Genomic DNA, 57,671 nt, shown 5'->3' with positions numbered 1-57,671 from the left:
GCACCCGCTCGGTGTCCGCCGCGGCCTCCTTGCCGCCCTTGCCCGTCGACGCGAGCAGCGCCGCCGGGAAGGCGCCGAAGCCGGTCCGCTGCGCGAGCCGGGTGTACGAGCCGGGCTCGACGCCCACGAGCGCCGAGCTCATCGGCTGGGCGGTGGTGCTCCCGGGGGACGGCAGCGACACCCCGTACTCGATCTGCAGCGGCGCCACGTCCCGTACGCCCGCCGTCCCGCGCACCGCCTCGATGAGGTCGGCCGGCACCGGGGTCCACTCGACCGAGCCGTCGATCCGGGCGTCCGCTCCGGTCGCCAGGAGCGCCGCCCGGTCGCGGGCGTGGGCGACGCCGGCCAGGACGGAGCCGCCGAAGGCCGCCGTGGTCAGGGCGAGGACGAGCGCGAGCAGGGGCAGGGTGCCCGCTGAGGACGTGCGTCCGGCACGGGCCAGGGCCAGCGGGCCGACGGCCCCGCGCAGCCGGCGGGCCGGGCGGGCCGCCCACCGCAGGGGCAGCGGATAGATCCGTACGAGCACCATGGCGGCGATCAGGCCGACGAGCACCGGGGCGGCGCTCACCAGATGGTCCCCGGAGTCCGCGGTGCCACGGAGCCTCAGCGAGGCGACCGCGCCCACGGCCAGGACGAGCAGGGTGAGTTCGAGGACCGTACGGCGCCGGGAGGGGCGGGCGGTGAGGAGGTCGTCGCGACCGCCGTGCAGCCGCGGGCGCCGGTGCACGACGACGGCCCGCAGCGGCAGGACCAGCATCGCGACGAGGGCGACGGCGGAGGCCGCGAGGACCGAGGGCAGCAGCGGGATTCCGCCGAACGCGCCGTCGGACCCGCCGTCGGACCCCCGTACCGTCACCACCGCGAGTGCCAGGGCGAGCGCCGCGGCCGGTACGGTGACGGCCGAGGTCTCGCCGAGCAGGCGCAGCCCGATTCCGGTGAGCGAGGCGCCTCGGGAGCGGATCAGGGCCAGTTCGCTGTCCCGGCGGGCGACGAACAGCCCGCCGGTCATGGCGAGGACGACGGCCGCGACCGCGCCGATGCCGAAGACGGCGACGGCCACGACCGGACGGATCGCCTCGCGCATCGAACCGTACGCGTCGACGATCGAGTCGAGTTCGGTGATCAGCGCACCGGTGGGCCCCACGACCTCGCGCATCCTGACCAGATCGGGGCCGCCGGCCGCCGAGTCGAGCGCCGCGCCGAGACGGTCGGTGTCCCGCCCGGTGAGATGGTCGGTGGTGGGCATGTACCGGAAGAAGACCTCCGGCTCACCGGTGGTGGAGAGCATCGCGGGCGCCGAAGTGGGGGAGAGCAGCAGTGCTCCCTGCCAGTAGTACTTGACCTCGTCGCCGACGAGGGGGGCGAGCGCCGGGGTCCGGAGCAGCGGCTCCACCGCCCAGTACGGGCCCTCGGGGCGGCGCGGCTCCACGATCCCGGTGACCGTCACGGCGATCGGTGCCGCGCTGACCCGGCCCGGTACGTGCACGACGGAGCCGGGCTTCAGGCGCAGCGCCTCGGCGGTCTTCACGGTCACCGCCGCTTCCGGCGCACGGGCCGTGCCCGCGGGGAGCCGGCCCGCGCGCAGCGTCGTGTGTTCCGTCAGGTCCGACGGGGAGGAGAGCACGAACTCGGGGGAGATGCCGTCAGGCCGGGGCAGCCACGGGTCGAGCCCCTCGACCCGCTTCACCGTGCGCAGGCCGTGGACGGTCTGCTCCGGGTCGGTGCGCAGCGGCTCGGGCAGCAGGGCGCGCGCCTCGTCGCGCTGCTTCCGGAGCACGGCGGGGGCCAGGCCCGCCTCGCGTACGGGCAGGTCGAGTTCGAGGCCCGGCGGCTCGGCGGTCAGTTCGAGGACGCTGTTGCGTGGTGCGGCGGTCCGGATGTCGTGCCGTAGCCCCTCGGTCTCGTACGCGTCCACGGCGCGCGGCAGGGCCGCCGCGAGGTAGGCGGTGACGAGGACGAGGGCGGCGAGGGAGGCGGCGGCCCAGGGCGCGGTCCGCAGCCGGGTCCGCACCCAGGGCGCCATGGCCCGGGCGGGCTTCTCGGACCGGGGCGACCGGGACCGGGACATGTCGGGTGCCTTCCTGCGTACGGCGGGTGTGTCGGGGGTCTTCTTCCGGCGCGGGCCCTCGTCCGGGTGCTCCCCGGCCGTGCCGGGCATCAGTTCTCCCCCTGGTGGCGCAGCGTCACGGCCGGGTCGGTGCGCCGCAGGGCGATCGCGGCGACCATGGCGAGCGGCAGCGCGGCGACGCCGGCGAGCAGCAGGGCCACCTGGCCGAGGGGCAGTTCGACCAGGACCGGGGGTACGGGCCGGGCGGCCTGGCCGGTCAGGACGACGAGCGGGACGACGGCCCGGGCCAGGACGGTGCCGAGTCCGATGCCGATGAGCAGCCCGATGCCGATGAGGAGGCCCTGTTCGGCGGCAATCAGCCGGGCGAGGCGGCGGCGTGGTGCGCCGAGCGCCCGCAGGACCCCGAACTCGGCGGATCGTTCCCGCATGGCGCCGGCCGAGCCGACCGCGAAGCCGACGGCGGCGAGCGCGGCGGCAGCGGCGGCGACCGCCATGAGCGCGGCGTTGGGGCCGGCGCCGAGCGGGTCGCCGAGCAGTTCGGCGGCGGCCTCGTCGCGTACGAGGACCTGGGAGGGGTCGGCGTTGGGGCGGGCGCGCAGGGCGGCGGCGACGTCGTCGGCCCGGCCGGGTTCGACGGTCAGCCACCACTCGGTCGCCGCCACGGTCGAGGCCTCACCGGTGGACAGGTACTGGTTGACGGAGGCCAGGTCGAGGAGGATCGTGCCGCCGTCCTCGGGGGTGGCGACCGGGCTGCTCGCGGACGCGGCCTGGGCGCCGGGGCCGGTGGTGGGGAGTTCCTCGACGACGCGGGAGACGGTGACGTTGATCCGGCGGCCGCCGAGGGCGATCTCGATCCTGTCGCCGGGCTCGGCGCCGGCCGCTGTCATGAAGGTTCCGGTGGCCACGGCCGAGAGGCGGCCGGGCGCCTTGGGCCCGGGGGCCTTCATGCGGACGACGAACTCCTCCGCCGACCAGAACATCTCGCTCAGGGGCGTACCGGAGACGGCGAAGGTGAGGACGTACGGGGCGGGCCGGCCGTCCTGGCCGGCGGCGCCGGGCACGCCGGAGGTGGGGACGGGGTTCTGGGGGTCGCCCTGCTTGGTCTGCTCGAAGGAGTGCGTCCAGGAGCCGAGGACCGTCCCGGGGGCGTGGACCTTCTCGCCGCCGTCCGCGCCGACGACACCGAACCGCTCCACGTGGAGGGTCTGGGTGCCCTTCGCGTCGGAGGTGATCTCTCCGTCGAACTCCAGACCGGTGAGGGTGAGCAGCCCGGCGGAGCCCCGGTCGCCCCCGGTGCTGCCGGGGCCCGCGGTCATGGCGCCGACGTCGAGGGTCAGCCGGTGCGTCCGGCCGTCGTCGGTCAGCGTCCCCAGGGCCCTTCGGTACGGGACGCCGGTCGGGTCCTCCAGGACCGCCGTGACCCGGGCGTCGCCCTTCGGCGCGCCGAGCCGCAGGTCGGCGGTGAGCGACCGGGTGCCGGCGGGCAGCGGGAGGCCGGGGCGGGTGGTGGCCCTGGGGGCCAGCGGGGACAGCAGAGAGCGGACGGGGACGTCGGCGAGGTCGGGGCGGAGCAGCATGCCGTCGGCGGCGTGACGGGTGTCCACGGCCAGGATGGTCGCGTTCTTGCCGGTCAGGTCCATCGTGGTGCGGTGCACCGGGGCCACGGCGCGGACGCCGGGTACCTTGCCCAGCTGTTCGGTCTCGGTGGGCTCGCCGGGGCCCGCGCTGAGGACGCGGACGGCCGCGCCGACGCGGAAGTCGGCCTGGTCGCGCTGCGAGCGCTCCCAGGAGCCGCTCTGCCCGATGGCCAGCATGCCCATCGCGACGGCGAGGACGAGCAGCAGGACCGGTCCCGCACCGCGCAGCGGCCGGCGGCTGAACTGCCAGCCGGCGAGGGCGGCGGAGAGACCGCGCCCCCCCGCCGCGCGCCGCTCGGCCAGCTTGGCGGCGGGGGGCAGCAGACGCAGCGTCAGGACGGTGCCGGCGAGCAGGGCGAGGGCGGGCGCGGCGACGAGCACCGGGTCGATGGAGCCGCCGCCGTCCCCGTCGGTGCCGAGGGTGCCGCCCGAGGCGGCGGGCCGCTGCAACTGCCAGTAGGCGACAGCGGCGATGGCGAGCAGACCGAGGTCAGCCCCGGCCCGTACGGGACCGGGCAGTGCGGCCGAGCGGGCCTTGCGCAGCGAGACGACGGAGCCGTCCCCGGCGGCGAGGGCGGGTGCGACGACGGCCGCGGCGCAGCACAGGGCGACGGCGGCGGCCACCAGCCACACCTGGAGCGACGGGGACGTGTCGAGCCGTACGCCGAGGGAGGAGAGCGCGGACCGCTCGGCGAAGAGCCTGGTCAGCGGTCCGGAAAGGAGCGGGGCGGCGAGCGCGGCGGGCAGGGCGAGCAGCAGTGCCTCGGTGGCGGCGAGTCCGGCGATCCGGCGGCGCGAACCACCGCGGGCCCGCAGCAGCGCGGTCTCTCCGGACCGCTCGGTGCTGAGCAGCCGGGCGACGAGCAGCAGCGCGTACGCGGCGAGGAGGACCAGCTGGACGGCGACGATCAGCAGGGTGGAGCGGGAGACGAGCAGGGACCGCTGGGTCTGTTCCAGGACGGTCGGCAGCGCGGTGGACGCGGCGATCGTCGTACCGAACCGGTCGGTGGCACCGGCCAGCGCCTTCGGGCCCTCGGTCGCGGCGGCGCGCAGGGCGTCGATGCGGTCGGTGGTGAAGCCGGTGAAGTCGGCGGAGCCCAGCCAGGACGTCTCGCCGACGGTCAGCGCCCCGGAGGCCATCACGGCCGGGTCGACGAGCAGCGGCCCGTACGTCGTGAACGCGACCGTCCGCACACCGCGGCCCCCGGCCGGATCCAGCTGCCAGTACAGGTCGCCGGTGTCGGCGGGCCGGTAGACGCCGGTGACCCGGGCCTTCACCCTGCGGGCGTCGAGCCGGTCGGTGAGGTCGAGCACCGTCCCGGGAGCGACCTTCAGCCGCCGCGCGGCCTCCTCGGGCAGCGCCGTCTCGACGACCCCGGCGGTGCGGGCGGCCGAGGGCCAGGCGCCCTTGACGAGGGAGAGCCGCGAGCGGTCGAGTGCGGCGAAGTGCGTCAGGTCAGGGTCGCCCTTACGGGCGGCGGGCGGCTGAAGACTCCGGGGCAGCGCGTACGGCCCCGAGCGCTCGAGCCGCCGCACGGTCACGGGCAGCCCGTCGAAGGTCTGCCGCATCCCCTTCTGGACGGCCTCCTCGGCGTCCGCCCGCTTGGCGGCGGACACCTGCCCGCTCACGAGCAGTGAGGCCGCGGCCGCGGAACGTCCCCGCAGCCCCGCCTGGAGTGCGGCGTCCCCGATCGCCCCGGAGAACGAGGCGAGGGTGGCGAGCACGGAGGTCGTCAGGAGCACGGCGAGCAGTGCCGCGGAGAGCAGCAGCCGGTGCGCCCTGACGCGCAGAAATACGAACCCCGTCACCCATCCCCCTGGCCACCCTGATCACGGTGCGCACGTCGAACATGTGCCGAACGCTCCCGAAACTTCTCTCGGATGCTTTCAGAGTGCATGTGCCGCTGGAAACCGCTTGCGGGCCGACCTTGATCCGATCGTGACCGTTATTCGGGGTTACGACTCCGGAATGTGTCCGTCCGTGGGGAGGGGCGGTGGCGGGGGAGGTGAGGGGGCGTCAGCCGGCCGTGTTCACCATCGACGCCGCCGCGTACGTCAGATAGCGCCACAGTTCGGCCTCGTGCTCCGGGGCCAGGGCGAGGTCGTCCAGGGCCGCGCGCATATGACGGAGCCAGGCGTCGTGGGCCGCCCGGTCCACGGTGAACGGAGCGTGGCGCATGCGCAGGCGCGGGTGGCCGCGGTGATCGCTGTAGGTGCGGGGGCCGCCCCAGTACTGCATCAGGAAGAGCGCGAGACGCTCCTCCGCCGGGCCCAGGTCCTCCTCGGGGTACATCGGGCGGAGCAGCGGGTCCCCCGCGACACCCTCGTAGAAACGGCGGACCAGACGGCGGAAGGTCTCCTCGCCGCCGACCTGCTCGTAGAAGGTCTGCTCCTGCACTGTTTCCCCGGGAATCTCGTTCACCGTTCCATCGTCTCAGATGGCCCGCCCTAGGACTTGAGGCCCAGGACCGCTCGCCGGGGCTCCGGGGCGGCGGGACAGTGGAGGCATGGGTGAGCGGCGGGACGAGTTCGCCGAGGCCGGCGCGCGGGCGCGACGGGCGCTCGTGCGGGAGATCGAGACCGAGGGCGCGCTGGCCGACGCCCGCTGGCGGCGGGCCTTCGCCGAGGTCCCGCGCCACCTCTTCGTGCCCTACTACTACGTCCCCGGCCCCGGCGGCTACGAGCGGCTCTGGTCCGGTGACCCCGAGTCCGAGCGGCGGGAGCGCTGGCTGAGCGGGGCCTACGCGGACACCGCGCTCGCCACCCGGGTACGGGACGGCGAGCTGGTCTCCTCCGCCAGCCAGCCCTCCCTGATGGCCCTGATGCTGCACGCCCTCGACGTCCGCGAGGGGAACGACGTCCTGGAGATCGGCGCCGGGACCGGCTACCACGCCGCCCTGCTCTGCCACCGCCTCGGCGCGGAGCACGTCACCACCGTCGACCTGGACGAGGAGATCGCCGAGTCCGCCCGGACCCATCTGGCCGCCGCCGGGTACCGGCCGGCCGTGGTCGCCTCCGACGGAGCCCGCGGCTGCCCGGAGCGCGCCCCGTTCGACCGGATCGTCGCGACCTGCGCGATGCCCTCGGTTCCCCACCCCTGGCTCGCCCAGTGCAGGCCCGGCGCCCTGGTGCTCGCCCCGCTCTCCACCGGGCTCCTGCTGCTGCGGGTGCACGACGCCACCCACGCGGAGGGACGGTTCCTGGCGACCTCGGCGTACTTCGTGGCGCTGCGGGGCGTCGCCGGACGGGTCCCGCGCCACGGCCCGGCCGGGGACGAGCGCTTCCGCTTCTTCTGGGGTCTTGTCGACCAGGCCCTGGACAGGAACGAAGCGCTCTCGCTCTGGCTGCGCGAGGGGCGGCCGGAGCGGGAGCGCTTCGGTGTGACGGTCAGCGGCGAGCGGCAGTGGGCCTGGCTCGACGAGCCCGGAGGACCGTACGCCTGGCCACTGCTCGGCGAGGGACTCAGCCCACGCGGATCGTGATCGTCGTCCAGGCGCCGACGTGCACCCGGTCGCCGTCCTGGAGCTGGACGGGGACGTAGGGCTGGATCGGCTCCTCGCCGCCGTTGATCGTGGTGCCGTTGGTGGAGTTCTGGTCCACCACCGCCCACGAGCCGTCCGGCTGCTGCACGAGCACGGCGTGCTGGTGCGAGACGCCCGGATCCTCCGGCGGCACCGCCAGGTCGATGTCCGGGGACTCGCCGGTGGAGTGGCGGCGACGGCCGATGGAGATCTGGTTGCCCTGGAGCGGCAGGTGCTTGTCCGGCGAGTACGCGGGCAGGTTCAGCCCACCGGCCTCCGGGCCGCTGCGCTGCATCATCGCCATGAAGTACTCGCGGTCCGGACCGATGACCGCGGTCCAGGTCAGCGGCTGCCGCGGCGGCTGGAACTGCTGCTGCGGGGGCGACTGGAACTGCTGCTGCTGCTGATGCTGCTGAGGCGGCGGGGGCGCCATGTGCTGCGGGGGCGCCTGGTGCTGCGGGGGCTGCGGCGGTGCCTGGTGCTGCGACGGCGGCGAGAGCACCCAGTCGTCGTCCGCGCGCGGCTGCGGCGGCGCGGGCGGCGCCGGGGCCTGGGCCGGAGCGCCCGGGGGCGCGGCCTGCGGAGCGGACGGGGCCTGGAGGTACGCCGGAGGCGCGGGCGGCTGCTGACCGGGCCGACCGTAGGGGTCGCCCTGACCGGCCGGACCGGGCGGCTGCTGCGCCGGCGGGCGCTGCGGCGGGGCCTGGTGGTGGGTGGGGTCGCCGCCCAGCGGCTCGGCGGGGCGGTTCACCTGCGAGGGCCGCGAGCCCTGGTAGCCGAACGGGTCCTGCCCCGGCGGCGGTCCCTGCTGCCCGTGCGGACCCTGCGGACCGGGCTGGCCCGGGTGGCCCTGCTGCGGTCCCGGCGGGGGCGGCGGCGTGGACTGGAAGCCCGGCGGCAGGTTCAGACCGGGCGGCGGGCCCGCCGGGCGCTGCGCGGGCGGCGCGTTCTGCGGGGCCACCGGCGTGTACGAGGTCGCCGTGTTCGTGAGGAAGTTCCAGCGGCACTCCTCGCAGAACGGCGCCATGTGCTCGCGCGGCGTCCGGCACTGCGGGCAGAGCTCGGCCTGGGCCGTGGCGTTCGGGTCGCCACCGTGGCCGAAGCCACCGGGAGCACCGGGTGCGTCGTAGCCGCCGGGGCCACCGGGGCCGGGGTATCCGTACGCGGGGGGCGGCGGCGGGGGAGGCGGTGGTACGGCACCCGTCGGCGCACCCGCCCCGGCCATGCGATGGCCGCAGACCTCGCACCAGTCGTCGGAGACCGACTGGTGTCCGTTCGGGCAGGTCGGCATGTCGGTGCTTCCCCCTCTCGTCGTCCGGCCCGTGGCCGGGCTACCTCTTGACGCGAACGGTCTTGGTGGAGCGGGTCTCGAGTGTCATCTCGTCCGCTTCCGCGACCTTCGCCTTCAAACGCACAGTACCGGTCGCCGCATCGACGACGTCGACCACCTTCGAAAGGAGTTTCGCCGTATCCGCGTTGCCGGAGGCCGCCGCGAGCTGCACGGCGCGGCCCAGTTTCGCCGTCGCGCCGTCGTGATCGCCCGATTTGCGGGCATCCAACCCCTGCTGGATGACGTCCGCGAGCTCGGCCTGGCCCGTGTAGTGGGCGACCTGCGGGTTGATCGACGTCGACATCGCCAGGTCGTCGGTCCACACGGCCCGTACCAGTCCTTGGGACAGCGGCGTGGGATCGCCGCCCAGCGGGTCCGGCGCGATCAGGGAGACCCGGGCCGCCAGCATCTCCTGGCCGATCGCGGCCTGCGGGACCCGCACGCTCACGTGGTAGTCACGGGACTCGTCGCCCCAGGACCCGGTGGGGTAGTCCCCGGCGCGCGGTCCGGCCTCCGTACGGCGCCCGGTCAGGTCCTCGACCGTCGGCGCCACCTGCTTCACATAGGCGATCTCCACCCCGACCGGGGTCCACAGCCGCAGCGCGACGTCCGCCACGCCCTTGCCCATCGCCTGCTCCATCATCGCCGTGAAGTCGGCGGCGAGGGCGGCCGGGTCGGCGACGATGTCGGCGGAGCCGAGGAGCGCCGAGGCGATCCCGGTGACCTCCTTGACCTCCCAGTCGGTGCCCACCCCGCGCGCGTCGCAGGTGAAGCGGCCGGCGCAGGCGTCGAGCGCGGCCCGCAGCTCCTCCGGCGACTCGTGCTCGTTGCGGCCGTCGGTGAGCAGGATGCCGTGCCGGATCGTGAGGCCGTCGGTGGAGAGCAGCCGGTCCGCGAGCCGCAGCCAGGTACCGATGGCCGTGCCGCCGCCCGCGCTCAGCCGGCGCAGCGACTCCTTGGCCTCGGCCCGGGTCCTGGCGTCGGCGACGGCGAGCCCGCCGTTGCCCGGGTAGACCTCCTTCGCCACGTGCGTACCGGCGACGACCGCGAAGGCCGTGCCGTCGCGCAGGGTGTCGACGGCGGCGGCGGTCGCCTCACGGGCACCGCGCATCTTGGTGGCCGGGTAGTCCATAGAGCCGGAGCAGTCGACCATGATCACGACACCGGCCGTGCCGCCGCCCGCCTGGGCGAGCTGCTGTCGGCCCGTGGTGCCGCCACCGGTCGAGGTGACCGTGACGATCGCGCTGACGTCCCGGCCGCCCTCGGGCAGGAACTCGTTCTGGTAGACGTCCACCGAGAACTGCGGCACGGTCGACTTGGAGAAGTTCGCCATCTGTTACGGCTCCTCGGGCAACAACGGTCAATCGGTGGAGGGACAGGGGATCGGCGCCGCTCAGGCGGATCCTGCCCCTGGGGGAGCGACGGTGAACGGCACGAGCGCGACCGTGATGTTGTCGTGGCCTCCGCCGTCCAGGGCGTGGCCGACGAGCACCTGGGCGCTGTGCAGCGGTCGGTCGGACGCGTCGGCCGGGACGACCCTGGCCATGTCGTCGGCGCCCTCCGCGTAGTTCCACAGGCCGTCCGTGCAGACGACGACCACACCGGGCCGGTCGGGCTTGAACGCGGCCGTGTGCGGCTCCAGTTCGTACGCGTCGGCGCCGAGCCAGCCGGTGATCGCGTGGGCGCGCTCGTCCGCGTACGCCTCCGCCTCGTTCATCAGGCCGGCCGCGACCATCTGCGCGGCCCACGAGTCGTCCTCGGTGAGCCGGGCGGCCGGGGTGGCCCGGTCGTCCGGCACCCAGTAGACGCGGCTGTCGCCGACCCAGCCGACGACGAGCAGGCCGTCGGCGACGACGGAGCCCACGATGGTGCAGGCCGGGGCGTTGCGATGGCGGTGCGGATCGTGCTCGGCGCCGTCCTGGCCGGGCTCCTCCGCGAGGGAGTTGACGGCCTCGGCGGCGGCCACGATCGCCTCGTGCATCGCCTGCTGCGGGTGCGTTCCCCGGGGCAGCGCGGCGAGCAGCGACGCGCCGGCCGCCTCGGCGGCGGCGGCGGACGCCTCGTCGGGCCGGGTCGCCGAGGACACGCCGTCGCAGACGATCGCGAGCGTGGCGGGGGAGCCGTCCGGAAGGGTGGTCGCCGATACGGCGAACGCGTCCTCGTTGCGGTGATGGCGCAGTCCCCTGTCGGAGACGGCGGCGACACTGCCGAGCTCCCGCTCCATGTGGTCGCGCTCGCGGGGCTGCGCGTGCCCGCAGTTCTCGCAGTAGCCGTCGGTGTCCACCCGCCCGGCCCGGCAGGCGACGCACAGGGCGGAGCCGGGGGCGGTGGCAGCGGCGGCCGGATCCGGAGCCGCGGCCGGAGCCGTCGGGGCGTGCGCCGGTGCGGGGGAGGGCGCGGCCGGCGGCGCGGGTGCGGCCGGTGCCGGGTCCACCCGTACCGCCGCACGCGGGTCCGGCGCGGCCAGCTCGAAGTCACCGCTGCCCGCAGTGGTCTCCCCGGCGGGATCGGCGCCGGGCGGCACCGGCCCGTCCGTGCGGACCGCCAGGGTGGGCAGGTCGCGGCCACCGGAGTCGGTGCCCGGGAGGTCCCCCGGGTGCTGGGTGGCGGTCGACAGCGAACCAGGGTCACGGGGCGGGGCGTCCGGCCAGGCCACGGGGGTGCCGATGGCCACGGTCGGGCGGTCCGGCTCGACCCCGGCGACCGGCACGGCCGTCAGGTCGTGACCGCACGCCCCGCAGAACCGGTCACCCGACTCCAGCGGCTCCGCGCAGTCCGGGCAGACGGTGAGGCCGTGCGACGGCTTCGGCTTCTGGGACATCCTCACACCCACGTCCGGGGGCGGAAGCGGTTGGCCCGCTCCACCAGTTCGATCCTCTCCTCGCCCCGCTGGGCGAGCCGGGCCAGCACCCGGTACGAGCGTTCGAGGCCGAAGCGCAGTCCGCGCTCGTCCAGTTCACTCCCGAGCAGCAGCGCGCCGCCGCCCGGTTCCGCACCGGGACTCCCGGAGAGTACCCAGTCGAGGGCCGTCCCGAGGACCTCCGTCGACAACTGCTCCCGGCGCACGGCGTCCAGACCGAAGCCCTGGAGCGCCGAGACCTGCGCGGCGGCCGCCGTCAGATCGGCGGCGAGCGGTTCCGACGCCGGGCGCCGCCGCAGCCGTGCCCGCACGGTCGCGACCCGCGCCGCCGTGTAGTGGATCGAGGCCTCCGGTACGGACTCCAGCGTCTGCACGGCGCCGATCCGGTCCCCGGCGGCGAGCTGGACCCGGGCGAGCCCGAAGGCCGCGCTGACGAAGCTCGGGTCGGTGGCCCACACCAGGCGGTAGTACTCGGCGGCGTTGTCCAGCTGGCCCAGCACCTCGGCGCAGATCCCGAGGGCCAGCTTCGGCGAGGGCTCGCCGGGGAAGGCGTCGTAGACCGCGTCGAAGGCCAGCGCCGCGTGCTCGTGGTCGCCGGTCACCAGGGAGGCGACGCCCCGGTACCAGACGACCCGCCAGTCGTCAGGGTCGCGCTCCTCGAGACCGGCCAGGGTCCGGGCGGCGGACGGCAGGTCGCCCAGCTCCAGTTCGGCCCGCAGGGTGCGCAACCGCAGCTCGGCGGAGGGCGCGGGCGCGGCCTGCAGCGCGGCGAGCAGCTCGCCGGGCGCCGCGGCGGCGAGACCGGCGAGGAAGCCGGCGTTGGGGTCGCCCGTGTCGACGCGGGGGACGGGCAGGGCGAGCGCGGTCGCGGGCGTGTCGAGCGGCGCGAGCAGGGCCCCGAGGGGGGCGGGTGCCACGGCCCCCGGCACGGCGCCGGACACGGCACCCCGCCGGGCGGGCAGCGCGGCGGCCCCGGGCACGGCGCCCGGTGCGGCGACGCCCGGTGCGACGGCGGGCGGTGCGGCGACGCCCGGTGCGATGGCGGGCGGTGCGGCGGCGGCCGGTGCGGGCTGCCTGCGTCCCCGGCGGGCCCCGAGCAGCGACACGTCCTCCGTCAGTTCGGCGAACAGCGCCGTGTCCGTGACCCGCACCTCCGTGCCGAACAGCGTCGACAGCGCGGGCCGCGGCCGCCCCGACTGGAGCGCCACGACCTCCCGCAGGACACCCGTCAGCTGCTCCGCCATCTCCTGCGCGGAGGCGAACCGGCGCGCCGGGTCCGGGTCGGTGGCCCGCACCAGGAAGCGGTAGAACGACTCGTACGTCCGGAAGACCGCGATGTTGTCCGGATCGGGCAGCGAGTCCACGAAGACGTTCGTGTAGCCCTGGAAGTCGAAGGTCATCACCGCGAGCGTGCGCGCCACCGTGTACAGGTCGCTCGCCACCGACGGCCCGACCTCGGCCACCTCCGGCGCCTGGTAGCCGACGGTGCCGTAGATCGCGGACTCGTCGTCGTCCATCCGCCGGACCGCGCCCATGTCGATGAGCTTCAGCTGGTCCTCGGACTGGATGGCGTTGTCGACCTTGAAGTCGCAGTACAGCAGGTTGCGGCTGTGCAGATGGCCGAGCGCCTCCAGGGCCTCGATCCCGTACGCGCAGGCCTGCTCGACCGGCAGCGGGTCGCGGCGGCCGTCCGGGGTGCGCCGGTCGTTGGCGATCTCCTTGAGGGACTTGCCTCCGACGTACTCCATGACGATGTAGCCGTCCATGGAGCCGGTGCGCTGGTCGAGGTGCTCGACGAAGTTGTAGATGCGGACGATGTTGGAGTGCTCGATCTCGGCGAGGAAGCGGCGCTCGGAGATCGCGGCGGCCATGGCGTCCTGGTCGCCGGTGTCGAGAAGGCCCTTGAGCACGACCCAGCGGTCGGAGACGGCCCGGTCGACGGCGAGGTAGATCCAGCCGAGGCCGCCGTGCGCGAGACAGCCCGCGACCTCGTACTGGCCGTGGACGATGTCCCCGCCGCGCAGCTTCGGCACGAAGGAGTACGGGTGCCCGCACTTGGTGCAGAAGCCCTCCGTACGGCCCGGCCGCTCACCCCGCGAACGGCCCACGGGCGCGCCGCAGTCGGAGCGGGAGCAGAAACGCTTCCGCTCGGGGACCTCGGGGTTCTCCATGACCGCCACCCGCGGGTCGGGACGCGGCACCTCGGGGATCGACACCAGACCGGCGCCCAGCCGGTTGCGGGCGGACTGGCCGGTCGACGTACCGGAGCTGCGCACCGACACCGAGCGGGACGTGGAGGCCCCGGAGAGCGAGCGCGAGAGCCGCCCGGAGACCGAGCGGCGGGACGTCGACGAGCGCGACGAGGCCCGTGAGGACGCCCGCGAACTGCTCCGCGAGGAGCTGGAGTCCGGCCCCCCGACGCCGGAGCCGCCCCCGCCGACGCTGCCCGTCCCCGTGCCTCTGCCCGGCACGGCCACCCCCGTGGGCGTCGAGCCGATGAGCCCTCCGGCCGCGACCACCGGGGCCAGGCCACAGGTGTCGCAGTACAGCTCGCCGCCTCCCATGTCCTCGTACGAACCCTCGCACGAAGGACGCTGACAGCTCCCCACGCCCGTCTCCCCGCCGCTCACCACTGTTCCCCGCTCACCACTGTCGTCCTCCCGCGTCACTCGGGCCGGACAGTACGTCCGCCGCCGCCTGCTGGTAGCGCAGTACGGCCTGTTCCGCGACCCGCAGATCGCAGGGCGCGCTCCACAGCATCCGGCGGGCCGCGTCGTACCGCTCCACGAGCAGCGGGTCCTCCGCCGCGCCGAGCCGTGCCACCTTCGCCTTGTACGCGTCGAGCCTGCCGCGCAGCTCGGCCCGGACCGCGAGCGGGGCCGTGACCGCGGTCAGCGACTCCCGGGCCCGCAGCAGCTCGTCCTCCGCGTCCCGCTCCAGGGACTCCAGGAGCGGGGAGAGCCGATGCCACTGGGCGTGCCTGCGGTACTCGGCGGCCGCCACGAGCCGCTCCTGGAGCACGATCGGCGGTCCGCTGACGGCCGGCACCTCGGAGGCGGCGATCTTCGCGAGGACCTCGCCGCGCGCGGCCCGCGCCTCCGCGAGCGTCCGGTCCGCCCGCGACAGCACGTCCCGCAGCCGGAGCAGCCGGTCCTCGGAGTCCTGCCGGACCGCGAGCACCGCCTCGATCTCCCGCCGGATGTCCTCCAGGGCCAGCGCCGCCCGGTCGTACCGCTCGGTGTCGGGGCGGCCCCCGCCGGGCGCCGAACTCCCGGTCGCCGGGCGCCAGAAGGCCAGCGGATCGGTGACGACCTGGGACCGCAGCGCCGTCAGCTCGGCGGTGATGTCCTCCAGCTCGTCGCCGGCCGGGTGCTCCCCGGGCCGAACGCCCACCGAGTGCGCGAGCGAGCGCGTCCGGCCCAGCTCGGCGGCGAGGAGGTCTATCCGGGCGGGCAGCGCCGACCAGACGGCGTCGGCGGTCACCACCACGTCCAGCGAGGACGCGTACAGCTCGTTCATCCGCCGGACGAGGCCCTCCAGCGTGAACCGCTCGGTGAGCATGCCCTGTTCGCCCGCGCCGCCCGCCACGTGGACGCTCTCCCCGCGCAGCCGGTCGGTCAGCTCCGCGAGCTCCTCACGGCCGGGCCAGCGGCGCCGGGCGCGCACCTCGCGGGCGTCCCGCAGGGCGCCGGTGTACACGTCGAAGCAGGTCCAGAGCAGGGTGATGGTCCGCTCGGTCGCCGTCCAGCGGTCCCGGGTCGTGCCGGTCAGCTCCGCCCCTTCGAGCAGCCTGCGGCCCGCGTGGTCCTGGAGCGCGAGGAGCGAGTCCTCGACCGCCTTGTGCTCGGCTCCGAGGCGCGCCAGCGCACGGTCCACCTCGTCCCGGTCCATCACCGGCCCAGGGGGTCCCGTGACGCCCATCGATCACCTCTTCCTCTCCGTGTACAGGGCTGTTCGTACGGGGCTGTCCGGCGCTACCTGTACAGGGGAGCGGGCGGCCCGGTTATCCCCGGCAGGTCCTTCTCCAGCCAGTTCTTGTACGCCTGCTGCCAGGGGCCCTGGCGGTAGCCCACGAGGACCTGGTTGACCCGGCGGACCAGGTCGTCGTTGCCGAGCTTGGCGGCCACGCCGTAGTACTCGGTGGTGAACGGGGTGCCCTTGAGCTCGACCGCCGGGTCCTGGGCGGCCTGGCCGGCCGCCAGGGCGTTGTCGGTGACGACGGCGTCGACCTCGCCCATCTGGAGCCTGGCCAGGCAGTCCAGCTGGTTGGGGACGGTCAGCAGGTCCTTGTCGTCCTTGGTGCCGTCGGCCTCGTCCTTGAAGAGCGCGCCGAAGGACTTCTCCTCCAGGGCCTCGTAGGCCGTGGAGCCCTCGGCGGTGCAGACCCGCTTGCCCTTCAGCGAGGTGTCGTAGCCGGTGATTCCCGTGGCCAGCTTGGGTGCGAGGACCTGCTGGCCGGCCTGGAAGTAGGCGGTGGAGAAGGCGACCTGCTGGATCCGCTTGCAGTTGATCGTCATGGTGCGTACGACGAGGTCGACCTTGCCGCTGTCGAGGGCGGCGATCCGCTGGTTCGTGGGGATCGCCCGGAAGATGACGGCGTCGGGGCTGCCCAGGATGTCCTTGGCGATGGCCCGTGCCAGATCGATGTCGAAGCCTTCGAGGGCGCGGGTCTCCGGGTTGCGGTAGCCCCAGCGGTAGCTGGACTGGTCGACGCCGACGACGAGCTTCCCGCGCTGCTTGATCCCCGCGATCGAGGGGCCGTCCGCCGTCGAGGGGGTGAGGGAGGCCCAGGGCTTGTCGCAGGTGTCCGCCGTGACCTGGACCCCGGTGCCGACGCCGGGCCCCGGCCCCGCGCTGCCGGGCGCGGCCGCCGCGTCGCCGCCCTCGTGGGCCAGCGGGAGCACGGTGAGCGAGGCGGTGAGCCCGCAGGCCACGGCCATCGCGGCCACCCCGCCCCAGCCCCGGAAGCGCTGCGCCGTCCGCCGCACCAGCGGGTACGTGCCGTTCGGCATCCCGCCCCCTCTCACCGGTACTCCGACAGTCTGCGGTTGATGCCGAGCACGGCGCCCGCCGCGCCCAGGATCCCGAGGGCCAGCGCGCCGAGCGGCAGAGCCGTCAGCGCGTCCCTGGCGTCCCCGGCGGAGCGGGTGAACTCGGTCTGCTCGTGCGCCAGGGCACGGTCCAGGGCGGCGTCGACCTGGTCGAAGGACTGGCCCGTCGAGTTCTTGGGGCCGACGATGCGGCCGAGGGCGCCCTCGAAGTCGCCCGCCTCGTCCTTCGCCCGGGCGTCCTTGTGGCGCTGCTTCCACTCGGCCGTACGCGAGGCGGCCTCGTCGACGGGGCGGCGGCCGGCATCGTCGTCGGCCAGTTCGCGCGCCGTGGCGAGCGCGTCCGTCAGGGTGTCCGTGCTCGACGTGTACTCGGCTTCGTACTTGTCGTTCTTGCCGTCCTCGGTGAGGACGGCGCCCCGGGCGACCAGGGTCAGGAGCTCGTTGGCGCGGGCCGTGAGCGAGCCGATCCGGGCCGTGTTGAGGTCCTGGAGGGACTCCTGCCCGTGCGCGCGAGCGGTGTCGAGGCCGCTGCGGGCGACGGTGTGCGCGGCGAGCAGCCAGAGCAGCACGGTCAGCGTGGCGGCGGTGGCGGCGAGCAGCCCGTGGTTGAAGACCCGGTTCGTCCGCAGGTAGGTGCGGCGCTGGGCCCAGGCGAGGACGGCGAGGGTGAGCACTCCGAGGCCGAGGGCGAGGAACGGCCAGGCGCGGGCCGACTCGTCGTCCTCGTGGAGCCGCACGGTCTCGGCCTCGTACAGCCGCTCGGCGGCCGGCAGCAGGATGCTGGTCATCTGCTGGTTGGCGTACCGCAGATAGGCCCCGCCCAGCGGGAGGCCCTGCCGGTTGGCGGCGCGGGCGCGCTCGACCAGGCCCGTGTAGCGCGGGAGCTGTTCGTTGAGGGTGGCGATCTCGCGGGCCGACTCGCCCGAACCGTCGGTGCTCGCGGCGGCCTTGACGAGCAGTCGGGCGGCGGTGGCGATGTCCCGGTCGTAGCGCGCGCGGGACTCCGCGGGCTCCAGGGTGCCCGCGAGGAAGCCACTCGCGGCGGTGGTGTCCGCGTCGGCGAGGGAGCGGTAGATCGCGGCGGCGTCCGCGGACAGCGGCTGGCTGCGGCTGACGACGTCGTCGGCCGCGGTCGTCCGGTCGTCGACCTGGAAGGCGGTGACGGCCCCGAACGCGACGACGAGCAGCGCGAGGACGGCCCCGAGGATCTGGAGCCGGCCCGGCTCTGTCGTCGTGGCGACCCGCAGTCGCTCCCGTCCCACGGCCCAGGCGCTCCGCCCCGGGGGCGGAGCGGCGCCCGGCGCGGGCGAGGGCTGCGCGGGCACGCCGGCCGGGCGCGCGGGCGCCTGCGCCGTGCTCCGCGCCGCCGGGGCGGCGGGTGCGTTCGGCGGGTGTGTCACGTGACCTCCCCCTGGGTCGCCGACTTCGGCCGGTCCGGCCTGCAGTATGGCCGCAGGGGGCCGTCCGCACACCGGGATTGACTGGATCTTGTTCTTATCGTGCCGTATGCCCCCGGCACATCCGCGGGCGAACCCCCTCACGCCGAGGGGCGAACCCCTACACGCCGAGTGGCGAACCCCCTCGCACCGAGGGTGAATCCCCTCACTCTGAATACGTCACGAGACCGTGATCGGTTCCGTATCGGCCATCGCTCGAACAGGTGAACATGCCTGCGGGGCGTCTCCTCCGACAGAGGAGACGCCCCGCGACCACACTCCCGCGGGCCGCTCAGGCCCCGTAGTGCTCCCGCAGCCGGGCCGCCGCCTCCGGGCCCGCCGCCACCTCGTCCAGGGCGAGCAGCCCCGCCCCGAGGACCGGTGGCGCCGTCACGAAGCCGATGACGGCCTTCGGCGCCCGCTCGGCGAGGAGTTCACGGATCCGCTCCTCCAGCTGGGGATGCCGCGCGGCGAGCACGCTGCCGCCCAGCATCACCGGCGCCTCCTCCTCCAGGAGCCCGAGCCGTCCGAGCGCGACCGCCGACAGGGCGACGACCTCCTCGGCGAGCCGGTGCACCAGCGACAGCGCGACCGGGTCGCCGTCCGCGCTCACCCGGAACAGGACCGGCGTCAGCTCGTGCCGCCGCTCGAAGGGCACAAGTCCCAGGTGCAGCGCCTCGATCAGCGCGTACATCGTCTCCAGACCGAAGTGCGCCGGCAGCGCCCGCGCCAGCTCGGACGGCTCGCCGCGCCCGTCCTCGGCGCGCGCCGCGAACCAGAGCGCCTCCTCGGCCATGCCGCTGCCGCCGCCCCAGTCCCCGGAGATCTTGCCGATCGCGGGGAAGCGCGCGGTCCGCCCGTCCGGGGTCATCCCGACGCAGTTGATGCCCGCCCCGCACACCACCGCGACACCGCGCGGCTCGTCCAGCCCGGCCCGCAGGATCGCGAAGGTGTCGTTGTGCACCCGCGCCGACCGGCTCCAGCCCCTGCGGAGGAGTTCGGCCTGGAGGGCGGTCTCCTCGACGGGCAGGTCGGCGTTGGCGAGACAGGCCGCGACATGGGCGAACGTGGGGGGCAGCCCGGCGCCGCCGGCCTCCGCCCACGCCCGTCCGACGATCTCCGCCACGGTGTCGACGGCCGTCTCCACCCCCACCACCGGCGGTTGGAACCCGCCGCCGCGCGCCGCGCCGAGGACGGTGCCGTCCTGGGCGAGGACCGCGACGTCGGTCTTGCTGTTCCCCGCGTCGATCGCGAGGAGCACGCCGTTCAGGTTCACGCCCACGCGAGGTGCTCCCGGTTGTGCGCGATCAGCCGGTCGGTGAGCCCGTCGGCGTACGCGTACTGCCCCACCAGCGGGTGCGCGAGCAGCGCCTTGAACACCCGGTCCCGGCCGCCGTGCAGCGCCGCTTCGAGCGCCAGGTCCTCGTAGGCCGTGACGTTCGCGACGAGACCGGCGTACAGCGGGTCCACCGGCGCGACCGGCAGCGGCGCGGCACCGTGCGCGCCGACCGCGGCCTGCGTCTCGATGACGGCGTCGTCCGGCAGGAACGGCAGCGTGCCGTTGTTGTACGTGTTGACCACCTGGTACGGCGAACCGCCGCCGCCGAGCAGGGAGGCGGCCAGGTCCACGGCCGCCTCCGAGTAGAAGGCGCCGCCGCGCTTGGCGAGCAGGGCCGGCTTCTCGTCGAGCGCCGGGTCCCCGTACATCCCCAGGAGTTCCTTCTCCATCGCGGCGACCTCGGCGGCCCGCGAGGGCTTGGTGCCGAGCTCCCGGACGACCTCGTCGTGCGCGTAGAAGTAGCGCAGGTAGTACGAGGGGACGACGCCGAGCCGGTCCAGCACCGGGCGCGGCAGCCGCAGGTCGTCGGCGATCGCGTCACCGTGCTCGGCGAGCAGCCGGGGCAGCACGTTCTCGCCCTCGGGGCCCCCGAGGCGTACGGCCCGTTCCCAGGTCAGGTGGTTGAGCCCGACGTGGTCCAGGTGGACCTCGGACGGGGCGACCCCGAGCAGCCCGGCGAACTTCCGCTGGAAGCCGATCGCCACGTTGCACAGGCCGACGGCCTTGTGGCCGGCCTGGAGCAGCGCGCGGGTGACGATGCCGACCGGGTTGGTGAAGTCGATGATCCAGGCGTCCGGGTTGGCGCGCCGGACCCGCTCCGCGATGTCCAGGACGACGGGGACCGTGCGCAGCGCCTTGGCGAGACCGCCGGCGCCGGTGGTCTCCTGGCCGACGCAGCCGCACTCCAGCGGCCAGGTCTCGTCCTGCTCGCGGGCGGCCTGCCCGCCGACCCGCAGCTGGAGCAGGACGGCGTCGGCGCCGTCGACCCCGGCGTCGAGGTCGGAGGTGGTGGTGATCTTCCCTTCGTGGTCCTGCTTGGCGAAGATCCGCCGGGCGAGGCCGCCGACCAGGTGGAGCCGGTCCGCGGCCGGGTCGACGAGGACGAGCTCGGTGATGGGCAGGGTGTCGCGCAGCCGCGCGAATCCGTCGATCAGTTCGGGGGTGTAGGTGGAACCGCCCCCCACGACAGTGAGCTTCATGTGTGAGTCAGCCCTTCACTCCGGTCAGTGTGACTCCCTCGACGAACGCCTTCTGGGCGAAGAAGAAGACGAGGATCACAGGGGCCATGACCAGGACGGTCGCGGCCATGGTCAGATTCCAGTCGGTGTGGTGCGCGCCCTTGAAGGACTCCAGGCCGTAACTCAGCGTGTACGCCGCCGGGTTCTCGGAGGTGTAGATCTGGGGTCCGAAGTAGTCGTTCCAGCAGTAGAAGAACTGGAACAGGGCCACGGCGGCGATGCCGGGCTTCGCCATCGGGAGCACGACCTTGAGCAGGGTGCGCAGTTCGCCGCAGCCGTCGATCCTGGCGGCCTCGATGTACTCGTTCGGGATCGTCAGCAGGAACTGGCGGAGCAGGAAGATCGCGAAGGCGTCACCGAACGCCATCGGGACGATCAGCGGCCAGAGCGTTCCGGAGAGGTCCAGCTGCTTGGCCCAGAACAGGTACATCGGGATGATGATCACCTGCGGCGGCAGCATCATCATCGAGATGACGAGCAGCAGCGACAGATGCCGGCCGCGGAAGCGGAACTTGGCGAGCGCGTACGCCACCGGGACCGAGGACACCACCACGAGCGCGGTGCCGAGTCCGGCGTACAGCAGTGAGTTCTTCCACCAGCCGAGGAAGCCCGGGGTCTCGAAGACCCGGACGTAGTTGTCCCAGTGCCAGGTGTTCGGCGTGAGGTCGCGGGTGAGGGCCTGCTGGTCGCTCATCACGGACGTCAGGAAGACGAAGACGAACGGCAGCACGAAGAAGAGGGCCGCGGCTATCCCGAGGGAGTGCACGGCGATCCAGTGCAGGAGCGCCTTGCGGCGGGCCGTCCTCTCGGCGGCTCCGGCGGGCGCCCGGCGGACGGTCCGGTCGAGGGTGGATGTGGAGGTCATGGATCAGTCACCCGAGCCGATCAGGCCGCCCCGCCGGCGCATGAGCAGCGCCGTGAAGGCCATGGAGAGCGCGAACAGGACGAGGGCCACGACGCTGGCCGCGCCGTAGTCGAAGCGGCCGAAGCCGAGGTCGTAGACCAGCTGCGGCAGCGTGAGCGTCGAGTCGTCGGGATAGCCCGGTTCGAAGGTCTGGCCGGAGCCGCCCATCACGCCCGAGGCGACCTTCGCCGCCACGATCGGCTGGGTGTAGTACTGCATCGCGCCGATGATCCCGGTGACCACCGCGAAGAGGATGATCGGCGAGATGTTCGGCAGGGTGACGTAGCGGAAGCGCTGCCAGGCCGAGGCGCCGTCCAGTTCGGCCGCCTCGTACTGCTCCTTCGGTACGTCGAGCAGCGCGGCCATGAAGATGACCATGAGGTCCCCGACGCCCCACACGGCGAGGACGGTCAGGGCGGGCTTGGCCCACGCGGTGTCGTTGAACCAGGAGGGCGCGGGGATCCCGACGGCCTCCAGGAACGAGTTGACCGGCCCCGTGCCCGGGTTGAGCAGGAAGACGAAGGCCAGGGTCGCGGCCACCGGCGGGGCCAGGTACGGCAGGTAGAACAGGGTGCGGAAGACCCCCGCGCCGGTCTTGATCCTGGTGACGAGCAGGCCGATGCCGAGGCCGAACGCGACCCGGCAGGTGACCATGACGACCGCGAGCCAGAGGGTGTTCTGCATCGCCGGCCAGAACTTCGGCAGGTCGGAGAAGACGTAGTCCCAGTTCTCCAGGCCCCGCCAGGTCGGCGGGTTGAGCCCGTCGTACTTCATGAAGGAGAAGTAGACGGTCGAGACGAGCGGGTACGCGAAGAAGACGCTGAAGCCGATCAGCCAGGGCGACATGAACGCCGCGGTGCGAAGCGCGTTGCGCACGCGCTTCGACCGCAGCGCCGCCTGACGCCCGGCGAGGGTGTCGGACATGAGATACCGGTCCCGGGTCTTACTTCGCCTGGGCGATGTCGCGGTCGATCTGGGCGGCCGTGTCCGCGAGACCCTTCTTCAGGTCCGGGACCTGGCCCTTCTCGTACTTCTGGGCGAAGTCCTGGAAGGTGTCCTGGTACGTGGTGCCGTTCACCGCGCCGTCGGAGGTGGTGGACTGCGGGTGCCGGGCGATGTCCAGGAAGGTCTTGAAGCGCGCGTCGAACTTCAGGTTCGGCGACTTCAGCGCCTCCAGGGTGGAGGGGACGTTGCCGATGTCGTTGGCGAAGTTCACCACGGCGTCGGTGTCCATCGTCATGTACTTGACGAGTTCCCAGGCCGCGTTCTGCTTCTTGCTCTGCGGCGCGATGCCGATGATCGTGCCGGAGAGGTAGCCCTTGCCGTACTCGGCGACCTCGTCGTCGGCGACGGGCAGCGGCGCGACACCGACGTCGAGCTTCACGCCGGCGTCCTTGATGAAGTTGAGCCGCCACTCGCCGTCCAGCTGCATGGCGACCTGGCCGGTGTGGAAGGGGTGCTTGGCGCCCCACTCGTCACCGAAGGTGGTGCGGTACTTGTCCAGCTTCGCGAACCCGCCCAGGCTGTCGACCAGCGACTTCTGGTAGGTCAGCATCTCGGCGAAGCCGGGGTCCTTGCCGAGGAGCGACTTGCCGCTCTCGTCGAAGTACGCGTGGTCCCACTGCGACATGTAGTGGCTCGGGACGGTCTCGTAGCCGAGGTAGTTCGGCATGAAGCCGAGCTGCTCGTAGCTGTCGCCCTTGGTCTTGGTGAGCTTCTTGGCGACCTCGGCGAACTGGGACCAGGTCTTCGGCGGGGCCTCCGGGTCGAGACCGGCCTTCCGGAAGGCGTCCTTGTTGTAGTAGAGGCCGTAGGCGTCGGAGAGCAGCGGCAGGGAGCAGCGCCTGCCCTCGAACTGGGTGTAGTTCTGGAGGACCTTCGAGAACGTCTTGTCGAGGTCGACCTTGTCCTTGTCCAGGAAGGGATTCAGGTCCGCGAGGGCGCCGGTGTGGCAGAACTTGCCGACGTTGGACGTGGTGAAGGAGGCGGCCACGTCCGGCCCGTTGGAACCGCCCGCGCGCAGGGCCTGGCCGAGCTTGGCGTCGTTGATGCCGCCGACGACCTTCACCTTGATGTTCGGGTGGGCCTTCATGAAGCGGTCGATGTTGCTCTGGATCGCCTTGACCTCGGCGGGCGCCGACCAACCGTGCCAGAAGGTGATGGTGGTCTCGGCCTTGGGGTCGTCGGCGGCCGCGTTGTTCGCGGAGCCCGTACAGGCCGAGGCGAAGAGGGCTATCGAGGCGGTGGCGGCGAGCGCTGCGGCTGCTCTGCGCGGACGTACGGGCATGACGGTGTCTCCCTGTGGCGGAGGGCTTACGGGGGAAGGGGAACGCGTGGGGCGGTGAGACGGTCGGTGGGTCAGCGCGAGGTGTCGAAGACCTCGGCGCGTGTGGTGGCGAGGGCGCTTTCGAGGGCGCCGCGCAGCACGGGGCGCCGGGGGACGGCGGCGAGGACGAGCCGTGGCCGGGAGGCGGCGAGGTCGGCGAGTTCGGACTGCACGCGCGCGCGGAGGGGTTCGCCGCCGGCGACGAGGACGTCACCGGAGAGCACGATGAGTTCGGGGTCGAGGACGGCGACGATCGAGGCGAGTCCGATGGCGACGCGCTCGGCGTACCGGTCGAGCAGCTCCGCGTACCGGGGGTCCTCGCCGTGCGCCTCGACGGCGTGAGCGAGCAGTCCGCTCGCGACCTCCACGTACGGCTGCTCGGGGGTGTCGATCCCGATGGCGCGGGCGATCCGGGGCACGGCCTGGACGCCGGCGAGCTCCTGGAAGCCGCCGGAGTTGGCCTTGGTGACCTGCCGTACGAGCGGGGTGCCGGGGACGGGCAGGAAGCCGACCTCACCTGCGCCGCCGGTGAAGCCGCGGTGCAGCCGCCCGCCGAGGACGAGGGCGGCGCCGAGGCCCTCCTCGTTCCACAGCAGGGCGAAGTCCGTGTGACCGCGGGCCGCGCCGACCCGCTGCTCGGCGACGGCGACGAGGTTGACGTCGTTCTCGTACTCGAAGGGCATCGGCAGGACGGCGGCCAGCTCCTCCAGGAGGGTGGGGGAGTGCCAGCCGGGCAGGTGGGAGGCGTACCGGAGGCGGCCGGTGGCCGGGTCGAAGGCGCCGGGGGTGCCGATGACCAGGCGACGGACGTCCTCGCGGGTGATGCCGGCCGTCTTGACGGCACCGTCGAGGGCGTCGGTGACCTGGCGGACGACACCGGACGCGGCGCGGCCGGGGGTGCGGAGCTCGTACTCGCCGACGATCTCGCCCGTGATGTCGGCGACGGCGGCGTGGATGCGGAACGGGTTGACGTCGAGTCCGGCGGCGTACGCGGCCCGCGCGTTCACCGCGTAGAGCTGGGCGTTCGGTCCGGGCCGGCCCGCGGTGGTGCCGGTGGCGACGACGAGGCCGGCCGCTTCGAGGCGGGCCAGCAGCTGGGAGGCGGTCGGCTTGGACAGGCCGGTGAGCTTGCCGATCCGGGTCCGCGACAGGGGGCCGTGCTCCAGGAGCAGGTCCAGGGCGGCGCGGTCGTTCATGGCGCGCAGCACGCGCGGCGTGCCGGGCGTTCCCGGCGTCGTACCGGCCATGGGGTCGCACCTGCCCTTCGGTTGCTGGTCGGGCCATTCTGCTGCCTCGCGGCGGCCCGTCTCCCCCGACTTCACTGTTAGGAAAGTTTCCTATTCGGTGGGAGGAAAATAAGGCGGCCGCCACGGGGGCGTCAATACCCGGGCACGCGAGACGCCCCCGAAGGCAACCAAAGCGTTACCTGCGGGGGCGTCGTCCGCGCGCGCGTTCCGACCGGGTACCTACTTGTTGAGGTCCGCCCTCGGCAGCGGGGTCGCCGCCGCCGACTGCGGCGAGGTCGCAGAGGCGAAGGCCGACGGCGCCGCCATGCCCGCGGTCGGGTCGGCGGCCGACTCCTCGGCCTGCGCCGGAAGCCCGCCCACGATCCGGATGCCGGCCCGGTCCAGGCCCTGCTTGATCCGCCAGCGCAGCTCGCGCTCCACGCCCAGCGCCTTGCCCGGCATCGTCTTCGCCGAGACCCGGACGGTCATCGAGTCCAGCAGCACCTCGCTCAGACCGAGCACCTCCACCGGACCCCAGAGCCGCTCGTTCCACGGCTCGTCCTTGGCCATGGCCTCCGCCGCCTCCACGATCACGGACCGCACCTTCTCCAGGTCCTCCGTCGGCCGGACGGTCACGTCCACGCCCGCCGTCGCCCAGCCCTGGCTGAGGTTCCCTATCCGCTTGATCTCGCCGTTGCGCACGTACCAGATCTCGCCGTCCACGCCGCGCAGCTTGGTCACCCGCAGCCCGACCTCCACGACCTCGCCGGAGGCCACGCCCGCGTCGACCGAGTCGCCCACGCCGTACTGGTCCTCCAGGATCATGAAGACACCCGACAGGAAGTCCGTCACCAGGTTCCGCGCGCCGAAACCGATCGCCACACCGGCCACACCGGCCGAGGCGAGCAGCGGCGCCAGGTCGATCTTGAAGGCGCCCAGGATCATCAGCCCGGCCGTGCCCAGGATCAGGAACGACGCCACCGAACGCAGGACCGAACCGATCGCCTCCGAGCGCTGCCGCCGGCGCTCGGTGTTGACGAGGAGACCGCCCAGGGCCGTCCCCTCCACCGCCTGCGCCGAACGGTTCATCCGCTCGATCAGCTTCGTCAGGGCCCGCCGGATGGCCATCCGCAGCAGCAGCGCGACGATCAGGATCAGCAGGATGCGCAGGCCCGTGTTCAGCCAGGTGGACCAGTTCTCCTCCACCCAGCTCGCCGCGCTCGTGGCCTTCTCCGCCGCCTCGTCGAGGGTCACCGGCATGGGCTCGGGTTCGGTGGCAGCCGCAAGCGCGGACCAAAACACGGGAGGACCTCCAGGCATCGCGTACGCAGACCATCCACAGTAACGGGGCGTCGGAGATGGTCCCGTAGCCCTGTTCGAGGGAGAGACGGACCTCACCCGGGCAAAGAGAAGGAGACATGCCGATGTGGTCGAGAACACGCCGGGCCCGTCACCCCGATCCCGGTACGTGGTGGCGTTCCGACCAGGCATGAGGAGAGACTGAGAGCAGTTCGTCCCGGCGCGAGCCACGCGCCGCCGGCGTCATAGGAGGCATCCGTGCCGCATGTCCTGGTCCTCAACGCGTCGTACGAGCCGCTCGGCGTCGTACCGCTCCGCCGCGCACTCGTCCTCGTCCTGGAGAACAAGGCTCTCTGCCTCGAGGAATCCGGCGCCTTCCTGCACAGCGAGACCCAAGTCGTCCCCGCGCCCAGCGTGGTGCGACTGAAGCGCTTCGTGCGGGTCCCCTACCGGGGGCCCGTTCCCTTGACCCGCAGAGCCCTCTTCGCACGTGACGGCGGGCGCTGCATGTACTGCGGGGGCGTCGCGACCAGCGTCGACCACGTCATCCCCCGCAGCCGCGGGGGCACGCACGCCTGGGAGAACGTGGTGGCGGCCTGCCGCCGCTGCAACCACGTCAAGGCCGACAGGCACCTGCGCGAGATCGGCTGGCGGCTGCGCCACCAACCGGCACCGCCGACCGGCCTGGCCTGGCGGATCATCGGGACCGGACACCGGGACCCCCGCTGGCTGCCGTACCTCCAGCCGTACGGCGCCGAGGATGTGATGGCCCGGATCGACTCCGTCGCCGACGCCCCCGTGAGGGCGCTGACGACGGGTTGAGCCGGGCCTTCCGCGTACGTACGCGGAATCACGCGCGTACGTACGCGGGGGCGGCTTCGGCACGGGAGCGGTGGGCCCCACTCAGGGGGCGGGCCGCTCCTCCGGCGTGCCCTCCGGCGTGCTCTTAGGCGTCTCGTCCGGCGCCGTGCCCCCGGCCCCCGTCGGCGGCTCCGTCGGCTTCCGGGCGGGCCGACCGGGCTGACCGGGCTGCTCGGGCTGCTTCTGCCCGGCCACCGCATAGGTCTCCACCGACCAGAGCGAATAGCCGTACCGCGTCGCCCGCGCCTCGCCCTGCACCCGCAGGAAGCGCGTGTCCGCCGCGTCCATCCGCACCGACTCCCGGCCGCCCCGGCCCTCCGCGACCGTCGCCGCCGTACGCCACACCCGCCCGTCGGCCGAGACCTGGACCCGGTAGCGGGAGGCGTACGCGTCCTGCCAGTGCAGCACCACCTGCCCTATCCGGGCCGGCTCCGGCAGCTCCAGCTGCCACCAGGCGCCGTCCTCCGCCGGCGAGGACCAGCGGGTGGCCGGATCGCCGTCCACCGCGAGGGCGGCCGGGAAGTCCGGAGTCTCGTCGCCCGAGGAGGAGGCCGTCGCCGTCCGCGCCAGATCCGGGCCCGCCGTACGGGGGAAGGCCCGCACCGTCAGCACCCGCTCCTCGCCCGCGAACGACACCGGCACCCGGTACGTGCCCGCGTGCGCGTCCGCAGCCACCGACACATCGAGGGGCACCGTCGACCGGGCACCGCGCTCCACCACCGCCTGCTCCGGCAGCGTGACCGTGATCCCCTTCGGGGCCCTCGCCGTCAGCGGCCCCCGCACCTCGCCCGCGCGCAGGCCCGACAGCTCCACGTCCACCCGCTGGGCCGGACCGCCGATCTCCGCGTCCGTCTCCGTCCGGGCCAGGTCGAGCGTCGCGCGCGGCCCGTCCGCGAACCACGGCACCAGCGAGCGCACGGCGGGCGCCGGCCCGTCGCCGCTCCACACCACCCGCAGCGCCTCCGCCCGCAGCCCCTTGAGCTCGGCCTGCGTCCAGCCGGACGCCGACAGCGGGCCGAGCGCCCGCCAGCCCTCGCCCTCGACGTACGCCTCCACGCGCGCGTCGCGCGGGGCCCCGGCACCCGGATCCGTCATCACCGTCAGGGCCTCCACGGACCGCGCCCGGTCGAGCCGCACGGTGTACGAGCCGGTGGCGCGGTCGGCACGGGCCCTCGGCGTCCGGTCGGCGCCGGTCCAGGCCTTCGCCCGGTCCACCGCGCGCGTGAGGAACGGGTCGAGAACCCCCGTGCCGACCGTCACCCGGCCCGCCGCGAGGTCCTTCCGCAGCGCCTCCAGGCTCAACTGCGCGCGCCAGGCCGCCGCCCCGTCGCCGGAGTCCTGGGCGACCAGCATGTCGACCGCCGTTTCGCCGGCCCGGCCGTAGCGGGAGAGCCGCTCCAGCCAGGGGCCGGTCTCGTCGTCGAGGGTGCCGCCGGCGGTGCCCGAGAGCCGCCCGGGTGCCTCGCGCATCACGGTGAACGCGGCCCGCAGCTCCCTCGCCGCCTTCTCCCGCCCGGGGACCGCCCCGGTCGCCGCGCTCGTGCGCGAGGCCCAGAAGGCCGCCAGGAGGGGCTTCAGGTAGGCCGATTCGGCCCCCGGGTCGAGCACCGACGAGGCGCCGTTCCCCACGAGCGCCCGCAGCGCCTCGCGGGCGGCCGGCTCCGGGCCCGCGAGGTCGTCGACGGCCGCCCGCCAGGACTCCTCGGGCCGGTAGCCACGCGGGTTCCAGGCGTAGTCGGCGGTGGTGAAGAGCGGGACGCGGGAGGCCGCGGGCTGCTCCATCGCGAGCGCGAGGAAGGCCGCCGAACCGGCGGCCACGGCCGGTTCACGGCCCGTCGCGGGGCCGAGGAACAGCCGGTCCTGCGCGTAGTCGTTGACCGGGTAGTTGTCCATGGTGACCAGCGGATGTCGCAGGGCGGCCCGGGTCCGCGCCAGCTCCCCGCCGGTGATCGAGCGCGGCACCACGCCGACGCCGGTCCATGCCACCCGCACGTCCGCGTCGAGCGCGTCGCCGAGCCGGGTGCGGTAGGCGGTCGCGCCGTCCTGGTAGTACTCCGTCGGCATCACCGTCAGCGGTTCGGCGTCCGGATACCGCTCGGCGAGGTGCCGGGCGACCGCGTTCGCCACGCGCGCGTGGGCGGCCGCCGCGGCCTCGGGACCCCGCCCGAAGGTGTCGGCGTCCCGGTCGCAGTGCCACTCGTCGTACGAGGCGTCCTGGAACTGGAGCTGGAAGGAACGCACCCCGAGCTCCCACATCGCGTCGAGCTTCCGCGTCAGCGCCGCCATGTCACCGCCCGAGGACAGGCACATGGACTGGGCGGGCGCCACGGCCCAGCCGAGCGTCACGTGGTTGGCGCGGGCCCGCTCCGCGAGCGCGCGGAACCCGGCCTGCTGCGCGGCCGGGTACGGGTCGCGCCACTGCACGCCCCGGTACGGGTCGTCGCCGGGGGCGTACAGATAGCGGTTCTGCTTGGTGCGGCCCAGGAAGTCGATCTGGGCGAGCCGCTGTTCGGCCGTCCAGGGTGTCCCGTAGAAGCCCTCGGTGATCCCGCGCTCGGCCGTGCCCGGCCAGTCCCGCACGACGACCCCCGGGATCTCCCGTCCGCCGCCGATGAGCTGGCGCAGCGTCTGCACGGCGTGGAACACCCCGTCGCCGCCCACCCCGTCCAGGACGACCGTGTCCCGGCCTCCGAGGCGGCCCGTGGCGAGCCGGTAGCCGCCGCGCGGCAGATCGAGCCGGTCGGGCACCCGCAGGGCGCTCAGCGCGTCCTCGGCGGCCTCGCCGGACGGGCCCGCGACGCGGAAGAGCGGCCCCCGGCCCGGGAGCCCGGTGTGGACGGTCCGCACCCCGGCGGCCCGCAGCAGCTCGCGCAGGGCGGCGAGGGCGTACGGATCGGCGTCGGCGTCCGCGAGCAGGGTCACCTCGTCCCCGAGGGGTACGGCGGGCCCGGCGGCGGTCAGCGACTGCGGGCGCGGCCAGACGGCGGGCACGCGCGCGGAGGCGGCGTCCGCGGAGCCGGCGGAGGGCGCAGAGGTCGAGGAAGCCGTGGGGGAGGAGGCAGGTGAGGAGGCCGGGGAGGAGGAGGCCGTGGGGGCGCCCGGGTCCGCCGGAGCGTCCGGCGCCGTCGGGGCGAGCGGCGCCGTCGGAGCGAGCGGCGTCGTCGGGGTGAACGGCGCGGCCTTCGGGCGCGCGTTCGGAGCCGCCCCCGGGACCGCCTGCGCCGAGCCCGGCACCGCGCCGCCGAGGAGGCCGCCGATGACGGCGGCGGCGACGGCCGTCGCGGTGCGCCTGCTGCGTCCGAGGTGCCCGAGGTGCACGGGGGTCTCCCTTCGGCCGGGGCCGCCGGCCGCTCGCCGGTTTGGTCACGAGTGGGTCACGAGCCCACCACCCGTCGCACTGAGGTGTCAATGCACATGGCCGATGTGTCGGCTTTGCCCGGCGAGCCGTCGGCGAGGTGACGTCACTTCGCCACTTTCCGCCGGTAAAACGAGGTGCGGTGGGTAGGCCTCAGTCGTTACCCAGGTCCCACCAGTCGAGACGAATCGGGAGACCCCCGTGACCACGACCGCCCCGCACCTCGGACGGATACGGATTCCGCAGCAGCCGGCCAGGACGGACGAACCGCTGACCAGCGAACCGCCGCTGCCCGACGCCGCGCCCCTCACCAGCGAGCCGCCCCTGACCGTGGCGGCCCCCCTCACCAGCGAACCCACCGCCCCAGGAAGTGCGGGCACGGAGTCCCCCGGAGTGTGAAGTGACCCTGGCCCGTCTCGCCGCCCGTCACGGCGTCGCCACCGCCTACAGCCCCTCCGCGGGGGTCACCGTGCCCGTGCCGGACGCCACCGTGGTGGCCGTCCTCGGCGCCCTCGGCGTGGACGCGGCGACGCCGGAAGCGGTCGCCGCCGCCCTCGACGCGGCCGAACGGACCGAGCGGGAGCGCCTGTTGCCCCCGACCCTGGTCCGGTGGCGCGGCGCGGAGCCGGCCCACCCGCCGGCCGACCTGCCGCCCGGCACCCGGCTCCGGGTCACCACCGAGGACGGCGCCGTCGTCACCGGCCACGACTGGGATCGCCTTCCCCTCGGCGTCCACGCGGTCGAGGCGCAGGCCCCCGACGGGCGCGCCGCCACCGCCACCCTGATCGTCGCCCCCGCGCGCGTGCCCGCCCCCGAGCGGCGCGCGTACGGGCTGCTCGTCCAGCTCTACTCGCTGCTCTCCACCCGCTCCTGGGGCATGGGCGACCTCGGCGACCTGCGCGAACTCGCCACCTGGGCGGGCCGCACGCACGGCGCCGGCTTCGTCCAGGTCAACCCGCTCCACGCGGGCGTGCCCGGCGCGCCGAGCGACCCCTCCCCGTACCGCCCCTCCTCGCGCCGCTTCCCCGACCCGGTCCATCTGCGGATCGAGGAGATCCCCGAGTACGCCCTGGTCGGTTCCGAGCACCGCGAGGAGCTCGACCTGATCCTCGCCGACGCCGCCGACCTGCGGGAACGGGTCCTCGGCAAGGGTGCGGTGATCGACCGGGACGCCGTGTGGGAGGTCAAGCGGCGCGCCCTCGAACTCGTCGTCGGCGGTGTGGAACTCGGCCCCGGCAGGCGCGCCGACTTCCATGACTTCCTCGCCGCGCGCGGCCCCGCCCTTGAGGACCACGCCACCTACCAGGCCCTCGCCGAGCGGCACGGCCACCACTGGCGGACCTGGCCCGAGGAGCTGCGTTCCCCGCGGGCGGCGGAGGCCGTCGTCCGCGACGACCCGGCTCTCGCCGCCCGGGTCGACTTCCACTGCCGGCTCGCCTGGCTGACGGACCGGCAGCTCGCCGACGCCGCCGCGGCCGCCCGCGAGGCCGGGATGGAGGTCGGGATCGTCCACGACCTGGCGGTCGGCGTCCACCCGGAGGGCTCCGACGCCTGGGCCCAGCAGGACGCCTTCGCAGCCGGCATGTCGGTCGGCGCCCCGCCCGACGCCTTCAACTCCCGCGGCCAGGACTGGGGCCTGCCGCCCTGGCGGCCCGACGCCCTGGCCGCCGCCGGCTACGCCCCGTACCGCGGGCTCCTGCGCGAACTCCTGCGCCACGCGGGCGCGCTGCGCATCGACCACGTGATGGGCCTGTTCCGGCTGTGGTGGGTGCCGGAGGGCCGCGAGCCCACCGAGGGCGCCTACGTCCGGTACGACGCCGGGGCGATGCTCGCCGTCCTCGTCCTGGAGGCCCACCGCGCCGGCGCCCTTGTCATCGGCGAGGACCTCGGCACGGTCGAGTCCGGCGTACGCGAGGAGCTGGCCGCGCGCGGGGTGTTCGGCACCTCCGTGCTCTGGTTCGAGCGGGACTGGGCGGCCTCCGGTCGTCCGCTGGCCCCGGCCGAGTGGCGTGCGGAGTGCGTGGCCACCGCCACCACCCACGACCTGCCCCCGACCGCCGCCCGGCTCTCCGGCGACCATGTCCGCCTGCGGCACCGCCTCGGCCTGCTCCCGGGGGACCTGGCGCGCGAGCGGGCGGCGGACGCGGCCGAGACCGCCGAGTGGCTGGGGCTGTTCCAGCGGCTCGGTCTGCTCCCGGAGGGCCCTGGGGCGGAGGAGGCCGAGATCAGGGCCGTCCACCGGTTCCTGCTCGACACCCCGGCCCGGATGGTGGGTGTCTGGCTGCCGGACGCGGTGGGCGACCGCAGACCGCAGAACCTGCCCGGCACCTGGGACGAGTACCCCAACTGGCGGCTGCCGCTCGCGGACGCGGAGGGGCAGCCGATGACCCTGGAGCGCCTCGCCGCCTCGCCCCGGGCGCACGCCCTGCTGCGCGAACTCCGCGCGCGTACGGCGCCCCCGGAGGCACGGACCACCCGGTCCGACGCCCGTACGGCACCCCCGGGCGCGCGGTCCGATTAGGTGTTCGCTACGTTTGCACCGTGGACAAGAAGAACGCACTGCGCGCCGGCTCGCTCGCGGCCGGTACGACGCTGATGATGCTGCTCATGTCGTCCCCCGCGCTCGCGCTCACCCGCGACGACGGCGACGACCCGGCCCCCAAGCTGTCGGTCATCGAGACCCTCGGCCTGTTCGTGGCCGCACCGCTGGTGCTGTTCCTGGTCATCGCCGGTCTCGTGATGCTGCTCGACAAGTCCAAGAAGGCCTGACCGCCTCCTCCTCCGCTCCGTCGAGGGCGCCGCACGGTACGACGTACCGTGCGGCGCCCTCGCGTGCGTGGAACCGCGCGGGCACCTGCGGGGAGCCCCGCGGATCCGTCCCTGGAATCGCGCGCGGACACGTGGCGCGGAACCCCGCCGGCCGCTACGCCGTGGTCGCGAGCAGCCTGCGCAGCAGCCCGGCCAGCTGCGCCGCCTCCTCCTCGCTGAGCGCGCCCTCCAGGGCCTCCCGCTGCTGCGCCAGACCGGCCGAGACGGACTGGTCCACCAGCTCCCGGCCGTGCTCGGTGAGCGTGACCCGCAGCCCGCGCCGGTCGTGCGGGTCGGGGCTGCGGGTGACGAGCCCCGCCTTCTCCAGCTTGTCCAGCCGGCCGGTCATCCCGCCGGTGGTGATCATCAGCGTCGCCGTCAGCTCACGCGGCGAGAGCGTGTACGGCTCCCCTGAGCGGCGCAGGGTCGCGAGGACGTCGAACTCCCCGAGCGCCAGACCATAGGGCGCGTACGCCTTGTCCACCCTGCCGCGCATGGCGTTCGCGAGCCGGTAGATTCGCCCGAAGACGGCCATCGGCACGGTGTCCAGGTCGGGGCGGACCACCGCCCACTGGTCGGTGATGGCGTCGACGGCGTCGTGGGCGGGGCCGGGGCCGGGGGTCTTCGTGTCCATGCGAGCAGTCTCCTCTTCCTCATGACTCGATGGCAAGAAAGCCACTTGCAAGTAAGTAGCTTAGTGGTAAGTTAATTACCGCCAAGCCAGTCCGGTCCATCCGGACCGGCATCCGCAGCGAGGGGGAGACCGTCATGTCCCACAAGGCAGCCGTCGTCGCACTGACCGCACTGGCCCCGATCTCCTGGGGCTCCACCTACTTCGTCACCACCGAGTTCCTGCCGCCCGACCGGCCGCTCTTCACCGGCCTGATGCGCGCCCTGCCCGCCGGACTCGTGCTCCTGGCGCTCACCCGCAAGCTCCCGCAGGGCGCCTGGTGGTGGAAGTCCGCCGTCCTCGGAGCCCTCAACATCGGCGCGTTCTTCCCGCTGCTCTTCCTCGCCGCCTACCGGCTCCCCGGCGGCGTCGCCGCCGTCGTCGGCTCGGTCGGCCCCCTGTTCGTCGTCGGCCTCGCCGCCCTCCTCCTCGGCGAGAAGCCCACGGTGAGGACCCTGCTCACCGCCATCGCCGCCGCCTTCGGCGTCAGCCTCGTGGTCCTCAAGGCCGGGGCGGCGTTCGACACCGTCGGTGTGCTCGCCGGGCTGCTCTCCGCCCTGTCGATGTCGGCCGGCGTCGTCTTCACCAAGCGCTGGGGCCGCCCCGAGGGCGTCGGCGCCCTGGCGCTCACCGGCTGGCAGCTCACCGCGGGCGGCCTGGTCATCCTGCCCGTCGCCTTCCTGATCGAAGGCGCCCCGCCGGCCCTGACCGGCGCCAACCTGGCCGGCTACGCCTACCTCGCCTTGGGCAACACCGCGATCTCGTACTTCCTCTGGTTCCGCGGCATCGAGCGGCTCAGTGCCTCCTCCGCCACCCTCCTCGGCCCGCTCTCGCCCCTCACCGCCGCGATCATCGGCTGGGCGGCGCTCGGCCAGGCCCTCGGCTCGGTGCAGCTGCTCGGCATGGCGATCGCCTTCGGCGCGACCCTGGCGGGCCAGCTGAGCCCCCGTACGGGGAAGCGGGCCGAACCGGCCGTCGAGGCGCGCAGCGACCCCGCATTGTTCAGTGTTACTGAAGAGAGCCGTCAGAAAGTTTCGATAGACCTGGAAGGTTCGACGGTGCGACGGTAGGCCCCATGAGTCTGATCACCGCGCGTCACCCGACCCCCGCCACCACCCGGAAGTCGGCGCCCGCCCGAGGCGCCGGCTTCGGCGTGCTCCTCGCCCTGCTCGCCACCGCCGTCTGGTCCGGCAGCTTCGTCGCGGCCCGCGCCCTGCACGACACCGTCCCGCCCGTCCAGGCCGCCTTCTGGCGCTGGATCGTGGCGATCCTGGTCGTCACCCCCTTCGCCGCCCGCGCCACCTGGCGGCAGCGGCACCTGATCCGCCGTCACCTGGGCTTCGTCGTCCTCGCCTCGCTGCTCGGCATCACCGTCTACAACACCCTCGTCAACCAGGCCGGACTCACCACATCCGCCGGCAACATGGGCATGATCATGGCCGCATCGCCGGTGGTCATGGCGCTGTACGAGCGATTCGGCGGCGCCCGGCTCGGGGCCCGGCGCGTCACGGGCATGGCCATCGCCTGCGCCGGCGTGCTGCTCCTGGTCGGCGAGGGGGCCCTGCCGTCCCGGCTCGGCGCCGGCGACCTGTGGATGTTCGCCGCGGCGCTCAGCTTCGCCTCGTACAGCGCCCTGCTCAAGCGCCGGCCGGAGGGACTCGGCGGGCCCGTCCTCCTCTGCACGACCTTCCTCATCGGCGCCCTGATGCTGCTCCCGGTGTACGCGGCCGACCTCGCGGCCCACGGCGGCTTCGCGCCCACCGCCGGCACCGTCGGCCCACTCGTCTACGTGGGCGTGCTCTCCTCCGCCGTCGCCTTCTTCGCGTGGAACAAGGCCGTCGCCCTCATCGGCGCGGCCCGCGCGGGCGCCGTCTACCACCTCCAGCCCGTCTGCGTCGCCCTCCTCTCGTACGCCCTGCTCGACGAGCGGCTCGGCCTCCTCGGCGTGGCCTGCATGGCGCTCATCCTCGGCGGAGTGGCCCTGAGCTCGGCCACCGGCGCACGCCGGGCCGCATAGCTCCCGATAGGTTGCGCCCCATGACCGAGTGGGACATCAAGAAGCTCCAGATCCTCCGCACCCTCCGTGACCGCGGCACCGTCACCGCGACCGCGGAGGCGCTGCTGATGACCCCCTCGGCCGTCTCGCAGCAGCTCACCAACCTCGCCAGACAGCTCGGCGTACCCGTCCTCGAGGCCCAGGGCCGCCGCGTCCGGCTCACCGACGCCGCCCAGCTCGTACTGCGGCACGCGGAGGCGGTCTTCGCCCAGCTGGAGCGCGCCGACGCCGAACTCGACGGCTATCTGCGGGGCGAGGCCGGAGAGGTGCGGGTGGCGGCGTTCTCGACGGCCGTGCCCGCGCTCGTCGTGCCCGCCGTACGGCAGTTGCGGAGCGCGCACCCCGGACTCGACGTCCGGATCCGGGAGGCCGAGGCGGCGGAGGCGTACGAGCTGCTCTCGGCCGGCGAGGTCGACCTGGCCCTCTCGCTCGCCGCCCACGCGCCCTCCGCGCGCGACCCCAAGTTCAGCCGGGTCCCGCTGCTCGCCGATCCCCTCGACGTAGCGCTGCCCGCCGGGCACCCGCACGCCGACGCGCCCGGCCTGCGGCTCGCCGACCTCGCCGCCGAGCCGTGGATCTTCGGCGGCTCGGGCCCCTGGTCGGAGATCACCACCGCCGCCTGCGAGGCCGCCGGCTTCGTGCCCGAGCAGGCCCACAGCGCCTCCGGCTGGACCGCGATCCTCGCCATGGTCGAGGCCGGGATGGGCATCGCCCTGGTGCCCCGGATGGCCTCCGCGGAACGCCGCGGCGGCGCCGGGATCGTGATGCGCGTCCTCGCCGCCGACCAGCCGCGCCGCCATGTCGTCGCGGCGGTACGGCGCGGGGCGGAGGAGGGCCCGGCGGTGACGCGGGTGCTGGGAGCCCTCCGGCAGGCGGCGGCCCAACGGGAAACCGTTCAGCAGAACTGAAGATGCTCGTCGAAAACATTCGATGGACCCACCAGGTCCCCGAGGCGCACAGTCGACGCATGACCTTCGAGACGAGCCAGGACCAGGATCCGCACGCCAACGACGCCGCCCCGTACTCCGGCGGCGACCCGTACGCCGACTACCGGACCGGTGACTTCCCCTTCACCGAGCTGGTCGACCTCGCCGACCGCCGTCTCGGCGCCGGCGTCGTCGCCGCGAACGACGAGTTCTTCGCCGAGCGGGAGAACCTCCTCGTCCGTGAGCGCGCCGTCTTCGACCCCGAGCACTTCGGCCACAAGGGCAAGATCATGGACGGCTGGGAGACCCGCCGCCGCCGCGGCGCCGACGCCGAGAACGTCTTCCCCGCCCCCGAGGACCACGACTGGGCGATCGTCCGGCTCGGCGCCCCCGGTGTGATCCGCGGGATCATCGTCGACACCGCCCACTTCCGCGGCAACTACCCGCAGCGCGTGAGCATCCAGGCCACCTCGGTGGAGGGCTCGCCGAGCCCCGCGGAGCTCCTGGACGCCACGTGGGAGGAACTCGTCCCGCCGACCCCCGTCCGTGGCCACGCCGCGAACGGCTTCACCGTCACCGCCGAGCGCCGCTGGACCCACCTCCGGGTCTGCCAGCACCCCGACGGCGGCATCGCCCGCCTCCGCGTCCACGGCGAGGTCGTGCCCGACCCCGAGTGGCTGGAGCTGCTCGGCACCCTCGACCTGATCTCCGTGCTCAACGGCGGTTCGTACGAGGACGCCTCGGACAGGTTCTACTCCTCGCCGACCCAGATCATCCTGCCCGGCACGTCCCGCAAGATGGACGACGGCTGGGAGAACCGGCGCCGCCGGGTGCGCGGCACCAACGACTGGGTGCGCTTCCGGCTCGCCGCGCAGGGCGCCGTCCGCGCCGTCGAGATCGACACCGCCTACCTCAAGGGCAACTCGGCGGGCTGGATCGCCCTCCAGGGGCGCAACGGCGAGACGGGGGAGTGGTTCGAGATCATCCCCCGCACCAGGCTCCAGCCCGACACCCTCCACCGCTTCAAGCTCCCCGCCCAGGCCGTCGTCACCCACGTCCGCCTCGACGCCTTCCCCGACGGCGGCGTCGCCCGGATGCGCCTCCACGGGGCGCTGACGGAGCAGGGCGCGGCCGATCTGCGCGCCCGGTTCACGGCGCTCGGCGGCTGAGCACGCCCGCGGGCCCCGTCCTTCCGCCCGGCGGAGCGGCAGCGCGCCGACGCCCGCCCGCCGGGCGGACCTCACGGCCGGTCCTTCGCGGTCCGCACCCGGCGGACCAGCGGACCGGCGGACCAGCGGACCGTCGGAGCGCCGACACGCCGACACGCCGATGCGCCGACACGCCGACACGCCGACACGCCGATACGCCGAAGGGGCCCCGGACCGACATGGTCCGGGGCCCCTTCCTCGCTACGGGGCGCGCTACTTCGCCGCCGCCGCGTCCGCCGCCCGGGCCCGGAGCGCACGCTCCACGCCCGCGCGGCTCTCCGTCACCAGGCGGCGCAGCGCCGGGGCCGGGTTGTGCTCGGCGATCCAGGCGTCCGTCGCGTCCAGGGTCTCCTGCGAGACCTGGAGGCTCGGGTAGAGACCGACCACGATCTGCTGGACGATCTCGTGGCTGCGGGTCTCCGAGACACCCTTGATCGCGGCGAAGTACTTCGCCGTGTACGGGGCGAGCAGCTCGCGCTGGTCGGCCTGTACGAAGCCGCCGATGACGGCCTCCTGCACGGCGTTCGCCAGCTTGTCGTCCTCGACGACCGAGGCCCAGGCCTCCGCCTTCGCCGCCTCGGTCGGACGGGCCGCGCGCGCGGTGGCCGCGTGGCGCTCGCCCGCCGCGGTGCGGTCGCGCTCCAGCTCTGCGGCGATCTCCGGCTCGTCGTAGACGCCGGTGGCCGCGAGCCGCTGGACGAACGCCCAGCGCAGTTCGGTGTCGACGGCCAGGCCCTCGACGGTCTCGCGGCCCTCCAGGAGGGCCGCGAGCAGGTCCAGCTGCTGCGGGGTGCGGGCGGTAGCCGCGAAGGCGCGCGCCCACGCCAGCTGGTGGTCGCTCGCGGGCGCGGAGGCCTGGAGGTGCGCGAGGGTGGCCTCGGTCCAGCGGGCAAGACCGGCCTCGCGCCACTCCGGCGCCGCGTACATCTCCAGGGCGGCCTTGACCTGGCCCTGCAGCGACTGGACCACGCCGATGTCGGACTCCTTGGCGATACCGGAGAGCACGAGCTCCAGGTAGTCGCGGGTGGCCAGCTCGCCGTCACGGGTCATGTCCCAGGCCGAGGCCCAGCACAGGGCGCGCGGCAGCGACTCGGCGAAGTCGCCGAGGTGCGCGGTGACGTTCTTCAGGGACACCTCGTCGAGGCGGACCTTGGCGTACGACAGGTCGTCGTCGTTGAGGAGGACGACGGCCGGGCGGGCCTTGCCCGCGAGCTGCGGGACGGCGGTCAGCCCGGCGGCCTCGATGTCGAGTTCGAGGCGCTCGGTGCGGACCAGCTTGCCGGCGGCGTCGAGGTCGTAGAAGCCGATCGCGATCCGGTGCGGGCGCAGGACGGCCTCGCCCTTGGCGCCGGCGGGGAGCGCGGGCGCCTCCTGCTTGACGGCGAAGGAGGTGATCGAACCGTTCTCGTCGGTCTCGATCTCCGGGCGGAGGATGTTGATGCCGGCCGTCTCCAGCCATGCCTTCGACCAGGTCTTCAGGTCGCGGCCGGAGGTCTCCTCCAGGGCGCCGAGGAGGTCGGAGAGGCGGGTGTTGCCGAAGGCGTGGGCCTGGAAGTAGGCCTGGACGCCCTTGAAGAACTCGTCCTGGCCGACGTAGGCGACGAGCTGCTTCAGGACCGAGGCGCCCTTGGCGTACGTGATCCCGTCGAAGTTGACGAGCACGTCCTCCAGGTCGTTGATCTCGGCCATGATCGGGTGCGTGGACGGCAGCTGGTCCTGGCGGTAGGCCCAGGTCTTCTCCGCGTTGGCGAAGGTCGTCCAGGCGTTGGGCCAGCGGGTGCCCGCCACCGAGGCCTGGCAGGCGACGGAGGTGTAGGTGGCGAACGACTCGTTCAGCCAGAGGTCGTTCCACCACTCCATCGTCACGAGGTCGCCGAACCACATGTGGGCGAGCTCGTGCAGGATGGTCTCGGCGCGCCGCTCGTACGCCGCGTCCGTCACCTTCGAGCGGAAGACGTACTGGTCGCGGATGGTGACCGCGCCCGCGTTCTCCATCGCGCCCGCGTTGAACTCCGGTACGAAGAGCTGGTCGTACTTCGCGAACGGGTAGTCGTACGCGAACTTCTCCTGGAACCAGTCGAAGCCCTGGCGCGTGACGTCGAAGATGTGGTCCGCGTCGAGGAACTCGGCGAGCGACGGACGGCAGTAGATGCCGAGCGGGACGCTCTGCCCGTCCTTCTCGTACGAGGAGTGCACCGAGTGGTACGGGCCGACGATCAGCGCGGTGATGTACGTGGAGATCCGCGGCGTCGGCTCGAAGACCCAGACGTCGTCCTTGGGCTCCGGGGTCGGCGAGTTGGAGATGACCTTCCAGCCCGCCGGCGCCTTCACAGTGAACTGGAAGGTGGCCTTGAGGTCGGGCTGCTCGAACGAGGCGAAGACGCGGCGCGCGTCCGGGACCTCGAACTGCGTGTACAGATAGGCCTGGTCGTCGACCGGGTCGACGAAGCGGTGCAGACCCTCACCGGTGTTGGTGTACGCGCAGTCGGCGACGACCTTCAGCTCGTTGCGGCCCTCGGCCAGGTGGGCCAGCGCGATCCGCGCGTCGCGGAAGACGGCGGCGACGTCCAGCGCGTGGCCGTTCAGCACGACCTCGTGCACGGCGGGGGCGACGAGGTCGATGAAGGTGGAGGCACCGGCCTCGGCGGAATCGAAGCGGACGGTGGTGACGGACCGGTAGGTGCCGCCCTCCTGCGCACCGGAGAGGTCGAGTTCGACCTCGTACGCGTCCACGGTGAGCAGCGCTGCCCGCTGCTGAGCCTCTTCACGGGTCAGGTTCGTGCCAGGCACCCGGTCAACTCCTCGGTTTTGTGATGTTTGGCCCATCCTTCCACGGGGTGTGTCGGCAGCGCACGAGACATTTCCCAGGGCGAACACGGGAGTCCTCCCGGGCGAACGCGCGAGGGCGGCCACCCGTCTCCGGATGGCCGCCCTCGTGGCGCTGCGGGCGTCAGGCGCCCGTGAGCTCGGCCGCGACCAGCTCCGCGATCTGCACGGCGTTCAGCGCCGCGCCCTTGCGCAGGTTGTCGTTGGAGAGGAAGAGCGCGAGGCCGTTCTCGACGGTCTCGTCGACGCGGATGCGGCCCACGTACGAGGCGTCCTTGCCGGCCGCCTGGAGCGGGGTCGGGATCTCGGAGAGCTCGACGCCCTCGGCGTCCTCGAGCAGCTCGTAGGCGCGCTCGACGCTGATCGGGCGGTCGAAGCGGACGTTCACCTGGAGGGAGTGGCCGGAGAAGACCGGGACGCGCACGCAGGTGCCGGAGACCTTGAGGCCGGGGATCTCCAGGATCTTGCGGGACTCGTTGCGGAGCTTCTGCTCCTCGTCGGTCTCGAAGGAGCCGTCGTCGACGATCGAGCCGGCGAGCGGGACCACGTTGAACGCGATCGGGCGCTTGTAGACGGCGGGCTCGGGGAACGCGACGGCCTCGCCGTCGAACGCCAGCTGGTCGGCGGTCTCGGCCACGGCGCACGCCTGGGTGCGCAGCTCGGCGACACCGGCCACGCCCGAGCCGGAGACGGCCTGGTAGGTGGTGGCGATCAGCGCGGTGAGGCCGGCTTCCTGGTGGAGCGGCTTGAGGACCGGCATCGCGGCCATCGTGGTGCAGTTCGGGTTGGCGATGATGCCCTTGGGGCGGTCCTTGATCGCGTGCGCGTTGACCTCGGAGACCACCAGCGGGACCTCGGGGTCGCCGCGCCAGGCGGAGGAGTTGTCGATCACGACGGCGCCCTGGGAGGCGACCTTCTCGGCGAGGGCGCGGGAGGTGGCGCCGCCGGCGGAGAAGAGGACGATGTCCAGGCCGGTGTAGTCGGCGGTGGAGGCGTCCTCGACCGTGACGCCGTCCAGGACGGTGCCGGCGGAGCGGGCGGAGGCGAAGAGCCGCAGCTCGTCGAGGGGGAAGCTCCGCTCGGCCAGGATGCTGCGCATGACTGTGCCGACCTGACCGGTGGCTCCGACGATTCCGACCTTCACGGGGACTCCTCCGTACGTATGTGCAGGTTGCTGCCGGTCCATGATGCGTGTGTCCCGGGTCGCCTTGTCCAATCCATTGTCCAAGGGACGGGACGAAGGAGGGGTCAGCTCTCCTTCGCGCGGGCGTAGTGGCGGGAGGCCTTGGCGCGGTTGCCGCAGACGGCCATCGAGCACCAGCGGCGGGTGCCGTTCCGAGAGGTGTCGAAGAAGTGCAGGATGCACGCCTCGTGGGCGCAGGCCCGGATCCGGTCGGGGGCGGTGCGCAGCAGGTCGAGGTAGTCGCGGGCGGCGGTCCAGCCGGGGCCCCAGGCGGGGTCGGCGAACTCGGGCCGCTCGCCGGGGCCCTCGGCGGTGAGGGTGGCCCGGATGCGGCCGTGACCGAGGACGGCGTCGACGCGGGTGGTGGCGGCGGGGTCGCCGGGGCGGTCGGCGAGCGCGGTGAGCGCGTCCCGGGCGGTGAGGGTGTGGCGCAGGGTGGTGGCGTCGGCGGTGAACCGCTCGTCGAGCCCGTTGGCGGCGAGCCAGACGCTGAGCCCCTCGACCCCGGCGAGCAGGTCCTGCCGGACGCCCTCCTCGTTCCAGCGGGTGTTGAGCAGATCGAGGGAGACGGGCTCGCCGACGAGCGGCCGTGGGTCGATCGCGGTCATGACGGGAACCCTCCTCGATGAACTAACCCCTCAAGGGTACGTGAGCGGTTGACGTTCCTCACGCCTAACCCCTAAAGTCGAATTGAAAGGTTAGCTCCGAGGGGGGCTGGCCACCCCGCGACGGAAGGATCCGCCATGACCGCGATCGGCACGCTCACCACCCACCACGTCGGCCTCAACGTCACCGACCTGGACCGCTCGCTCACCTTCTACGGAGAGGTCCTCGGCTTCGAGACGCTCGGCGAGGGCGAGGAGGGGGACAGCCGCTTCGCCTTCCTCGGCCGGGACGGCCGCCTGGTCCTCACCCTCTGGCAGCAGGCCGGCGAGGCCTACGCGCCGGGCCGCGCGGGCCTGCACCACCTCGCCTTCGAGGCCGAGTCCCTCGACCACGTCCGCGCCGCCGAGGCCGCGCTGCTCGCCCGGGGCGCGACCTTCGCGTACGAGGGCGTCGTGGCCCACCGCGAGGGCGCGGCCTCGGGCGGCATCTTCTTCCACGACCCGGACGGCACCCGCCTGGAGATCTCGATCCCGAAGGGCGCGGACGACGCGGAAGCCCCCAGCGGAACAGCCCCGACCTGCGGCTTCTTCTAGACCCGAACCGCGGACTCTTCTAGAACCGGAGGACCCCGTGCCTGCCCACGACCACGTGACCGCCTACAACCAAGGCTCCCGGGCGGTCCAGACCCGCGTGGGCGTCCAGGACCTGGCCGCCCACATCGCCCCCTCCATCCGCCCCGGCATCCGCCCGGTCGCCGCCGCCTTCCTGGAGGCCCAGCCGATGCTGATGATCGGCGCGGCGGACCGGGGCGGCCGCGTCTGGGCGAGCCTTCTCACCGGCGCGCCCGGCTTCACCCGTGCCACCGGCCCGCACACCGTCTCCGTCGCCGGCGGCGTCCCCGCGTACGACCCGCTCGCCGGCGCGATCACCCCCGACGGGACCCCCGTCGGCACCCTCGCCCTCGACCCCCGCACCCGCCGCCGCATGCGCCTCAACGGCACCGCCCGCCCCAGCGCGCGCGGCTTCACGATCGAGGCCGAGCAGGTGTTCTCCAACTGCCCGAAATACCTCCAGAAGAGAGAGTGGTACGGCTCCGATCCCGCCGGCCCCGGGACCGGCACCGTCCGGTACGGCGAGGAGCTCACCCCCGCCCAGCTGCGCCGCGTCCGGGCGGCGGACACCTTCTTCGTGGCCAGCGTCGCGTCCGACGGGGTCGACACCAGCCATCGCGGGGGCAACCCCGGGTTCGTCCGGGTCGACGCGCCCCGGGAGCTCAGCTGGCTCGACTACCCGGGCAACGCGATGTTCCTGACCCTGGGGAACCTGGAGTCGGACGGCCGCGCGGGGCTCCTCTTCCTCGACTGGGAGACGGGCACGACGCTGCAGCTCAGCGGCCTCGCGCACACCGAGTACGGCCCCGAGGGACGTGTCACCCGCTTCCGTGTCGAGCGCACGGCCGAGACCCCGTCCGGCAGCCCGCTGCGCTGGTCGCCGCCGGAGTACTCCCCGGCCAACCCTCCCGCGGCCTGACGCCGACCGACCGCGGCCTGAGCCCGACCGACCGCGGTCTGACGCCGACCGGCCGCGGCCTGAGCCCGACCGACCGCGATCGGGCGCCGGCCGGCCTCGGCCTGAGCCCGACCGACCGCGGTCTGACGCCGACCGGCCGCGGCCTGAGCCCGACCGACCGCGATCGGGCGCCGACGCACACGGCGCCGGCGCAGCCACCCCCGTGGCTCCGCGCCGACGCCACCCCGCCACCCCGCCGCCCCGTGCCCCCGCCGCGCCCCTCCCGTACGCCCCCGCCGACCCCGCCCCGAGGACCGCTCCGTGACCACCACCCCGGCCCCCGAGGCCACCCTGCCCACCGACCTCGACCCCGGCCCCGCCCCCGCGACCGCCGCCGGAACCGCCCCCTCCGCGGTTCCGGCGGCAGCCGTCGCGCCCCGCCGACCCGGCCCGCCCCCGCGCCCCCGGCCCCGGGTCCTCCTCCTCTCCACCGCCGGAAGCGTCGCCGCGCTGCTCCTCCTGGTCGCCGTCGGGACCGTGCTCGACCAGCCCCTGCTCATCCCGCCGCTCGCCGCGAGCATGGCCCTGGTCGCCGGCGCGCCCGATCTGCCGCTGTCCCAGCCGCGCTCGGTCGTCGGCGGTCAGCTGCTCTCCGCCCTCACCGGCTTCGCCGTCCTGGCCGTGGCCGGGCCGGGTCTCTGGGGCGCCGCCGTCGCGGGCGGTCTCGCCCTGGGCGTGATGATGTCGGCCCGTACCCCGCACTCGCCCGCCGCCGCCACCGCCGTGATCGTCGCCGCCACGTCGCCTCCCTTCTGGTCGTTTCTCGGCCTTCTCGCGCCGGCCTGCCTCCTCCTCGTCGCCGTCGGTCTCGGAGCCGCCCGCGCCACGGGCCGGACGTACCCCGTGTACTGGTTCTAACCTCGGTTCATGCAGAAGGACTTGAGGGTGGCGGCCTACGCCGTGTGCGTACGGGACGGGCAGCTCCTCCTGGCCCGTTGGGTGGCGGGCGACGGCACCAAGCGCTGGACGCTGCCGGGCGGCGGCATGGACCACGGCGAGGAACCCGTGGACACCGTGGTCCGCGAGGTGGAGGAGGAGACGGGGTATCTCGCCGAGCCCACCGCCCTGCTCGGCATCGACTCCATCCGCCGCGGCCGGCTGCGCCGCCTCGGGAGACCCGGCGACTTCCACGGTCTCCGGATCATCTACGAGGCCCGGATCACCGGCGGCGCGCTGCGCGCCGAGACCGACGGTTCCACCGATCTCGCCGCCTGGCACCCGCTCGACGCCGTCCCCGAACTGGCCCGCGTCGGCCTGGTCGACATCGGCCTCGACCTGTGGCGCGAGCGGCCCCCGGTCGGCCGCTCCCGGCTCGCCGATCCGTCGATCACCTGAGGACCGACCGTACGGCCGAGGTTCGGCCGAAAACAGCTCAACCGGTGCAAGGCCGCTCAACCGTCCCGCAGGCCCCCGCGGTCCTCCCCGCCGACCGCGGTACACGCACCGCAGCAGAGCCTCAGGGGAGCCCGCATGTCAGCCGTACGCACGACCCGCACCGTCCTCGCCGCCGTCCTGGTCGCCGGACTCACCGCCACGGCACTCGCCACCCCGGCCCTGGCGGCGAGCGCGCCGGCCGAGTCCGATCACGCCGCCACCCGGGCGGCGCTCCGGGCCGCCGTCGACGCCGGTGTGCCCGGGGCCGTGGCCCAGGCCCGGGACGGCCGGGGCGACTGGACCGGCACCGCGGGCGAGCGCCGGGGGAACGACCGCTTCCGCGTCGGTTCCATCACCAAGACCTTCGTCGCCACCGTCCTCCTCCAGCTCCAGGCGGAGGGCCGGCTCGACCTCGACGACCCGGTCGAGAAGTGGCTGCCCGGAGTCGTCCGGGGCAACGGCCACGACGGCCGCAGGATCACCGTCCGTCAGCTGCTCAACCACACCAGCGGCGTCTACAGCGTCACCTCCGACCCCGGCTTCCAGGAGAAGATCTTCGGCCCCGGCTTCCTGGAGCACCGCTACGACCGCTGGACCCCGCGCCAGCTCGTCGACATCGCCATGACCCACGCGCCGGACTTCGCCCCCGGCACCGACTGGAACTACTCCAACACCAACTACGTCCTCGCCGGGATGGTCGTCGAGAAGGTCACCGGCCGCCCCTACGGCAAGGCCGTCGAGAACCGCGTCATCAAGCCGCTCAAGCTCCGCGCCACGAGCGTCCCCGGCACCGATGTGCGGATGCCGAAGCCGAGCTCCCCCGCCTGGTCCACGCTCTCCGCCGACCCGGACGCGCAGGTCCACGACGTCAGCCGGCTGAGCCCCACCATCGCCTACGCGGCCGGCGAGATGATCTCCGACTCCCACGACCTGCAGACCTTCTACCGCGCCCTGCTCAAGGGCCGGCTGCTCCCGAAGGCCGAGATGAGGGAGATGACCACCACCGTCCCGGTGTCCCCCGAACTCCCCGGCACGGGGTACGGACTCGGGCTCATGAAGCAGAAGCTCAGCTGCGGCAAGGAGATCTGGGGTCACGGCGGTGGCATCCACGGTTCCTCCTCCGAGGCCCAGGCCACCCGCGACGGCGGGCACTCCCTCGCCATGAACTTCAACGCCGACTGGACGGGCGACAGCAACAGCGTCCTGGAGGCCGAGTTCTGCGGCGTCACGCCGAAGCGCTGACCCCTCACCGCGGCAGGACGACGACATACGCGGCGGGCTGCCGGTCGGGCGCGGCCATCAGGGCCGTCCGCACCACGGTGGCCTGCTGCTCCATCGCCTCGCGCAGCTTGCGCGGGGTGAGGTGGACGACCGTGATGCCGAGCCGCTCCAGATGCTCCCGCTTGCGGGTGTATTCGGACCACAGCGCGTCCTCGTCCTGCCGCGGCGCCCGGGTGTCCAGCTCCACGGCGACGGCCTGGTCGGGCCAGTAGGCGTCCACCCCGCCCAGGTGCGGGCCGCCCGGCAGCCGCAGGTCCACGTTCCACAGCGGGTCCGGCAGGGCGAAGTCCCGCACCATCTCGTACAGCCGCTCCTCGGAGAGCGAGCGCCCCTCGGCGAGCAGCGCGTCCACCGCGTCCACCACGTGCGGCCGGGCGAGGAGCCGGGCGCAGCTCAACTCGCGTACCACCGCCCCCGGTTCGCAGTGCCCGCCGCGTACCGCCTCGGTGAGCAGCCGGCGTACGGTCTCGGCGTCCGAGAGCCCGGACACCGCGTCGGCGACGGCGCGGGCGACCGGGGCGACGGGCACGCCCGTCAGCTCCACCGGCTCCGGGGACTCGGGGGCGCGCACCACCCGCACCCAGCCGGTGGAGCGCAGCCGCCGGGTGCGGGGGACCAGGACGTCGATCCGGTCGAGGGCGGTGAGCGGGGGAGCGGCGGAGAAGCGGTGGAGGGTCAGCGCGGCGAGTCCGGTGATCATCGCGTCGGGACCCTGCGGGGGTACGGCCCCGGTCCTGCGGGCGTAGAGGAGCGCGGCGTGGAGCCGGTCCTCGCTGGTGGGCTGCCCCGGCTGGAGCAGGAAGACGCCGGGGAGGAGCTGCTGCCAGGCCCCCGGCCGGCAGCGCGCGGCGACCTCGCCGGCGGGAATGCCCTGGGCCCTCAACTGGTCGGCGGAGGCCAGGCGTTGCGCCCGGCCGGTGTGGGGGGAGAGGGGGAGGGGGCGGGGGGTGATGGGGGTGTTGTGGTTCATGCCGGGGGTCTTCCGCTCCCGAAGGCCGCCCTAACCCCTGTTACACGCTCGTCGACAATCCGGGACAACCCCGTCCTAAAGTACGCGCGTTCGAGTGCCGATGAGGGGCCCGCCCCGGCCCGCCTCCGCCCACCGGAAAGCCCGGTGGGGGCCGCGGACCGAAGTCCGCGACCCCCGCCGTCGTCGACCCGGGACGTCAGCCGGCCAGGCGGTCGCAGTCCTGCGCCCGCAGCGCCCGGGCCAGGTCGTCCCGCGACTCCAGGACCAGCCGGCGCAGGGCCGGGGCGGCCGCCTCGTGCGCCGACAGCCAGGCGTCGGTCGCGGCCAGCGTCCCCTCGTCGTCCTGGAGCCCCGGGAACAGGCCCCGGACGACGTCCATGCCGATCTGGATCGACCGCTCGGCCCACAGCCGCTCGATCACCGCGAAGTACTTCTCCGCGTAGGGGGCGATGAGTGCGCGCTGCGAGGGCTGGACGAAGCCCGCGATGGTCGCCTCGACGAGCGCGTTCGACAGGGTGTCCGACTCGACGACCTGAGCCCAGGCCTGCGCCTTGACGGCCGCCGAGGGCCGCGAGGCCAGCAGGCGGACCTGGTGGCGCTTGCCCGTCGCCGTGTCGTCCCGGGTCAGTTCCTCGCCGATCCGCGTCTCGTCCGCGCGGCCGTGCACGGCGAGCGGCGAGAGCAGCGACCAGCGCAGCTCCTGGTCGACGTCGAGCCCGTCGATCTTCGCCGTACCGTCGAGCAGCCCTTCGAGGAGCTGGAAGTCGGCCTCGGACGAGGCCGTCGCGGCGAAGAACCGCGCCCAGGTCAGCTGGTGCTCGCTGCCCGGCTCGGCCACCCGCAGCTCGCGCAGCGCGCCCTCGGCGAGCAGTCGCCCGCCCTCCTCGCGCCACGCGGGTGCCGCGTAGTGCGTGACCGCGGACTTGCCCCAGGCGTGCACCATCTGGAGGACGCCGATGTCGGTCTCGCGGCCCGCGAAGGCGAGGACGACGGAGACGAAGTCCCGGGCGGGCATCAGGGCGTCACGGGTCAGGTTCCACAGCGCCGACCAGCACAGGGCGCGGGCCAGGGGGTCGGTGATGTCGCCGAGGTGCGCGCGCAGGGTGGCGAGCGAGCCCTCGTCGAAGCGGACCTTGCAGTAGGTGAGGTCGTCGTCGTTGACGAGGACCAGGTCGGGCTTCTCCTCGCCCGCCAGGTCGGCGACGACGGTCCGGGCGCCGGTGATGTCGGCCTCGGCGCGCGCGTACCGGACGAGCTCCCCGCCGGAGAGCCGGTAGAGGCCGACGGCGGCGCGGTGGGGGCGCAGCTCGGCGCCCTCCTGGAGGACCGCGAGTTCGGTGATCCTGCCCGCGGCGTCGTAGGTGACGGCCGGCGTCAGGGTGTTCACGCCGGAGGTCTGGAGCCAGGACTTCGCCCAGGCCTTCATGTCGCGGCCCGAGGTCTCCTCCAGGATGGTGAGGAGGTCGGCGAGCCGCGTGTTCCCGTACGCGTGGCGCTTGAAGTAGCGGCGCGCGCCCTCGAGGAACGCGTCCCGGCCGGCGTACGCGACGAGCTGCTTGAGCACCGACGCGCCCTTGGCGTAGGTGATGCCGTCGAAGTTGAGCTTGGCGTCCTCCAGGTCACGGATGTCGGCCGTGATCGGGTGCGTGGACGGCAGCTGGTCGGCGCGGTACGCCCAGGCCTTGCGGTTGTTGGCGAAGGTCACCCAGCTGTTGGTGAAGCGGGTCGCCTCGGCGAGCGAGAAGGAGCCCATGAAGTCCGCGAAGGACTCCTTCAGCCACAGGTCGTCCCACCACACCATGGTGACGAGGTCGCCGAACCACATGTGCGCCATCTCGTGCAGGATGACGTTCGCCCGGCGCTCGTACGCCGCCTGCGTCACCTTGCCCCGGTAGATGTACTCCTCGCGGAAGGTCACCATGCCCGGGTTCTCCATCGCGCCGAGGTTGTACTCGGGGACGAAGGCCTGGTCGTACTTCCCGAAGGGGTACGGGTAGTCGAAGTTGTCGTGGAAGAAGTCGAAGCCCTGCTTGGTGATCAGGAAGACGTCGTCCGCGTCGAAGTGCTTGGCGAGCCCCTTGCGGCACATCGCGCCGAGCGGGATCTCCAGCTCGGTCCCGTCGGCCAGCGTCCGCTTGTAGCGGTCCGTGACGTAGTGGTACGGACCCGCCACGACACAGGTGATGTACGTGGAGACCGGCGCCGTCTCGGCGAACCGCCAAACACCCTCGGCGTCCTGCTCGCCCGCGCCGTTCGACCAGACCGTCCAGCCCTCGGGCGCGGTCACCGCGAAGCGGTGCGGGGCCTTGAGGTCGGGCTGCTCGAAGGTGGCGTACACCCGGCGGGCGTCGGCCGGCTCGTACTGCGTGTAGAGGTAGACCTCGCCGTCCTCCGGGTCGACGAAGCGGTGCATGCCCTCGCCGGTCCGGCTGTAGGCGCACTGCGCGTCCACCACGAGGACGTTCTCGTCGGCGAGCCCGTCGAGCGCGATCCGGGAGCCGTCGAAGACGACCGCGGGGTCGAGGGAGCGCCCGTTGAGGGTGACCGCGGTCACGGACGGGGCGATCAGATCCACGAACGTGCCCGTGCCCTCGCCGGTGCGACGGAAGCGGATCGTCGTCTCCGAGCGGAAGGTGCGCACGGCCTCGGCCGAGTCGCCGACCGCCGAGCGCAGGTCGAGGACGACCTCGTACCCGTCGACGGACAGCAGCGCCGCCCGCTCGTGGGCCTCGTCGCGGGACAGATTCTCACCGGGCACGGTCACTCCTTCGTGGCACGTTCGAAACAGCACCGATCTTCCCATGTGCGGCTGTCACCCAAGACACGGGAATGCCGTCGCGCGTCCGGGGGTTCCCTCCTTTCGGCGCACCACCGTCTTCTTTCCGCCTTTCTTTCCCCACGGCCGTACCGAGGAGTGACATGTCCGAGAGCAGGACCACCGCCGACTTCTACTTCGATCCGCTGTGCCCCTGGGCCTGGATGACCTCCCGCTGGATGCTGGAGGTGGAGCAGGTCCGCCCGGTCGACGTGCGGTGGAAGGTCATGAGCCTGGCCGTGCTCAACGAGAACCGTCTCGACGAGGTCCCCGCCGAGTACCGCGAGATGCTGGAGACCAAGGCCTGGGGCCCCGTCCGGGTCGTCATCGCCGCCCAGCAGCTGCACGGCGACGAGGTCGTCGGCAAGCTCTACACCGCGCTCGGCACCCGCTTCCACAACAACGGCGAGGGTCCGACCCGCGAGGCGATCGTCGGCGCCCTGACCGATGTCGGCCTGCCCGAGGACCTCGCCGACTACGCCGCCAAGGACACCTACGACGCGGAGCTGCGCGCCTCCCACACCGAGGGGATATCGAAGGTCGGCCAGGACGTCGGCACCCCGGTCATCGCGGTGCCGGGCGCGGACGGCGACGAGGTCGCCTTCTTCGGCCCCGTCGTCACCCCGACCCCGCGCGGCGAGGCGGCGGCCCGGCTCTGGGACGGCACCCTGCTCGTGGCGTCGACGCCGGGCTTCTACGAGATCAAGCGCACGCGGACGGCGGAGCCCAGCTTCAAGTAGTCCGTGAGGCCTCTTCCGAGGCATGGAAGAACCCCCGTGATTCACGTCATCACGGGGGTTCTTCTTTCATCCGCCCGCAGGTGAAGGTTGAGAAGACGATCACGAGCAGGACGACGGGGGAGCCCTCTCGGGCAGCGGTCAGAAGGAGATCAGCGGTACGGAGGCCTTGGCGGCGTGGTAGCGCTTGCTGACGTCCTGCCAGTTGACGACCTGCCACATGGCCTCGATGAAGTCCACCTTCTGGTTCTTGTACTGCAGGTAGAAGGCGTGCTCCCAGGCGTCGAAGACCAGGACCGGGACCGAGCCCTGGCCGACGTTGCCCTGGTGGTCGTAGACCTGCTCGACGATGAGCCGGCCGCTGATCGGCTCGTACGCGAGGACACCCCAGCCGGAGCCCTGGGTGGTCGCGGAGGCCTTGGTCAGCTGCGCCTTGAACTTGGCGAAGGAGCCGAAGGACTCGGTGATCGCGTCCGCGAGGTCACCGACGCCGTCGGCGGCCAGCGGCTCGCCGCCGCCCCCGTCCTTCGGGCTGTTCATGTTGTTCCAGTAGATGGAGTGGAGGATGTGGCCGGAGAGGTGGAAGGCCAGGTTCTTCTCCAGGCCGTTGATCGCGCCCCACTGGTCCTTGTCGCGAGCCTCCTCCAGCTGCTCCAGGGTGTCGTTCGCTCCCTTGACGTACGCGGCGTGGTGCTTGTCGTGGTGCAGCTCGATGATCTGCGGATTGATCACCGGCTCCAGCGCCGCGTAGTCGTACGGCAGCTCCGGAAGTGTGTAGATCGCCATTGCCGAGCCCTTCGCCTGACCTCTTATTGCAACCTATATGCAGGTGCAGGCTAACAGTAGGTGCACGTCCTTGTTGATCAGCCCTTGGTCCTAGGCCGGTCCTGGTCCTCTGGTGGGTTCGTACTGCTTCCGCGCGCTCCGCCGAACGGGTCAGCGCGCACGGGGGCCCGTCCCGCCAAGATCCATACCGTGCTCGCATGAGACTCCCCCTGAGACTTCTCGCGGCGAGGAGCCCGTCGACCTGGAGGCGATCGAGGCCGTGGAGTGCCTGCCGGGCACGGGCGACGCCCCTGCTCGGCACGGACGACGAGAACGCCGGCGGCTCCGTGCGGACGGACCCGTACCGCGGAGACTGACCCCGCTCCGGCCGCACCCTCCGGACACGGCACCGCGCCCCGCCGAGCACGAGCTGCTCGACGGGGCGCGGTGGGGCGGGAGAGGGGAGGCTCAGGACTCCTCGGTCACCGGCCCCCGCAGCTTCTGCCGCGCGAAGCCGACAGCGGCCAGCAGCAGCGTCAGGCCGCCCGTCCAGTACAGCTGCACCCGCGTGCCCTCCTCGCGGGCCATCAGGACGAAGATCGCCGCCATGCCGGCGAGCGCCACCCAGGTCAGCACCGGGAAGGCCCACATGCGCACGACCAGCTTCTCCGGCGCCTCGCGCTCGGTGCGGCGGCGCAGCACCAGCTGGGAGGCGGCGATGAAGAACCAGACGACCAGGATGATCGCGCCGATCGTGTTGAGCAGCCAGACGAAGATGTCGTCCGGGCGCCAGTAGCTGAGCAGCACGCAGGCGAAGCCGAAGACGGAGGAGACGAGCACCGCCGGGCGGGGCACCCCGCCGAAGGTGCGGCCCAGCGCCTTCGGGCCCTGGCCGCGCGAGACGAGCGAACCGGCCATGCGGGAGGCGCCGTAGATGTTGGCGTTCATCGCCGACAGCAGGGCGACGAGCACGACGACGTTCATGATCTGGCCGGCCGCCGGGATGCCCAGGTGGTCCAGGGTCGCGACGTACGGGCCCTTCTCGACGACCGCCTTGTCGCCCCACGGGACGAGGGTGACGATGACCGCCATCGATCCGATGTAGAAGAGCGCGATCCGCCACATCGCCGTACGGACCGCCTTGGCGACGCCCTGCACCGGGTGCTCCGACTCGGCCGCCGCGATGGTGACCGTCTCCAGGCCGCCGTATGCGAAGACGGAGGCGAGCAGACCCACGATCAGCCCCTCGGAGCCGTGCGGGAAGAAGCCGCCGTCGCCGGTGAGGTTCGCGGTGCCGGGGGCGTCCGTGCCGGGCAGGACGCCGACGATCGCCAGGACGCCGATGCCGAGGAAGAGGACGATCGCGCCGACCTTGAGCGCGGCGAACCAGAACTCGAACTCGCCGAAGTTCTTCACGGCCGCGAGGTTGGTGACACAGAAGACCAGCATGAAGAGGGCGACCCAGGCCCACTCGGGGCTGTCCGGGAACCAGCCGGTCATGATCTTCGCGGCGCCGATGCCCTCCAGGCCGACCGCGACGCAGAGCAGGAACCAGAAGGCCCAGCCGGCGGTGAAGCCCGCCCAGGGGCCGAGGGCCCGCTCGGCGTGCACCGAGAACGAGCCGGAGGCCGGGTTCGCCGCGGACATCTCGCCGAGCATGCGCATCACCAGCATCACGAGGATGCCGGAGATCGCGTAGGCGATCACGATCGAGGGCCCCGCGGCGGCGATACCGGCGCCGGAGCCGACGAAGAGCCCGGCGCCGATGACGCCGCCGAGGGCGATCATCGAGAGATGACGCTGCTTGAGGCCGTGGCCGAGGCCTTCCGCGGTTGCGGTCGCGCCGTCCTTGCGGTCGGCCGGCGCCGGCGCGGTGGTCCGAGACATGGGCGAGCCCTGTTCACTAGCTGAGACGGGGGAGGGAGCCCACAGTCTGTGGGCCACCACCGCTCACAGGGAACGGATGTCCGCTATACGGGCACGACCTTCACACAAGGTGAAGATCTAACCTCGCTTCGTACGCAGTTCCCTGAGCCAGGCCACGAGCAGCACCGCCCCGGTCGCCGCCCCCGACCACAGCACCTGGGGCCGGGCCGCGTCGTCCGTCAGCATGAGGACCAGCACCGCGCCCATCGCCGCGAGCGCCACCCAGGTCAGCCACGGGAAGCCCCACATCCGCAGCGTCAGCGTCTCCGGTGCCTCGCGCTCGATCCGGCGCCGCAGCCGCAGCTGCGAGACCGCGATCAGCGCCCAGACGAAGAGCAGCACCGCGCCGACGGCGTTGAGCATGTAGAGGAAGACGGAATCCGGCCACTTCAGATTCAGCAGGACGGAGACGAAGCCGAAGGCCACCGAGGCGAGCACCGCCCGGCGCGGCACCCCTCCGCCCGACACCCGGAGCAGCCCCTTCGGCGCCTCGCCGCGCTCGGCCAGCGAGAACACCATCCGCGAGGAGCCGTACAGGTTCGCGTTGAGCGCCGAGAGCAGCGCCACGAACACCACCACGTTCATGATCTGGCCCGCCGCCGGCACCCCGATCGCGTCCAGGACGGCGACGTACGGCGACTCGCCCGGCTCCATCGAGGTCCAGGGCAGCAGCGTCACGATGACCAGCATCGAGCCCACGTAGAAGAGGAGGATCCGCCAGACCGCGCTGCGCACCGCCCGGGCCACGTTCCGCGCCGGGTCGTCGGACTCGGCCGCAGCGATCGTGACGACCTCGAGACCGCCGAAGGCGAAGACGACGGCGAGGACCCCGGAGATCACTCCCGACCAGCCGTTGGGCAGGAAACCACCCTGCCCGGTCAGATTCGCCGACCCCACCGGGTCGGTGTCCGGCAGCCAGCCGACGATCGCCAGCGTGCCGAGGATCAGGAAGAGGACGATCGCGCCGACCTTGAGCGCGGCGAACCAGAACTCGAACTCGCCGAAGTTCTTCACCGCCGCGAGGTTGGCCACGGTGAACACGATCATGAAGATCAGCACCCAGCCCCACTGCGGGACCCCCGGCACCCAGCCGTTCGCGATCCGCGCCGCGCCCGTCGCCTCCACGGCGAGGACGACGACGAGCAGGAACCAGTACAGCCAGCCCACCGAGAAGCCGGCCCAGCGGCCGAGCGCGCGCTCGGCGTGCACCGAGAAGGCCCCCGACGCGGGCATCGCCGCCGACATCTCACCCAGCATCCGCATGACCAGCATCGCGAGGGCGCCGGCGATCAGATACGAGACCACGATGCCGGGTCCGGCGACGGCGATGCCCGCGCCGGAGCCGACGAAGAGCCCGGCGCCGATCACACCGCCGAGGCCCAGCATCGTCAGATGACGCTGCTTCAGACCGTGGGAGAGGGGCTCCGGTTCGGAGGCGAGGGAGTCGTGCATGTGGAGGCTCGTGCTCTCTGACGGTTTATGGAGACCCCACAGTCTCTCCAGTGAGCCACCCCTGGCGCAAAAGGGACCTCCGCGCAGGACTTCCCAGTGACAAGCGTCACGTGGCGAGAAGGGTGATCGGCACGGTTTGTTCGATCTCCACGAAGCACTCGACCGTCGCTTTGTCGGCGGCTGACGGTGATCGAGCGTTCACTCCTGGCATACCGTCAAGGCGTCCCACCCACCCTCACCCCCGCGGAGTACCGATGAGCACCGCCGCCGCCCCCGTCCGTTCCCTCCGTACGGGAACCGTCCTCGCCGACCTGCTGCCCGCCGGCGGGAGCCTGGCCGCGAGCCGCGCCCGCGACATCGCCCTGGTCGTCGGCGGCGCCGCCCTCACCGGCCTCGCCGCGCAGCTCTCCGTCCCGGTCCCCGGCTCGCCGGTCCCGGTCTCCGGCCAGACCTTCGCCGCCCTGCTCGTCGGCACGGCCCTCGGCGCCCGCCGCGGCTTCCTCGCCCTGGCCCTGTACGCGGTGGCCGGCATGGCGGGCGTGCCGTGGTTCGCGCAGGCCTCCTCGGGCTACGGCATGCCGTCGTTCGGCTACGTCCTCGGCATGCTGCTCGCCTCGACCGTCGTCGGCGCCCTCGCCCGCCGGGGCGCGGACCGCTCGGTGCTCAGGACGGCCGGCGCGATGGTCCTGGGCTCCGTGATCATCTACGCGGTCGGCGTGCCCTACCTGGCGCTCGCCACCGGCATGACCCTCGGCCAGGCCGTCGCGGCGGGCCTCACCCCGTTCCTCATCGGCGACGCACTCAAGGCGGCCCTCGCGATGGGCGTCCTGCCGACCGCGTGGAAGCTGCTCGACCGCAAGGGCTGAGCCGGCACCCCGTCCGTACGGGGCTCAGGCGCACACGAAGAGGGCCCGCCGTTCCCCGAGGAACGGCGGGCCCTCTTCGTGTGGGTGCCCCCGGCGCTAGACGCGCTCGGAGATCTCCGTGGCGGCCTCCGTCGAGGCCTTCGTGAACCGCTCCTTGACCAGCGCGATCACGATCACGAGCGCGGCCACGAGCAGCGAGAGGACGACCTGCTCGCGGGCGCTGCCGCCGTCGTAGATCATGTAGCCGAGGACGAAGACGATCATGGCGATCGTCGCCCAGGTCAGGTACGGGAAGAGCCACATCCGTACGACGAGCTTCTCCGGCGTCTCGCGCAGGATGATGCCGCGCATCCGCAGCTGGGTCACGCAGATGACCAGCCAGACGAAGAGCGCCACCGCGCCGGAGGAGTTCAGCAGGAACGCGAAGACGGTGTCCGGCCACTTGTAGTTGAAGAAGACCGCGACGAAGCCGAAGACGACCGAGCCGAGGATCGCCGCCACCGGCACGCCCCGCTTGTTGACCTTGGCGAAGGCCTTGGGCGCGTCACCGCGCCGGCCGAGCGAGAAGGCCATGCGGGAGGCGGTGTAGAGGCCCGAGTTCAGGCAGGAGAGCACGGCGGTGAGGACGATCACGTTCATGATCTGACCGGCGTGCGCGATGCCGATGGAGTCGAGGGCGGCGACGTACGAGCCCTTCTCGACGATCGACTTGTCGTTCCACGGCAGCAGGGTCAGGACGACGAAGATCGAGCCCAGGTAGAAGACGCCGATGCGCCAGATGACGCTGTTGGTGGCCTTGGTGACGGCCCGCTGCGGGTCCTCGGACTCGCCGGCGGCCAGGGTGACGATCTCGCTGCCCATGAAGGAGAAGACGACCATCAGCACACCGGTGAGGATCGCCCCCGCGCCCATCGGGAAGAAGCCCCCGCTGTCGGTGAGGTGCGCGAACCCGGCGCCCGGGTTGTCCGAGCCGGGCAGCACGCCGAAGACGGCGAGCATGCCGATGACGACGAACGCGCCGATGGCGACGACCTTGATGCCGGCGAACCAGAACTCGAACTCGCCGTACGAGGCGACGGAGCCGAGGTTGGTGGCGGTGAGCACCACCATCACGATGAGCGCCCAGCCCCACTGCGGCACGGCGGGGATCCAGCTCTCCAGGATCTTGGCGCCGGCGGTCGC

At 73.3% G+C, this 57,671-nt stretch carries 45 protein-coding genes (2 of these 45 running past the window's edge); 17 read left to right on the top strand and 28 right to left on the bottom strand.

The features are described from left to right. The 3 genes from ACIP84_RS20030 to ACIP84_RS20020 form a co-directional block, all read right to left on the bottom strand. A protein-coding gene (locus tag ACIP84_RS20030; protein ID WP_401799390.1) for an FtsX-like permease family protein crosses the window boundary here: on the bottom strand, positions 1–2,068 show its 5' portion. 755 nt of this gene lie to the left of the window's left edge; 2,068 of the gene's 2,823 nt are visible here — the first part of the coding sequence; its start codon is at positions 2,066–2,068; its stop codon lies off the left edge, out of view. Positions 2,069–2,157: 89 nt separating this feature from the next. Then, positions 2,158–5,514 (bottom strand): FtsX-like permease family protein, encoded by a 3,357-nt coding sequence (locus tag ACIP84_RS20025; protein WP_401799063.1) that lies wholly within the window; start codon positions 5,512–5,514, stop codon positions 2,158–2,160. Between the two features lie 208 nt (positions 5,515–5,722). After that, positions 5,723–6,127, bottom strand: coding sequence for a globin (locus tag ACIP84_RS20020; protein WP_323185739.1), 405 nt, complete (start codon positions 6,125–6,127; stop codon positions 5,723–5,725). Positions 6,128–6,212: 85 nt separating this feature from the next. On the opposite strand from ACIP84_RS20020, the gene ACIP84_RS20015 reads away from it, so the two are divergent. Next, on the top strand, positions 6,213–7,187 hold the full coding sequence (locus ACIP84_RS20015; protein WP_401799061.1) for a methyltransferase domain-containing protein: 975 nt from the start codon (positions 6,213–6,215) through the stop codon (positions 7,185–7,187). On the opposite strand, the gene ACIP84_RS20010 is transcribed toward ACIP84_RS20015, so the two are convergent. From ACIP84_RS20010 to ACIP84_RS19945, 14 genes are all read right to left on the bottom strand, one after another. Next, positions 7,168–8,517, bottom strand: coding sequence for an FHA domain-containing protein (locus ACIP84_RS20010; protein ID WP_401799059.1), 1,350 nt, complete (start codon positions 8,515–8,517; stop codon positions 7,168–7,170). The genes ACIP84_RS20015 and ACIP84_RS20010 overlap by 20 nt on opposite strands. Before the next feature lie 40 nt (positions 8,518–8,557). Beyond that, on the bottom strand, positions 8,558–9,889 hold the full coding sequence (locus tag ACIP84_RS20005) for a VWA domain-containing protein (protein ID WP_401799057.1): 1,332 nt from the start codon (positions 9,887–9,889) through the stop codon (positions 8,558–8,560). A 60-nt stretch (positions 9,890–9,949) separates the two neighbouring features. Further along, a complete protein-coding gene (locus tag ACIP84_RS20000; RefSeq protein ID WP_401799055.1) occupies positions 9,950–11,377 on the bottom strand; it encodes a PP2C family serine/threonine-protein phosphatase in 1,428 nt (475 codons plus the stop codon). A 2-nt stretch (positions 11,378–11,379) separates the two neighbouring features. Next, on the bottom strand, positions 11,380–13,980 hold the full coding sequence (locus tag ACIP84_RS19995) for a tetratricopeptide repeat protein (protein WP_355967108.1): 2,601 nt from the start codon (positions 13,978–13,980) through the stop codon (positions 11,380–11,382). A gap of 79 nt (positions 13,981–14,059) precedes the next feature. Continuing rightward, a complete protein-coding gene (locus tag ACIP84_RS19990) occupies positions 14,060–15,337 on the bottom strand; it encodes a hypothetical protein (protein ID WP_355967105.1) in 1,278 nt (425 codons plus the stop codon). A 53-nt stretch (positions 15,338–15,390) separates the two neighbouring features. Beyond that, the gene (locus tag ACIP84_RS19985; RefSeq protein WP_355967103.1) at positions 15,391–16,428 is read right to left on the bottom strand and encodes a glutamate ABC transporter substrate-binding protein; all 1,038 of its coding nucleotides are present in this window, start codon (positions 16,426–16,428) and stop codon (positions 15,391–15,393) included. A gap of 11 nt (positions 16,429–16,439) precedes the next feature. Continuing rightward, a complete protein-coding gene (locus ACIP84_RS19980) occupies positions 16,440–17,867 on the bottom strand; it encodes a hypothetical protein (RefSeq protein WP_401799053.1) in 1,428 nt (475 codons plus the stop codon). Positions 17,868–18,195: 328 nt separating this feature from the next. Beyond that, positions 18,196–19,185, bottom strand: a complete 990-nt coding sequence (locus tag ACIP84_RS19975) for an N-acetylglucosamine kinase (protein WP_401799051.1) — start codon at positions 19,183–19,185, stop codon at positions 18,196–18,198. After that, positions 19,176–20,441, bottom strand: coding sequence for a 6-phospho-beta-glucosidase (locus ACIP84_RS19970; RefSeq protein ID WP_401799049.1), 1,266 nt, complete (start codon positions 20,439–20,441; stop codon positions 19,176–19,178). The genes ACIP84_RS19975 and ACIP84_RS19970 overlap by 10 nt, the downstream gene beginning before the upstream one ends. Before the next feature lie 7 nt (positions 20,442–20,448). Beyond that, positions 20,449–21,345, bottom strand: a complete 897-nt coding sequence (locus ACIP84_RS19965) for a carbohydrate ABC transporter permease (protein ID WP_355966441.1) — start codon at positions 21,343–21,345, stop codon at positions 20,449–20,451. Between the two features lie 3 nt (positions 21,346–21,348). Continuing rightward, positions 21,349–22,308, bottom strand: a complete 960-nt coding sequence (locus ACIP84_RS19960) for a sugar ABC transporter permease (protein ID WP_355966443.1) — start codon at positions 22,306–22,308, stop codon at positions 21,349–21,351. Between the two features lie 19 nt (positions 22,309–22,327). Beyond that, a complete protein-coding gene (locus ACIP84_RS19955) occupies positions 22,328–23,671 on the bottom strand; it encodes an ABC transporter substrate-binding protein (RefSeq protein WP_401799046.1) in 1,344 nt (447 codons plus the stop codon). Between the two features lie 71 nt (positions 23,672–23,742). Beyond that, positions 23,743–24,957 carry an ROK family transcriptional regulator gene (locus ACIP84_RS19950; RefSeq protein ID WP_355966448.1) on the bottom strand — a complete coding sequence of 405 codons (1,215 nt, stop codon included), beginning with the start codon at positions 24,955–24,957 and terminating at the stop codon, positions 23,743–23,745. A 219-nt stretch (positions 24,958–25,176) separates the two neighbouring features. Beyond that, positions 25,177–26,256 carry a mechanosensitive ion channel family protein gene (locus tag ACIP84_RS19945; protein WP_401799045.1) on the bottom strand — a complete coding sequence of 360 codons (1,080 nt, stop codon included), beginning with the start codon at positions 26,254–26,256 and terminating at the stop codon, positions 25,177–25,179. Positions 26,257–26,493: 237 nt separating this feature from the next. Here ACIP84_RS19945 and ACIP84_RS19940 point away from each other — a divergent pair, with 237 nt between their 5' ends. Then, the gene (locus tag ACIP84_RS19940) at positions 26,494–27,057 is read left to right on the top strand and encodes an HNH endonuclease (RefSeq protein WP_030325842.1); all 564 of its coding nucleotides are present in this window, start codon (positions 26,494–26,496) and stop codon (positions 27,055–27,057) included. An 81-nt stretch (positions 27,058–27,138) separates the two neighbouring features. Here ACIP84_RS19940 and ACIP84_RS19935 read toward each other — a convergent pair whose 3' ends face one another. Beyond that, positions 27,139–30,414, bottom strand: coding sequence for a beta-N-acetylglucosaminidase domain-containing protein (locus tag ACIP84_RS19935; RefSeq protein WP_401799043.1), 3,276 nt, complete (start codon positions 30,412–30,414; stop codon positions 27,139–27,141). Between the two features lie 238 nt (positions 30,415–30,652). Here ACIP84_RS19935 and ACIP84_RS19930 point away from each other — a divergent pair, with 238 nt between their 5' ends. Genes ACIP84_RS19930 through ACIP84_RS19920 form a run of 3 tightly spaced genes read left to right on the top strand, consistent with a single transcriptional unit; the run spans position 30,653 to position 33,220 of the window. Continuing rightward, positions 30,653–30,850 carry a hypothetical protein gene (locus ACIP84_RS19930; RefSeq protein WP_187624474.1) on the top strand — a complete coding sequence of 66 codons (198 nt, stop codon included), beginning with the start codon at positions 30,653–30,655 and terminating at the stop codon, positions 30,848–30,850. A gap of 1 nt (position 30,851) precedes the next feature. Next, positions 30,852–32,972 carry a 4-alpha-glucanotransferase gene (malQ, locus tag ACIP84_RS19925; RefSeq protein WP_401799041.1) on the top strand — a complete coding sequence of 707 codons (2,121 nt, stop codon included), beginning with the start codon at positions 30,852–30,854 and terminating at the stop codon, positions 32,970–32,972. Positions 32,973–32,992: 20 nt separating this feature from the next. After that, a complete protein-coding gene (locus tag ACIP84_RS19920; protein ID WP_355966457.1) occupies positions 32,993–33,220 on the top strand; it encodes a hypothetical protein in 228 nt (75 codons plus the stop codon). 154 nt (positions 33,221–33,374) lie between these two features. On the opposite strand, the gene ACIP84_RS19915 is transcribed toward ACIP84_RS19920, so the two are convergent. Next, entirely contained in the window at positions 33,375–33,893 is a 519-nt protein-coding gene (locus ACIP84_RS19915) for a MarR family transcriptional regulator (RefSeq protein WP_355966460.1), read from the bottom strand. 134 nt (positions 33,894–34,027) lie between these two features. On the opposite strand from ACIP84_RS19915, the gene ACIP84_RS19910 reads away from it, so the two are divergent. The 4 genes from ACIP84_RS19910 to alc are packed head-to-tail and all read left to right on the top strand — an operon-like array spanning position 34,028 to position 38,080. Beyond that, complete coding sequence (locus ACIP84_RS19910; protein WP_401799038.1) at positions 34,028–34,999, top strand: EamA family transporter; 972 nt, start codon at positions 34,028–34,030, stop codon at positions 34,997–34,999. A gap of 5 nt (positions 35,000–35,004) precedes the next feature. Next, entirely contained in the window at positions 35,005–35,946 is a 942-nt protein-coding gene (locus ACIP84_RS19905; RefSeq protein ID WP_401799036.1) for a DMT family transporter, read from the top strand. 20 nt (positions 35,947–35,966) lie between these two features. Continuing rightward, positions 35,967–36,893 carry a LysR family transcriptional regulator gene (locus ACIP84_RS19900; protein WP_401799034.1) on the top strand — a complete coding sequence of 309 codons (927 nt, stop codon included), beginning with the start codon at positions 35,967–35,969 and terminating at the stop codon, positions 36,891–36,893. A gap of 59 nt (positions 36,894–36,952) precedes the next feature. Then, entirely contained in the window at positions 36,953–38,080 is a 1,128-nt protein-coding gene (alc, locus tag ACIP84_RS19895; protein ID WP_401799032.1) for an allantoicase, read from the top strand. A gap of 252 nt (positions 38,081–38,332) precedes the next feature. Here alc and pepN (ACIP84_RS19890) read toward each other — a convergent pair whose 3' ends face one another. The 3 genes from pepN (ACIP84_RS19890) to ACIP84_RS19880 all read right to left on the bottom strand — a co-directional run bounded on the left by pepN (ACIP84_RS19890) (position 38,333) and on the right by ACIP84_RS19880 (position 42,736). After that, the gene (gene pepN / locus ACIP84_RS19890) at positions 38,333–40,909 is read right to left on the bottom strand and encodes an aminopeptidase N (RefSeq protein WP_401799030.1); all 2,577 of its coding nucleotides are present in this window, start codon (positions 40,907–40,909) and stop codon (positions 38,333–38,335) included. A gap of 160 nt (positions 40,910–41,069) precedes the next feature. After that, complete coding sequence (locus ACIP84_RS19885; RefSeq protein ID WP_401799028.1) at positions 41,070–42,089, bottom strand: aspartate-semialdehyde dehydrogenase; 1,020 nt, start codon at positions 42,087–42,089, stop codon at positions 41,070–41,072. A gap of 104 nt (positions 42,090–42,193) precedes the next feature. Then, the gene (locus ACIP84_RS19880) at positions 42,194–42,736 is read right to left on the bottom strand and encodes a CGNR zinc finger domain-containing protein (protein ID WP_401799026.1); all 543 of its coding nucleotides are present in this window, start codon (positions 42,734–42,736) and stop codon (positions 42,194–42,196) included. 135 nt (positions 42,737–42,871) lie between these two features. Between ACIP84_RS19880 and ACIP84_RS19875 the strand changes: the two genes are divergently transcribed. The 5 genes from ACIP84_RS19875 (at position 42,872) to ACIP84_RS19855 (ending at position 46,919) form a co-directional block, all read left to right on the top strand. Next, the gene (locus ACIP84_RS19875; RefSeq protein WP_355966480.1) at positions 42,872–43,327 is read left to right on the top strand and encodes a VOC family protein; all 456 of its coding nucleotides are present in this window, start codon (positions 42,872–42,874) and stop codon (positions 43,325–43,327) included. 37 nt (positions 43,328–43,364) lie between these two features. Then, positions 43,365–44,264: a pyridoxamine 5'-phosphate oxidase family protein gene (locus tag ACIP84_RS19870; RefSeq protein WP_401799024.1), complete on the top strand. Its 900-nt coding sequence runs from the start codon at positions 43,365–43,367 to the stop codon at positions 44,262–44,264. A gap of 300 nt (positions 44,265–44,564) precedes the next feature. Further along, on the top strand, positions 44,565–45,161 hold the full coding sequence (locus ACIP84_RS19865) for an HPP family protein (protein ID WP_401799022.1): 597 nt from the start codon (positions 44,565–44,567) through the stop codon (positions 45,159–45,161). A 9-nt stretch (positions 45,162–45,170) separates the two neighbouring features. Beyond that, positions 45,171–45,638 (top strand): NUDIX hydrolase, encoded by a 468-nt coding sequence (locus ACIP84_RS19860; RefSeq protein ID WP_401799020.1) that lies wholly within the window; start codon positions 45,171–45,173, stop codon positions 45,636–45,638. A gap of 135 nt (positions 45,639–45,773) precedes the next feature. Further along, entirely contained in the window at positions 45,774–46,919 is a 1,146-nt protein-coding gene (locus ACIP84_RS19855) for a serine hydrolase domain-containing protein (protein ID WP_401799019.1), read from the top strand. Between the two features lie 4 nt (positions 46,920–46,923). Here ACIP84_RS19855 and ACIP84_RS19850 read toward each other — a convergent pair whose 3' ends face one another. Continuing rightward, the gene (locus ACIP84_RS19850; protein ID WP_401799018.1) at positions 46,924–47,928 is read right to left on the bottom strand and encodes a hypothetical protein; all 1,005 of its coding nucleotides are present in this window, start codon (positions 47,926–47,928) and stop codon (positions 46,924–46,926) included. Positions 47,929–48,124: 196 nt separating this feature from the next. Continuing rightward, the gene (gene pepN, locus ACIP84_RS19845; RefSeq protein ID WP_401799017.1) at positions 48,125–50,686 is read right to left on the bottom strand and encodes an aminopeptidase N; all 2,562 of its coding nucleotides are present in this window, start codon (positions 50,684–50,686) and stop codon (positions 48,125–48,127) included. Positions 50,687–50,847: 161 nt separating this feature from the next. On the opposite strand from pepN (ACIP84_RS19845), the gene ACIP84_RS19840 reads away from it, so the two are divergent. Beyond that, positions 50,848–51,483 carry a DsbA family protein gene (locus ACIP84_RS19840; RefSeq protein WP_355966496.1) on the top strand — a complete coding sequence of 212 codons (636 nt, stop codon included), beginning with the start codon at positions 50,848–50,850 and terminating at the stop codon, positions 51,481–51,483. A gap of 138 nt (positions 51,484–51,621) precedes the next feature. On the opposite strand, the gene ACIP84_RS19835 is transcribed toward ACIP84_RS19840, so the two are convergent. Further along, positions 51,622–52,266, bottom strand: a complete 645-nt coding sequence (locus ACIP84_RS19835) for a superoxide dismutase (protein WP_209494873.1) — start codon at positions 52,264–52,266, stop codon at positions 51,622–51,624. A gap of 197 nt (positions 52,267–52,463) precedes the next feature. Here ACIP84_RS19835 and ACIP84_RS19830 point away from each other — a divergent pair, with 197 nt between their 5' ends. Then, positions 52,464–52,622 carry a hypothetical protein gene (locus ACIP84_RS19830; protein WP_401799015.1) on the top strand — a complete coding sequence of 53 codons (159 nt, stop codon included), beginning with the start codon at positions 52,464–52,466 and terminating at the stop codon, positions 52,620–52,622. A 91-nt stretch (positions 52,623–52,713) separates the two neighbouring features. On the opposite strand, the gene ACIP84_RS19825 is transcribed toward ACIP84_RS19830, so the two are convergent. Together ACIP84_RS19825 and ACIP84_RS19820 are read right to left on the bottom strand one after the other, a co-directional pair. Then, positions 52,714–54,132, bottom strand: a complete 1,419-nt coding sequence (locus ACIP84_RS19825; protein ID WP_401799014.1) for an amino acid permease — start codon at positions 54,130–54,132, stop codon at positions 52,714–52,716. 117 nt (positions 54,133–54,249) lie between these two features. After that, positions 54,250–55,623 (bottom strand): amino acid permease, encoded by a 1,374-nt coding sequence (locus ACIP84_RS19820; protein WP_401799013.1) that lies wholly within the window; start codon positions 55,621–55,623, stop codon positions 54,250–54,252. Positions 55,624–55,877: 254 nt separating this feature from the next. On the opposite strand from ACIP84_RS19820, the gene ACIP84_RS19815 reads away from it, so the two are divergent. After that, positions 55,878–56,489 carry a biotin transporter BioY gene (locus tag ACIP84_RS19815; RefSeq protein ID WP_401799011.1) on the top strand — a complete coding sequence of 204 codons (612 nt, stop codon included), beginning with the start codon at positions 55,878–55,880 and terminating at the stop codon, positions 56,487–56,489. 96 nt (positions 56,490–56,585) lie between these two features. Here the strand turns inward: ACIP84_RS19815 and ACIP84_RS19810 are convergent, their stop codons facing one another. Beyond that, positions 56,586–57,671 carry the 3' portion of an amino acid permease gene (locus tag ACIP84_RS19810; RefSeq protein WP_355966511.1) on the bottom strand. It continues 375 nt past the right edge of the window, so only the last 1,086 of its 1,461 coding nucleotides appear in the window; its start codon lies off the right edge, out of view — the gene reads right to left on this strand; the stop codon is at positions 56,586–56,588.

The organism is Streptomyces sp. NPDC088707 (genome assembly GCF_044752725.1).
Taxonomy (GTDB): domain Bacteria; phylum Actinomycetota; class Actinomycetes; order Streptomycetales; family Streptomycetaceae; genus Streptomyces.
Note: the sequence above shows the minus strand (reverse complement) of the source record. Positions and strands in the feature narration are given on the sequence as shown.

What these genes read in the sequence shown, in the direction of transcription:
- ACIP84_RS20015 (WP_401799061.1), top strand. Translation starts at nt 6,213, where the DNA reads ATGGGTGAGCGGCGGGACGAGTTCGCCGAGGCCGGCGCGCGGGCGCGA.
- ACIP84_RS20010 (WP_401799059.1), bottom strand. Translation starts at nt 8,517, where the DNA reads ATGCCGACCTGCCCGAACGGACACCAGTCGGTCTCCGACGACTGGTGC.
- ACIP84_RS20005 (WP_401799057.1), bottom strand. Translation starts at nt 9,889, where the DNA reads ATGGCGAACTTCTCCAAGTCGACCGTGCCGCAGTTCTCGGTGGACGTC.
- ACIP84_RS20000 (WP_401799055.1), bottom strand. Translation starts at nt 11,377, where the DNA reads ATGTCCCAGAAGCCGAAGCCGTCGCACGGCCTCACCGTCTGCCCGGAC.
- ACIP84_RS19995 (WP_355967108.1), bottom strand. Translation starts at nt 13,980, where the DNA reads ATGGGAGGCGGCGAGCTGTACTGCGACACCTGTGGCCTGGCCCCGGTG.
- ACIP84_RS19990 (WP_355967105.1), bottom strand. Translation starts at nt 15,337, where the DNA reads ATGGGCGTCACGGGACCCCCTGGGCCGGTGATGGACCGGGACGAGGTG.
- ACIP84_RS19985 (WP_355967103.1), bottom strand. Translation starts at nt 16,428, where the DNA reads ATGCCGAACGGCACGTACCCGCTGGTGCGGCGGACGGCGCAGCGCTTC.
- ACIP84_RS19970 (WP_401799049.1), bottom strand. Translation starts at nt 20,441, where the DNA reads ATGAAGCTCACTGTCGTGGGGGGCGGTTCCACCTACACCCCCGAACTG.
- ACIP84_RS19965 (WP_355966441.1), bottom strand. Translation starts at nt 21,345, where the DNA reads ATGACCTCCACATCCACCCTCGACCGGACCGTCCGCCGGGCGCCCGCC.
- ACIP84_RS19960 (WP_355966443.1), bottom strand. Translation starts at nt 22,308, where the DNA reads ATGTCCGACACCCTCGCCGGGCGTCAGGCGGCGCTGCGGTCGAAGCGC.
- ACIP84_RS19955 (WP_401799046.1), bottom strand. Translation starts at nt 23,671, where the DNA reads ATGCCCGTACGTCCGCGCAGAGCAGCCGCAGCGCTCGCCGCCACCGCC.
- ACIP84_RS19950 (WP_355966448.1), bottom strand. Translation starts at nt 24,957, where the DNA reads ATGGCCGGTACGACGCCGGGAACGCCCGGCACGCCGCGCGTGCTGCGC.
- ACIP84_RS19945 (WP_401799045.1), bottom strand. Translation starts at nt 26,256, where the DNA reads ATGCCTGGAGGTCCTCCCGTGTTTTGGTCCGCGCTTGCGGCTGCCACC.
- ACIP84_RS19915 (WP_355966460.1), bottom strand. Translation starts at nt 33,893, where the DNA reads ATGGACACGAAGACCCCCGGCCCCGGCCCCGCCCACGACGCCGTCGAC.
- ACIP84_RS19910 (WP_401799038.1), top strand. Translation starts at nt 34,028, where the DNA reads ATGTCCCACAAGGCAGCCGTCGTCGCACTGACCGCACTGGCCCCGATC.
- ACIP84_RS19905 (WP_401799036.1), top strand. Translation starts at nt 35,005, where the DNA reads ATGAGTCTGATCACCGCGCGTCACCCGACCCCCGCCACCACCCGGAAG.
- ACIP84_RS19900 (WP_401799034.1), top strand. Translation starts at nt 35,967, where the DNA reads ATGACCGAGTGGGACATCAAGAAGCTCCAGATCCTCCGCACCCTCCGT.
- alc (WP_401799032.1), top strand. Translation starts at nt 36,953, where the DNA reads ATGACCTTCGAGACGAGCCAGGACCAGGATCCGCACGCCAACGACGCC.
- ACIP84_RS19880 (WP_401799026.1), bottom strand. Translation starts at nt 42,736, where the DNA reads ATGACCGCGATCGACCCACGGCCGCTCGTCGGCGAGCCCGTCTCCCTC.
- ACIP84_RS19875 (WP_355966480.1), top strand. Translation starts at nt 42,872, where the DNA reads ATGACCGCGATCGGCACGCTCACCACCCACCACGTCGGCCTCAACGTC.
- ACIP84_RS19860 (WP_401799020.1), top strand. Translation starts at nt 45,171, where the DNA reads ATGCAGAAGGACTTGAGGGTGGCGGCCTACGCCGTGTGCGTACGGGAC.
- ACIP84_RS19855 (WP_401799019.1), top strand. Translation starts at nt 45,774, where the DNA reads ATGTCAGCCGTACGCACGACCCGCACCGTCCTCGCCGCCGTCCTGGTC.
- ACIP84_RS19850 (WP_401799018.1), bottom strand. Translation starts at nt 47,928, where the DNA reads ATGAACCACAACACCCCCATCACCCCCCGCCCCCTCCCCCTCTCCCCC.
- ACIP84_RS19840 (WP_355966496.1), top strand. Translation starts at nt 50,848, where the DNA reads ATGTCCGAGAGCAGGACCACCGCCGACTTCTACTTCGATCCGCTGTGC.
- ACIP84_RS19835 (WP_209494873.1), bottom strand. Translation starts at nt 52,266, where the DNA reads ATGGCGATCTACACACTTCCGGAGCTGCCGTACGACTACGCGGCGCTG.
- ACIP84_RS19830 (WP_401799015.1), top strand. Translation starts at nt 52,464, where the DNA reads ATGAGACTCCCCCTGAGACTTCTCGCGGCGAGGAGCCCGTCGACCTGG.
- ACIP84_RS19825 (WP_401799014.1), bottom strand. Translation starts at nt 54,132, where the DNA reads ATGTCTCGGACCACCGCGCCGGCGCCGGCCGACCGCAAGGACGGCGCG.
- ACIP84_RS19820 (WP_401799013.1), bottom strand. Translation starts at nt 55,623, where the DNA reads ATGCACGACTCCCTCGCCTCCGAACCGGAGCCCCTCTCCCACGGTCTG.
- ACIP84_RS19815 (WP_401799011.1), top strand. Translation starts at nt 55,878, where the DNA reads ATGAGCACCGCCGCCGCCCCCGTCCGTTCCCTCCGTACGGGAACCGTC.